Annotated in this window: 53 protein-coding genes (2 of these 53 only partly in view); 29 read left to right on the top strand and 24 right to left on the bottom strand. The window is 45.2% G+C overall.

All coding sequences use genetic code 11. The features are described from left to right. The 6 genes from NQ518_RS05105 to NQ518_RS05080 form a co-directional block, all read left to right on the top strand. A protein-coding gene (locus tag NQ518_RS05105; protein ID WP_227960617.1) for a glycoside hydrolase family 20 protein crosses the window boundary here: on the top strand, positions 1–2,121 show its 3' portion. 288 nt of this gene lie to the left of the window's left edge; only the last 2,121 of its 2,409 coding nucleotides appear in the window; its start codon lies beyond the left edge, outside the window; it ends in the stop codon at positions 2,119–2,121. A 202-nt stretch (positions 2,122–2,323) separates the two neighbouring features. Next, positions 2,324–3,028 (top strand): GIN domain-containing protein, encoded by a 705-nt coding sequence (locus tag NQ518_RS05100; protein ID WP_227960619.1) that lies wholly within the window; start codon positions 2,324–2,326, stop codon positions 3,026–3,028. 235 nt (positions 3,029–3,263) lie between these two features. After that, positions 3,264–4,013, top strand: coding sequence for an NTP transferase domain-containing protein (locus tag NQ518_RS05095; protein ID WP_004348400.1), 750 nt, complete (start codon positions 3,264–3,266; stop codon positions 4,011–4,013). Between the two features lie 41 nt (positions 4,014–4,054). Further along, positions 4,055–4,801 (top strand): ATP-grasp domain-containing protein, encoded by a 747-nt coding sequence (locus tag NQ518_RS05090; RefSeq protein WP_227207336.1) that lies wholly within the window; start codon positions 4,055–4,057, stop codon positions 4,799–4,801. Then, the gene (locus tag NQ518_RS05085; protein WP_227207334.1) at positions 4,798–5,730 is read left to right on the top strand and encodes a CDP-alcohol phosphatidyltransferase family protein; all 933 of its coding nucleotides are present in this window, start codon (positions 4,798–4,800) and stop codon (positions 5,728–5,730) included. Before NQ518_RS05090 ends, NQ518_RS05085 begins: the two co-directional genes overlap by 4 nt. Positions 5,731–5,744: 14 nt before the next feature. Next, the gene (locus NQ518_RS05080) at positions 5,745–6,467 is read left to right on the top strand and encodes an HAD family hydrolase (protein ID WP_227207332.1); all 723 of its coding nucleotides are present in this window, start codon (positions 5,745–5,747) and stop codon (positions 6,465–6,467) included. A gap of 56 nt (positions 6,468–6,523) precedes the next feature. Here the strand turns inward: NQ518_RS05080 and NQ518_RS05075 are convergent, their stop codons facing one another. The 4 genes from NQ518_RS05075 to NQ518_RS05060 all read right to left on the bottom strand — a co-directional run bounded on the left by NQ518_RS05075 (position 6,524) and on the right by NQ518_RS05060 (position 13,104). Next, positions 6,524–8,434, bottom strand: coding sequence for a RecQ family ATP-dependent DNA helicase (locus NQ518_RS05075; protein ID WP_227960621.1), 1,911 nt, complete (start codon positions 8,432–8,434; stop codon positions 6,524–6,526). A 4-nt stretch (positions 8,435–8,438) separates the two neighbouring features. Then, complete coding sequence (recJ, locus tag NQ518_RS05070) at positions 8,439–10,175, bottom strand: single-stranded-DNA-specific exonuclease RecJ (protein WP_227960623.1); 1,737 nt, start codon at positions 10,173–10,175, stop codon at positions 8,439–8,441. 294 nt (positions 10,176–10,469) lie between these two features. Beyond that, the gene (locus tag NQ518_RS05065; RefSeq protein WP_260107761.1) at positions 10,470–11,672 is read right to left on the bottom strand and encodes a C1 family peptidase; all 1,203 of its coding nucleotides are present in this window, start codon (positions 11,670–11,672) and stop codon (positions 10,470–10,472) included. 22 nt (positions 11,673–11,694) lie between these two features. Then, entirely contained in the window at positions 11,695–13,104 is a 1,410-nt protein-coding gene (locus tag NQ518_RS05060) for an aminopeptidase P family protein (RefSeq protein WP_227960625.1), read from the bottom strand. A gap of 152 nt (positions 13,105–13,256) precedes the next feature. On the opposite strand from NQ518_RS05060, the gene NQ518_RS05055 reads away from it, so the two are divergent. Continuing rightward, positions 13,257–14,099, top strand: coding sequence for a patatin-like phospholipase family protein (locus NQ518_RS05055; RefSeq protein WP_227960627.1), 843 nt, complete (start codon positions 13,257–13,259; stop codon positions 14,097–14,099). Positions 14,100–14,140: 41 nt separating this feature from the next. Here NQ518_RS05055 and NQ518_RS05050 read toward each other — a convergent pair whose 3' ends face one another. Then, entirely contained in the window at positions 14,141–14,695 is a 555-nt protein-coding gene (locus NQ518_RS05050) for a DUF805 domain-containing protein (RefSeq protein WP_227960629.1), read from the bottom strand. 33 nt (positions 14,696–14,728) lie between these two features. Further along, positions 14,729–15,433 carry a tRNA (guanosine(37)-N1)-methyltransferase TrmD gene (trmD, locus tag NQ518_RS05045; protein ID WP_004348481.1) on the bottom strand — a complete coding sequence of 235 codons (705 nt, stop codon included), beginning with the start codon at positions 15,431–15,433 and terminating at the stop codon, positions 14,729–14,731. 292 nt (positions 15,434–15,725) lie between these two features. Here trmD and NQ518_RS05040 point away from each other — a divergent pair, with 292 nt between their 5' ends. Further along, the gene (locus NQ518_RS05040) at positions 15,726–16,466 is read left to right on the top strand and encodes a nucleoside-specific channel-forming Tsx family protein (protein ID WP_227960630.1); all 741 of its coding nucleotides are present in this window, start codon (positions 15,726–15,728) and stop codon (positions 16,464–16,466) included. Positions 16,467–16,580: 114 nt separating this feature from the next. Here the strand turns inward: NQ518_RS05040 and ligA are convergent, their stop codons facing one another. Both ligA and NQ518_RS05030 read right to left on the bottom strand, forming a co-directional pair. Beyond that, positions 16,581–18,554 (bottom strand): NAD-dependent DNA ligase LigA, encoded by a 1,974-nt coding sequence (gene ligA, locus NQ518_RS05035; protein WP_227960632.1) that lies wholly within the window; start codon positions 18,552–18,554, stop codon positions 16,581–16,583. Further along, the gene (locus NQ518_RS05030; protein WP_227960634.1) at positions 18,554–18,958 is read right to left on the bottom strand and encodes a (deoxy)nucleoside triphosphate pyrophosphohydrolase; all 405 of its coding nucleotides are present in this window, start codon (positions 18,956–18,958) and stop codon (positions 18,554–18,556) included. The genes ligA and NQ518_RS05030 overlap by 1 nt, the downstream gene beginning before the upstream one ends. Before the next feature lie 148 nt (positions 18,959–19,106). On the opposite strand from NQ518_RS05030, the gene coaW reads away from it, so the two are divergent. Then, positions 19,107–19,940, top strand: a complete 834-nt coding sequence (coaW, locus tag NQ518_RS05025) for a type II pantothenate kinase (RefSeq protein WP_036872772.1) — start codon at positions 19,107–19,109, stop codon at positions 19,938–19,940. A 484-nt stretch (positions 19,941–20,424) separates the two neighbouring features. Here coaW and NQ518_RS05020 read toward each other — a convergent pair whose 3' ends face one another. Then, positions 20,425–21,354 (bottom strand): AraC family transcriptional regulator, encoded by a 930-nt coding sequence (locus NQ518_RS05020; protein WP_227960641.1) that lies wholly within the window; start codon positions 21,352–21,354, stop codon positions 20,425–20,427. A 159-nt stretch (positions 21,355–21,513) separates the two neighbouring features. Between NQ518_RS05020 and NQ518_RS05015 the strand changes: the two genes are divergently transcribed. From NQ518_RS05015 to NQ518_RS04995, 5 genes are read left to right on the top strand one after another with little or no spacing between them, the layout of a single operon-like run. Next, a complete protein-coding gene (locus NQ518_RS05015) occupies positions 21,514–22,761 on the top strand; it encodes a TolC family protein (protein ID WP_227960643.1) in 1,248 nt (415 codons plus the stop codon). 1 nt (position 22,762) lies between these two features. Next, the gene (locus tag NQ518_RS05010) at positions 22,763–23,656 is read left to right on the top strand and encodes an HlyD family secretion protein (RefSeq protein WP_227960645.1); all 894 of its coding nucleotides are present in this window, start codon (positions 22,763–22,765) and stop codon (positions 23,654–23,656) included. Positions 23,657–23,663: 7 nt separating this feature from the next. Then, the gene (locus NQ518_RS05005; RefSeq protein WP_227960647.1) at positions 23,664–25,157 is read left to right on the top strand and encodes an ATP-binding cassette domain-containing protein; all 1,494 of its coding nucleotides are present in this window, start codon (positions 23,664–23,666) and stop codon (positions 25,155–25,157) included. A gap of 18 nt (positions 25,158–25,175) precedes the next feature. Continuing rightward, a complete protein-coding gene (locus NQ518_RS05000) occupies positions 25,176–26,270 on the top strand; it encodes an ABC transporter permease (RefSeq protein ID WP_227960649.1) in 1,095 nt (364 codons plus the stop codon). Continuing rightward, positions 26,267–27,355, top strand: a complete 1,089-nt coding sequence (locus NQ518_RS04995) for an ABC transporter permease (protein WP_227960650.1) — start codon at positions 26,267–26,269, stop codon at positions 27,353–27,355. Before NQ518_RS05000 ends, NQ518_RS04995 begins: the two co-directional genes overlap by 4 nt. Positions 27,356–27,920: 565 nt before the next feature. On the opposite strand, the gene NQ518_RS04990 is transcribed toward NQ518_RS04995, so the two are convergent. The 5 genes from NQ518_RS04990 to NQ518_RS04970 form a co-directional block, all read right to left on the bottom strand. Beyond that, positions 27,921–28,982, bottom strand: a complete 1,062-nt coding sequence (locus tag NQ518_RS04990; protein ID WP_227960652.1) for a relaxase/mobilization nuclease domain-containing protein — start codon at positions 28,980–28,982, stop codon at positions 27,921–27,923. Next, positions 28,972–29,397: a plasmid mobilization protein gene (locus NQ518_RS04985; RefSeq protein ID WP_025064554.1), complete on the bottom strand. Its 426-nt coding sequence runs from the start codon at positions 29,395–29,397 to the stop codon at positions 28,972–28,974. Before NQ518_RS04985 ends, NQ518_RS04990 begins: the two co-directional genes overlap by 11 nt. Before the next feature lie 362 nt (positions 29,398–29,759). Continuing rightward, entirely contained in the window at positions 29,760–30,230 is a 471-nt protein-coding gene (locus NQ518_RS04980) for a DUF3408 domain-containing protein (protein WP_004344884.1), read from the bottom strand. 4 nt (positions 30,231–30,234) lie between these two features. Beyond that, the gene (locus NQ518_RS04975) at positions 30,235–31,227 is read right to left on the bottom strand and encodes a toprim domain-containing protein (RefSeq protein ID WP_227960654.1); all 993 of its coding nucleotides are present in this window, start codon (positions 31,225–31,227) and stop codon (positions 30,235–30,237) included. Positions 31,228–31,462: 235 nt separating this feature from the next. Next, the gene (locus NQ518_RS04970; RefSeq protein ID WP_227960656.1) at positions 31,463–32,812 is read right to left on the bottom strand and encodes a virulence-associated E family protein; all 1,350 of its coding nucleotides are present in this window, start codon (positions 32,810–32,812) and stop codon (positions 31,463–31,465) included. Positions 32,813–33,334: 522 nt separating this feature from the next. Between NQ518_RS04970 and NQ518_RS04965 the strand changes: the two genes are divergently transcribed. The 4 genes from NQ518_RS04965 to NQ518_RS04950 all read left to right on the top strand — a co-directional run bounded on the left by NQ518_RS04965 (position 33,335) and on the right by NQ518_RS04950 (position 35,735). Further along, positions 33,335–33,637, top strand: coding sequence for a helix-turn-helix domain-containing protein (locus NQ518_RS04965; RefSeq protein WP_227960658.1), 303 nt, complete (start codon positions 33,335–33,337; stop codon positions 33,635–33,637). Between the two features lie 12 nt (positions 33,638–33,649). Then, positions 33,650–33,946 carry a helix-turn-helix domain-containing protein gene (locus tag NQ518_RS04960; protein WP_227960660.1) on the top strand — a complete coding sequence of 99 codons (297 nt, stop codon included), beginning with the start codon at positions 33,650–33,652 and terminating at the stop codon, positions 33,944–33,946. Positions 33,947–34,268: 322 nt separating this feature from the next. After that, entirely contained in the window at positions 34,269–34,970 is a 702-nt protein-coding gene (locus tag NQ518_RS04955; protein WP_227960662.1) for a hypothetical protein, read from the top strand. Positions 34,971–34,991: 21 nt separating this feature from the next. Next, positions 34,992–35,735 (top strand): hypothetical protein, encoded by a 744-nt coding sequence (locus NQ518_RS04950; RefSeq protein ID WP_227960663.1) that lies wholly within the window; start codon positions 34,992–34,994, stop codon positions 35,733–35,735. A 370-nt stretch (positions 35,736–36,105) separates the two neighbouring features. On the opposite strand, the gene NQ518_RS04945 is transcribed toward NQ518_RS04950, so the two are convergent. The 6 genes from NQ518_RS04945 to NQ518_RS04920 all read right to left on the bottom strand — a co-directional run bounded on the left by NQ518_RS04945 (position 36,106) and on the right by NQ518_RS04920 (position 43,016). Continuing rightward, entirely contained in the window at positions 36,106–36,516 is a 411-nt protein-coding gene (locus tag NQ518_RS04945) for a hypothetical protein (protein WP_227960665.1), read from the bottom strand. Positions 36,517–36,598: 82 nt separating this feature from the next. Then, entirely contained in the window at positions 36,599–37,375 is a 777-nt protein-coding gene (locus tag NQ518_RS04940; RefSeq protein WP_227960667.1) for a hypothetical protein, read from the bottom strand. Between the two features lie 588 nt (positions 37,376–37,963). Beyond that, entirely contained in the window at positions 37,964–38,386 is a 423-nt protein-coding gene (locus NQ518_RS04935) for a hypothetical protein (protein ID WP_227960669.1), read from the bottom strand. After that, a complete protein-coding gene (locus NQ518_RS04930) occupies positions 38,383–39,678 on the bottom strand; it encodes a site-specific integrase (RefSeq protein ID WP_227960670.1) in 1,296 nt (431 codons plus the stop codon). Before NQ518_RS04930 ends, NQ518_RS04935 begins: the two co-directional genes overlap by 4 nt. A gap of 52 nt (positions 39,679–39,730) precedes the next feature. Then, positions 39,731–40,960, bottom strand: a complete 1,230-nt coding sequence (locus tag NQ518_RS04925; RefSeq protein WP_227960672.1) for a site-specific integrase — start codon at positions 40,958–40,960, stop codon at positions 39,731–39,733. A 583-nt stretch (positions 40,961–41,543) separates the two neighbouring features. Then, positions 41,544–43,016, bottom strand: coding sequence for an SLC13 family permease (locus NQ518_RS04920; protein WP_227960674.1), 1,473 nt, complete (start codon positions 43,014–43,016; stop codon positions 41,544–41,546). A gap of 239 nt (positions 43,017–43,255) precedes the next feature. On the opposite strand from NQ518_RS04920, the gene NQ518_RS04915 reads away from it, so the two are divergent. Continuing rightward, positions 43,256–44,404, top strand: coding sequence for an ABC transporter substrate-binding protein (locus NQ518_RS04915; RefSeq protein ID WP_227960676.1), 1,149 nt, complete (start codon positions 43,256–43,258; stop codon positions 44,402–44,404). A gap of 146 nt (positions 44,405–44,550) precedes the next feature. On the opposite strand, the gene pheS is transcribed toward NQ518_RS04915, so the two are convergent. Beyond that, positions 44,551–45,588 carry a phenylalanine--tRNA ligase subunit alpha gene (gene pheS, locus NQ518_RS04910; protein ID WP_227206168.1) on the bottom strand — a complete coding sequence of 346 codons (1,038 nt, stop codon included), beginning with the start codon at positions 45,586–45,588 and terminating at the stop codon, positions 44,551–44,553. A 318-nt stretch (positions 45,589–45,906) separates the two neighbouring features. On the opposite strand from pheS, the gene NQ518_RS04905 reads away from it, so the two are divergent. The 3 genes from NQ518_RS04905 to NQ518_RS04895 are packed head-to-tail and all read left to right on the top strand — an operon-like array spanning position 45,907 to position 48,546. Beyond that, complete coding sequence (locus NQ518_RS04905) at positions 45,907–46,764, top strand: DUF4348 domain-containing protein (RefSeq protein WP_227206178.1); 858 nt, start codon at positions 45,907–45,909, stop codon at positions 46,762–46,764. A gap of 10 nt (positions 46,765–46,774) precedes the next feature. Further along, positions 46,775–47,788 (top strand): UDP-N-acetylmuramate dehydrogenase, encoded by a 1,014-nt coding sequence (murB, locus tag NQ518_RS04900; RefSeq protein ID WP_227960678.1) that lies wholly within the window; start codon positions 46,775–46,777, stop codon positions 47,786–47,788. Beyond that, positions 47,785–48,546: an MBL fold metallo-hydrolase gene (locus NQ518_RS04895; RefSeq protein WP_227960680.1), complete on the top strand. Its 762-nt coding sequence runs from the start codon at positions 47,785–47,787 to the stop codon at positions 48,544–48,546. The genes murB and NQ518_RS04895 overlap by 4 nt, the downstream gene beginning before the upstream one ends. 1,069 nt (positions 48,547–49,615) lie before the next feature. Here the strand turns inward: NQ518_RS04895 and NQ518_RS04890 are convergent. Genes NQ518_RS04890 through NQ518_RS04880 form a run of 3 tightly spaced genes read right to left on the bottom strand, consistent with a single transcriptional unit; the run spans position 49,616 to position 50,463 of the window. Further along, a complete protein-coding gene (locus NQ518_RS04890) occupies positions 49,616–49,882 on the bottom strand; it encodes a hypothetical protein (RefSeq protein ID WP_102696842.1) in 267 nt (88 codons plus the stop codon). A gap of 1 nt (position 49,883) precedes the next feature. Continuing rightward, positions 49,884–50,234 carry a phage holin family protein gene (locus NQ518_RS04885; RefSeq protein ID WP_023056691.1) on the bottom strand — a complete coding sequence of 117 codons (351 nt, stop codon included), beginning with the start codon at positions 50,232–50,234 and terminating at the stop codon, positions 49,884–49,886. A gap of 10 nt (positions 50,235–50,244) precedes the next feature. Further along, entirely contained in the window at positions 50,245–50,463 is a 219-nt protein-coding gene (locus tag NQ518_RS04880) for a YtxH domain-containing protein (protein WP_004348499.1), read from the bottom strand. Positions 50,464–50,718: 255 nt separating this feature from the next. On the opposite strand from NQ518_RS04880, the gene NQ518_RS04875 reads away from it, so the two are divergent. From NQ518_RS04875 to rpmI, 7 genes are all read left to right on the top strand, one after another. Continuing rightward, positions 50,719–51,201: an SPOR domain-containing protein gene (locus NQ518_RS04875; protein WP_004348500.1), complete on the top strand. Its 483-nt coding sequence runs from the start codon at positions 50,719–50,721 to the stop codon at positions 51,199–51,201. Between the two features lie 158 nt (positions 51,202–51,359). Then, positions 51,360–51,776, top strand: a complete 417-nt coding sequence (gene ruvX, locus NQ518_RS04870) for a Holliday junction resolvase RuvX (RefSeq protein WP_102696843.1) — start codon at positions 51,360–51,362, stop codon at positions 51,774–51,776. A 189-nt stretch (positions 51,777–51,965) separates the two neighbouring features. Continuing rightward, positions 51,966–52,529 (top strand): peptide deformylase, encoded by a 564-nt coding sequence (gene def, locus NQ518_RS04865; protein WP_227960682.1) that lies wholly within the window; start codon positions 51,966–51,968, stop codon positions 52,527–52,529. Positions 52,530–52,578: 49 nt separating this feature from the next. Continuing rightward, positions 52,579–54,552 carry a tetratricopeptide repeat protein gene (locus tag NQ518_RS04860; protein ID WP_227960684.1) on the top strand — a complete coding sequence of 658 codons (1,974 nt, stop codon included), beginning with the start codon at positions 52,579–52,581 and terminating at the stop codon, positions 54,550–54,552. Positions 54,553–54,691: 139 nt separating this feature from the next. Continuing rightward, positions 54,692–56,656, top strand: a complete 1,965-nt coding sequence (gene thrS, locus NQ518_RS04855; RefSeq protein ID WP_227206193.1) for a threonine--tRNA ligase — start codon at positions 54,692–54,694, stop codon at positions 56,654–56,656. A 196-nt stretch (positions 56,657–56,852) separates the two neighbouring features. Next, positions 56,853–57,551, top strand: coding sequence for a translation initiation factor IF-3 (infC, locus tag NQ518_RS04850; RefSeq protein WP_227206196.1), 699 nt, complete (start codon positions 56,853–56,855; stop codon positions 57,549–57,551). A 77-nt stretch (positions 57,552–57,628) separates the two neighbouring features. After that, positions 57,629–57,671, top strand: partial view of a 50S ribosomal protein L35 gene (gene rpmI, locus NQ518_RS04845; RefSeq protein WP_004348506.1) — the 5' portion only. 155 nt of this gene lie beyond the right edge of the window; the window shows 43 of its 198 coding nt (coding positions 1–43); it begins with the start codon at positions 57,629–57,631; the stop codon falls past the right edge of the window.

Genomic DNA, 57,671 nt, shown 5'->3' with positions numbered 1-57,671 from the left:
TGTACGGGATTGCCACATCCCAATAAGGAGGCGTACAGCATGCGTGTTTCCCCACAAAAAATAACTATTCAAGGGGCGTCTGCCGCTGGCACTTTTTATGGTATTCAGACCTTGCGAAAGGCAATTCCCTTGAAGTGTAATATGGAGAAGGGAAGATGTGAGAAAGAGGATGGGAAGAGCAAGAAGTGCTGTTCAGCAACAGAACAGAAGGACTTGCTGCCTTATTCGTCAGGAATTGTGTTTCCAGCAGGTGAGATAATAGATTATCCGCAATATGCTTATCGAGGTGCGATGCTCGATGTGGCACGTCATTTCTTTGGGGTAGAAGCTGTCAAGACATTTATCGACATGCTTGCTTTGCACAACATCAACAATTTTCATTGGCATTTGACCGATGATCAGGGTTGGCGTATCGAGATAAAAAAATATCCGTTGCTGACCCAGAAGGCTGCATTCCGACCCGAAACGGCTATCGGACACACGGACAAGAAGGATGGCAAACCCCACGGAGGCTATTACACGCAGCAACAAATCAAGGAGATAGTGCAGTATGCGGCCGAGCGTCACATCAACATCGTGCCCGAGATAGATATGCCGGGACACATGGTGGCGGCCTTGTCGGCATACCCTAAGTTAGGATGTACGGGCGGTCCGTACAGCGTACGCACAGAGTGGGGCATTGCAGAGGAGGTGCTTTGCGCCGGCAACGACAGCACTTTGCAGTTTGCCAAAGACGTGATTGCCGAGGTGATGCAGCTCTTTCCTAGTCAGTATATCAACATTGGAGGCGACGAGTGCCCGAAGAAGTCGTGGCAAAACTGTGCCAAATGTCAGGCGAAGATTCAAAGTTTGGGACTTGTTACCGATGCACACCATACCAAAGAGCAGCGTTTGCAAAGCTACTTTATGAGCGAAATGGCGAATTTTATCACCCAGCATGGGCGCAAGGTGTGTGGCTGGGACGAAATATTGGAAGGTGGTGTGGCACCTAACGCAACGGTGTTGTCGTGGCGAGGCATTCAAGGAGCTGAAGAGGCTGCTCGCTTGGGACACGATGCCATTATGTGTCCCACCTCGAACATGTATTTCGATTATTACCAAACCGAAGACAGAGCCAACGAGCCTGTGGCTTTCAATGCCTATTTACCCATTGAGAAGGTGTATGCTTTCCTGCCTGTTCCCAAGTCGTTGACGCCACAACAGGCAAAGCATATCATTGGTGTGCAAGCCAATCTGTGGACCGAGCAGGTAAAAACGCTATCACACATAGAATATATGATGTTGCCACGGTTGGCAGCAGCATGCGAGGTGCAGTGGTCAAGCGAGCAGGAGAAGGATTATGGCAGCTTCTTACAGCGGTTGCCTCACATGCTGCAACTCTACACAGCCTGCGGCTATCGATATGCTGAACATTATTTCACGGTGAGCACGGTGCTGACACCATCGTCCAAAGGGCAAGCCATGGAGGTGGCTCTCAGTGCACCAGGGAAGGCGAAAATCTATTATACCACCGATGGAAGTGAGCCAAATGAGCAAAGCAAACCGTACAAAAAGCCGTTTTGTCTCAAGCGATCTGCTACCATTAAAGCCATAGCTTATAGTGATAGTCTGCACAGTGATGTGACCAAGGAGCAAATCATTGTTCACAAAGCCATGATGAAACCCGTTCGTTTTTGCACGCCACCCAACCATGCTTATCAAGGAAATAGTCCACAAGAGTTGGTGAATGGATTGCTGGGTAACACTTCGTTTCACTCTGGACGCTGGGTAGGATTCGTGGGAAACGATATGGACATCATCATCGATCTACAACACAGAATGCCCATTAAGAGTGTATCGGTGCGCACACTTACCGAACAATCCAACTGGATATTCCCCGATCGAGGCGTTTCCTTATTGGTGTCTGACGATGGAGAGCATTTCAAGGAGGTGTTTGCGGATACTAAACAATCGCTTCCGCACGTTGTGCCACCCAGTGTAAACACGCAAAAGATAACGCTTGAAAACGTCAAAGCACGGTATCTACGCATCAAGGTGTTGTCCGAACACAGTATGCCCCAATGGCATTATGGTTATGGACAGCCCGCCTTCTTGTTCGTAGACGAGATAACGGTTGATTAAGAAAACCGTAGGAAAAGAGTTCATCGTGCATGGTCATGATGAACTTTTTCGATGAAAAGGATATGACATGACCAGATAAATGCAGTTGATGACGGATAAAAGTTTTGCCCGCTGCAACTTTTACGGATGTGTCATCGTCCTATAAACAGTTAGTAAATGGCCTTCGTTGGTAGGTCATGTAATCCTCTAAATAGTAAATGGTATGAAGAAAATACTTTGGTTGGCATGTGCTGTGGTATGCGTAGTGACACTCGCATCGTGCGTGAACGTCGTTAAAAAGAAGGATGGTGGAAAGAAAATAACAAAGAGCGTGAATGTGCAACCGTTTAAACGCATCAACTTACAAACGGCTTGTGAAGTGCATTTTGTGCAAGCTGATTCTGTGAGTGTCAAGATAGTTGGGCCTGAAAATGTGATTAAGCACATCAAGACCACCAGTGACGGAACGGAATTAACCATCCAGCATACACGAAATAATGGATGGAGAAACCTGCGTTCCTGTGATGACGTGGATATCTATCTTACATCCCCCGACCTTATTTCAGTGTTGATGCGAGGCGCTGGTGATTTCAATATCGATCAACATTTGGATACAGATACCTTAACAATTCGATTGGAAGGGGCTGGTGATGTTGAGATAAAGGATCTGATTTGCGATGAAGTGAATGTGGAAATGAAAGGGGCTGGCGACATCGAACTCGAACAAGTGATTGCGTCGAAAGCCTCGTTCAAGCTCAAAGGAGTAGGAGATGTCAAGGCTCATCTGGCAAAATGTGACTGGGCGCAATGTGAACTCGAAGGGGTTGGCGACATCGAACTGTCGGGAACGGTTAGGCATTTCAGACACAAGGTGAGAGGAACTGGCTCTATAAACACTGACGATTTGCGGATTCTTTCCAATCGTTAGCCTTAGAAGAAAAGCGTGTTTCTTTGGGTGGCATCAATCTTTTTGGTGTTGTGAGGCAGTTGCTGTTGAATGCATCACGGCTTCACGACATTGAAAGGAATATTCGAGATGCCACTTCCTTATTTCAAAAATATGTTTTATCTTTGTAATTATAAAGGCTCTTGACGGGTCACTGTGCTAATGCGCAGCAAGGTGTTGACCAGTCATTGTCGACAAATGGATAAAACAGATACGAATGAAATATGCTGTTATCGCAGCGGGTGAGGGTTCACGTTTGAGCAAAGAGGGGATTAATGTCCCTAAGCCGTTGGTAAAAGTGCATGGAGAATCGTTGATTGACCGATTGATACGAATCTTCATGGAGCATGAAGCGGACGAAATCATCGTAATCTGCAACGAAGCCATGCCCGATGTTTATGCTCATTTGTGCGACCTCAAGGCAGATGGTTTGCAAGGCGTTCGTGTTCCCTTACGCCTACTGATGAAGCGTACACCCAGCTCAATGCACAGTCTGTATGCCATGAGCACATGGCTCAAGGGTTCACCTTTCTGTCTTACAACGGTAGACACGGTTTTCTTGGAACAAGCTTTCACCGATTACATTCGTACTTTTAAACATTCTGTCAATCATGGTGTTGATGCTTTGATGGGTGTGACTAGGTATGTGGATGATGAGAAACCACTCTATGTAGAAACTGACGCTGCGTACAATGTTTTGGGCTTTCATGATCAAAACCCTGGTCACCATACCTTCATCTCTGGTGGTGTTTATGGTCTGCACCCTCGTGTGTTGGACACCTTGGCTCACTGTATTGAGCGTGGCGAGCATCGCATGCGCAACTTTCAACGAGCATTGATTGCCGAACAATTGAAGGTTATGGCCTATGACATGGGGCGGGTGATGGACATCGATCACGCCTCTGACATCCCAAAGGCAGAGGAGTTCTTGCGAAATCCTGCGTCGTTGTTGAGCCAAACTCATTAAAACAGAATCATCGAAGGCCCGCAGTGCCTTCATCCAACGATATGAAAAATAAAATCATTGCTATCCGTCGTGACGTGAGATATTCGCTGGACGCAGAACAAAAAGACCGCGAGATTCTCGTTTCTGTCATCCAATGTCTGGGCGGTGACATTCCGATGATTGACGAAGCTCAACTCACAGACGAACTCAAGGCCGACGTTTATTTGTCAATGGGTCGCTTGCCAGCGACGTTGCAGTTCTTGCGAAAACGAGCCGCAGCGGGTGCTTTGGTGATAAATACGCCCAAGGCAGTGGAAGCGTGTGAGCGGAAGAATATCGTGAAGTTGATGCGAACGCACCATATTCCCATGCCTCCCGAGAAAGGAGAGCATGGCTATTGGCTTAAGCGTGGTGACGCCTTGGCACAAAGGGATAACGACGTGGTGTTTTGTCAAGACGAGGATGAGTTGAGAAAGCGGAAGGATGAATGGGAGAAACGCGGTATTCTAACTTGTGTGGAGAGTGCGAATGTTGAAGGCGACTTGGTGAAATTCTATTGCGTTGGGCATGACTTCTTCAGATGGTATCGCCTTCGTGCCTCCGAACAGGGGTACACTTTTGATGCGAAAGAGCTGCACCGCCATGCATGTAGATTGGCTGATATCATCGGTATTGATGTCTTTGGCGGTGATTGTATCGTGAGCGAAGATGGTCATTTCAGCATCATTGATTTTAACGATTGGCCCAGTTTCTCTCCTTGTAGGGAGGAAGCAGCTTGGGCCATTGCACAACTTTTAAAGGAAGTATGAGCAGGTTTCAAGAACTTTTGCAGGCTTCCATGAAGTCAAAAGACACGGAAGAGTGGCTTGATGTTCACTTCACACGACCTGTGGGTTTGGTGTTTGCCTTGATGTGGAAACAACTTGGTGTGCATCCTAACGCCGTCACCATCCTCTCTATCTTTCTTGGAGCAGGAGCAGCTTATTGCTTTTATTTTACTGACCTGTGTCACAATCTGTGTGGTGTGATGCTGTTGCTCTTGGCCAATCTTTGTGATAGCACTGACGGCCAGTTGGCTCGTCTCACTCACCAGCATACATTTATCGGGCGCATGCTTGATGGTTTCGCCAGTCAGTTGTGGTTTTTAGGTATCTATGTGGCGATTGCCATGCGCCTGCAGCATCAACCAATGCCGTTCACCGATATCCATTGGGGTATGGGAAGTTGGGCGTTGGCGGCCGTTGCAGGTATCTTGTGTCATTCACAGCAAAGTTCTTTGGGCGATTATTATCGGCAGATTCATCTTTATTTTTTGAAGGGTAAAGAGGGGAGTGAATTGGATCAATCGAAACAACAATACGACATTTATAAGTCATTGGAAAAGAATGAATGGTTGAAAAGACTGTTTTACGTCAATTATGCCAACTATTGTCGAGGACAAGAACGGCGCACACCCGCGTTTCAGCGGTTCTTCCAAGCCTATCTTGGACATCCACAAGAGGATGTGAAGCAGCGTTTCGTGGCAGGAAGCCGACCGCTCATGCCCTATGCCAACATTCTGACGTTCAACACACGTGCTATCTGTTTGTACGTTACCTGCCTACTCAACTGTCCATGGGTGTACTTTGTCTTCGAGATAGTGGTTCTTCATATGCTCTACATTTACATGCACAATCGCCATGAAACCTTGTGTAAACTGCTTTTGAGCGACCTCGAAAAACTTCCAAAACACATTTAACCATGGAGAAGATTATGAAAAAAAATACATCAGACATCACGGGATTGATACTTGATTTTGGTGGAACCATCGATACAAACGGCCAGCATTGGGGCAAGATGTTGTGGCATTCTTACCAACAAGAGGGGATGCCAGTGTCGGAAGATGCTTTTCGTGAGGCTTATGTTCATGGTGAACGCACGCTCGAGAAGAATCCTTTGGTTCGGGCAGATTATACTCTCAAGAGGACGATAGATGTCAAGTTGCGGCTCGAGTTGGAGCAGTTGTGCATCCTTGGAGCCTGGGATGCGGATGAAAAAGAACTGAAACGGATGCACCAACAATTAACAAATCGTGTATATGAGCATGTCTCAACCATCATTTATCGCAACAGGATTGTTCTTGAGAAGCTACACCATCGATATCCTCTTGTGATGGTTACCAACTTTTATGGTAACATGAGACAGGTTTTGAAGGAGTTTCAGCTTGACGATTTGTTTGAAGATGTCATTGAATCTGCTGTGGTTAACATCCGAAAACCGGATGCCCGACTGTTCAAAATGGCACTTGATGTTTTGCAAATGCCAGCCGCTAATGTTCTTGCAGTTGGTGACAGTTTCTACAAAGACATAGAACCCGCCTCTGCAATAGGCTGCCAAACTGCTTGGTTGAAGGGTGAAGGATGGACGGACAAGCAGTATGATGAAACGCTTCCAACCTATATATTATCTGATTTTCACGATTTATTGAAAATCTAATGAGGCTTTTTAATAAAGGTTTGATTTAGTTTATAACAGGTTGAGGTGAGACTTTTTTAGGGTTGTAAGAAGATGTAACTTCCTTCAATCGTTACCTCTTCTTCGGCGATGAGCATTTCCAAAGCTTCGTCTAATTGGCGTCTTGCAATGGACAGTTGATGGAGTTCCGTCAGATGATGCTTCTCCCCGTCGTTCAAAAAAAGCTTGATTTGGTCTTGTGCTGGCTTTATTTTTTCTTCTGAAGTCTGGTCCGTATAATGTTCCAGACACACATCACAGCGCATACAGTCTTGCACATCGGTCTCTCCGAAATAGCGTAAAAGCTGCCTACTTCTACACACTTCATCGTTTTTGGCATAGTTGATGACCGACCGAACGCGCTTGGTGTATTCTTCTTTCCTTTGCTCGTACACTTCAGCAGGAATGATAAGCCGGTCAATCTCCTCGCGGTCACGGGTGTAAGTGATGAACGGCATCTTGCGTTGTGGAATGAAATGAACGATACGCCGCTGCGTCATTCCACGCAACAGCAGATACACTTGCTCTCTCGTCAGTTCGGTTTGCTGGGCTAAAAGCCCCTCATCGATGTAAACATAATCAGTGAACAATCCGCCGTAGTTGCGCAAAAGGGCCGTAAGGAGTTTCTCTTCATAAGGTGTGAGATGTTCCAATTTGTACAGCTCATTGCGCCCAATGAGGAACATCAGACGTGCACTGGAGTCGGGATCGGTCTCATAAACAAGATAACCTGCACGTGCCAACAGATGTAAGGCCGAATTGACAGGCACGGGAAAGTACTTGTATGTCATGCAAAATTTGCCGATATCAAAGGAAAATGTGTGTCCTTTGCCACTGTGGATGCCTATCTCATAGTAGAAAGCCAGACTCTGATAGACATTCTTGATATACTCCTTTTCGGGGAAGTTGTCTACAATTCGCTTGTCCAATTTGCGTTCATCGCCGCCATTGTAGAGCAAAACAGCATAGGAACGGTTGCCATCACGCCCTGCACGTCCCGCCTCTTGGAAATAAGCTTCCAGCGAGTCGGGGCAGTCCATGTGCACCACGATGCGCACGTCGGGCTTGTCAATGCCCATTCCAAAAGCATTCGTGGCTACGATGACACGCACCACATCGCTTTGCCAAGCCGTCTGTCGTTCGTCTTTCACGGCGGGTTCAAGCCCCGCATGATAAAAGGTTGCAGTAATGTTATTCGCGTTCAGTATCTCTGCAATCTCCTTGGTGCGCTTCCTGCTTCGTACATAAACGATGGCGCAGCCACGCACTGAGTTGAGAATATGAACGAGTTCTTCATTCTTGTCCTGCGCATTGCGTACCACATACGTCAGGTTTTCGCGCTCAAAGCTCATGTGGAACGCATTCTTCTCCTTGAACTCCAGCTTTTCTTGGATGTCCACAATAACCTTAGGAGTGGCTGTTGCGGTCAAAGCCAGTAGGGGAGCGTCGGGCTTTTCCTTGCGGATGTTCGCTATTTGGAGGTATGCTGGTCGGAAATCATAGCCCCACTGACTGATGCAGTGAGCCTCGTCGATGGTGATAAAGCTGACGTTCATGCGGCGCAACTTCATCAAAAACAGTTCAGAACCGATGCGTTCGGGCGAGATATACAATAACTTCACACCCCCGAAGATGCAATTATCGAGCGCCGTGGTAATCTCCCGTTGGCTCATTCCTGAATAGATGGCTGTGGCCTGTATGCCTTTTTCTCGAAGATGTTGCACTTGGTCTTTCATCAAGGCGATGAGCGGAGTCACCACGATGCACACGCCTTCCTGTGCCAGTGCCGGCACTTGGAAGGTGATGGACTTGCCCCCTCCCGTCGGCATCAGCCCCAGTGTGTCTTTTTGCTGCCCAATACTTTCGATGATGTCACGTTGTATGCCACGAAAATCAGTATACCCCCAGTATTGGTGCAGTATGTTCAGGTATTTATCTTCGGCCTGCATGTCGTTAGAAATCCTGCTCCTCTTCTTCGGTAGGACGTATATCTTCTATTTGCAATTGCATGGCATTGCGCTTGAATACGTTGTCCTCAAGTGTGTAGGCGATGTCAAAACCGCGCTTCGACTTGATGTATCGAGCCGATGCACTCTGTCCGAAGGCAATGCCGTTGACGATGTTACTCGACTTTGAATCAACCAGCTCAAGCTTGATGTGCTCTTGTTCGCGTCCTACTACCTTACTGGTACCATAGTCGAACACGCCGAGTGTGCCGAAAAGAGGTTTAGAATTACCCGGCCCAAAGGGTGAGAATTTTTTCAAGTCAGCATGCAACCGTTTGGTGATGTCCTTGAAATCGATGATGGCATCGATGTCTAAGATAGGCTCAGTTTGTTCGGGTTCGATGTGTAGATCCACGTATTTCTGAAACCGTTCTCTGAATTTCTTGATGTCATCCCATCGCAAGGTCAAGCCGGCGGCGTAGGTGTGTCCGCCGAAATTGACGAGCAAATTTCGGCAACTCTTGATGGCCGAATAAACGTCAAAGCCCGTCACGCTGCGCGCAGAACCTGTGGCAAACTCGCCGTCGCGTGTCAATACGACCGTTGGGCGAAAGTAAATCTCAGTCAACCGCGAGGCTACGATGCCAATAACGCCTTTCTTCCAGTTCTCATCATACAGCACGATGGACGAATGATGCTTTTGGCTTTCCAGCTTGGCAACTATCTGGTTGGCCTCTTCGGTCATCTGTTTGTCGATGTCTTTGCGCTGTTCGTTGTATTCATTGATGTGTTTTGCCTGTCTCAGCGCACTGGCAAAGTCCTTCTCAACCAAGAGGTCCACGCTCTCCTTGCCATTCTCCATGCGTCCCGAAGCATTGATGCGTGGCCCAATTTTGAACACGATGTCGCTCATGGAGATGTCCCTTCCATTGAGGTTGCAAATGTCTATGATGGCCTTCAAACCCACACTTGGGTTCTGGTTCAGTTGTTTCAGACCATGAAACGCCAATATTCTGTTTTCGTCTGTCACGGGTACAATGTCGGCCGAGATGCTCACTGCGCAGAAATCGAGCAGTGGGATAAGCCGTGAAAAAGGAATACTATTGTTCTTAGCAAAGGCTTGCATGAACTTAAAGCCCACTCCACATCCCGACAGATGCTTGAAAGGATAGCTGTCGTCCGGGCGCTTTGGGTTTAAGATGGCCACGGCGGGTGGCATCACTTCGTCAGGGACGTGATGATCACAGATGATGAAATCAATTCCAAGGCTTTTGGCGTATGCTATTTCGTCAATTGCCTTGATGCCGCAATCCAGAATAATAATCAGTTTAACACCCGTTTCCTGCGCATGGTCTATTCCCTTTTTGCTCACACCGTAGCCCTCATCGTAGCGATCGGGGATATAATAATCGATGTTGGAATAGAATTGCTGCAGGAACTTATACACCAATGCGACGGCCGTACAGCCATCCACATCGTAATCACCATACACCATAATGCGCTCTTTGCGTCCCATGGCGTCGTTCAATCTGTCTACGGCTAAATCCATGTCTTTCATAAGAAATGGATTGATGAGGTCTGCCAGTTGTGGGCGAAAGAATCGCTTGGCGGCAGACTCCGTAGTGATGCCACGACGGATGAGCAATTGAGCGAGAAGGGGGCTGATGTTCAGTTTCTCTCCTAACTCATTGGCTGCCTTTGTTTCTTCTGATGTAGGTGGTACATAATTCCATTTGAAATGCATTTATATTGTTTTTTTTATTTTGTCTTACCGTGTCCGCATAAAAAGGATGCGGGTGTGAATTTCATGGGATTTGTAAGCTATTTTGCGTGTAAAGATACAAAATATTTGTCATATTCCATTGCTTTTATCTCAAATATTTTTTTATCACGATGCATTCAAATTCAAAACTGTTTGATACCCAGATTTCAACTCATCATGTGCTTTTAGGGTGTACTGAACAAAAAGACCGCTTATCCTTATCGGGTAAGCGGTCTGTAGATGTTATGTAGGGCGGTGGCTTTTGGCCCCAGCCTTTTACAAGTTAATCTTCTTACGGATATCTTGTGGAACGGCGTTCTTATTCACCATGAAGTCCATGGTCTTGTAAGCAATGAAAGCCTTGGTCATATACCAAATACCTTTATACTTGCCACTTTCTCCCCAAGAGTTCTTCACCATGTAGTATTCTTTGCCATTCTGGTCTTTAGCGATACCAAAGATGTGCATGCCGTGGTCATCGGTTGTCTCCCAGTTGTCGAACGCTTCCTGGCGCATCTCTTGTGTAGGAACCACTTCTGGGGCGTTGATACCCAGAGAATCTACCTTGGCTACCTTCGAAGATTTCGACATCTTCACCCAACGGTCAGCGTCAGTTCCAGAGAGGTCGCGAGCCTTCTTCAGGTCGTAGGCGATGCCCAATCCGCTGCGTGTGAATCCGTCTTCCGAGACGTCGCCACCCCATGCTACGGTATAACCGTTGTCAAGTGCATTGTCGATAATCCTGCAAATGTCGTCAATGGGGATATTCCAGCTCAAAGGCCAGCGCCAGTTGTCCTGCACCTCAACAGCAAATTGAGTCCAGAAGGGGTGGTGTGTGTAGCTGGTGAAGTGTACGTAGTCGTTCATGTCCAGTCCAAGACTTGCCGCAAATGATTGTGGAGTATAAGTTTTTCCTTCGTAAGTAAATGATTCAGGAGTTTTGCCAAGATAAGCATCAAGAATTCCTACCATTCCTTTTTTCCATGCAGAAGAAATTTTCTTTTGCTTACTTTTTGCTATTGTTTCAACGTATGGTGTCAAGAGTTCAAAGAATTCGCTAAAGTTAGCCAACGAGTCACCTGTCATTGTACCAGGCAATGGCATCGCTGTTTCGGGAACCATGCCATAGTGTTGCCAACAATAAACAGGGTCGTATGTGCTACCTCCTTGTGCAAAACTAACATCACCGTGCATGCGTACAGCCTTTTCAGCTCGGTCTTGGTATGTCTTGTGTGCTACGAACATCTCGCACAGGTCGTACGTTTTCCCTGTCTTCTTCAAGATTTCACTTTCCAAGAAGCTCAAGGTAGAATAAGCCCAGCACGTACCGCTGCGGTTCTGATCCTTGATACTCGTAATCTTGTTTTGCTTAACAACGGTAAATACCGGCTTGTTGTTTTTGGGGGCAGTCTTTTTCTTAGCTGCCTGTGCGCCCGTTGCCATGATGGCCAAGAGGGCGAACATTAAAATTTTCTTCATGTTTTTGAATAGTTTTAATAAATTATTTAGTTGAATTGTTAGCCATAAATGCTTCTACATCTTTGGGATGATAGGGTATGCGGTCTTTTCCAAGGAAGCGGCATCCGTCTTTGGTAATTAGGATATCGTCTTCAATACGAATACCTCCAAAATCTTTGTACGTTTCCAACTTGTCAAAGTTCAGGAATTCTGCACAATGCCCGGAGGCCTTCCATTCGTCGATTAGTGCGGGAATGAAATAGATGCCCGGTTCGTCTGTTACCACGAAGCCTTCTTCTAAGCGGCGTCCCATGCGCAGGGCATTGGTGCCGAACTGTTCGAGATTGGGACGAGTTTCATCGTCAAATCCCACGTAGATTTGTCCCAAGGCTTCCATGTCGTGTACGTCCATGCCCATCATGTGACCCAGTCCGTGCGGCAAGAACATGGCATGAGCGCCAGCTCTAACAGCCTCTTCGGTGTCACCTTTCATCAGTCCCAGTTCTTTCAGGCGCTCTGTCATAAGCTTGCATACAGAGAAATGCACGTCCATGTACTTCACTCCTGGTTTTGCAACTTCGAGTGCATGGTCGTGGCAAGCCTCTACAATGCTGTAAATCTCCAGCTGTCGTTGGGTGTACTTGCCGTTCACGGGGAAGGTGCGGGTGTTGTCCGAACAATAATTGTTCACCGTTTCAGCTCCGGCATCACACAGTGCCAGCCTTCCAGCTTCAAGCTTGGCCAGTGAGGGATTGCCGTGCATGATTTCGCCGTGCTGTGAGAAGATGGTTGGGAAGCTCACCATGGCACCATACGAGTTGGCAATGCCGTCTACCTGACCGCCTACAAACTTCTCGGTTACACCGGGTTTGGTCAGGCGCATGGCAGTGGTGTGCATCAGATAGCCAATCTTCGCCGCGCGTTCCAGTTCTTCAATCTCCTGCGGTTCCTTAGTAGAACGCATCTTTACGACAGCCTTGATGAGATCGAGTGAGGCGCTTTCTTTCTGCTGACTGGGATGGATTCCCAGCAAATCGTATATCTGTAACTTGATGTCGTGGCGGTAAGGCGGCAGAAAATGTATTTTGCGCTTGCTGCCGATGGCTGCGTTGCAGAGGGTTTTGAGATGCTTCATCGGGGCCGAGTGCTTCACTCCAACTTGTTCGGCCATGTCCTTGACGCTGTCTACAGAGCCAAACCAAACGATGTCTTCTATGTCGATGTCGTCGCCAATCAAGGTTTCGGTGTCGTTGTCGATGTCGATGACACCCACCAGTCCGTCTCTGTTCTGTCCGAAATAATACAGAAACGATGAGTCTTGACGGAAAGGATGATAACCGTTAAAAGGTCCGTTGGCAGGCGATTCGTTGTTGCCAAACAGGATGATAAGGCCTTGACCCACTTCTTTTTTCAGTTGGGCGCGGCGTCTTATGTAAGTTTGTTGATCGAACATGATAATAATTTTTGTTAGTGTAGTAATCTGTTGTGGCTTGTCATGGATGTTACAAAACAATGATTTGTTGTCCGCGACAACCTTATTCTCGGCAAAGATACTAAAAAGTGATTGAAAAATTGTAACTTTGTTGCAATAAATAACTTGTTTTTATGCATATTGAGAGGAATACAGGACTGGTGTTGGAAGGTGGAGGCATGCGTGGCGTGTTTACCAGTGGTGTTCTGGATGCTTTCATGAAGCATGGTGTATATTTCCGTCATGTCGTCGCCGTGTCGGCCGGTGCGTGTAATGGCATGTCGTACATCAGCAGACAACCGCGCAGGGCGCGCTTGTCTAACATCGACTTTTTGACTCAATATGGCTACATTGGTTGGCGACATTTACTCAGACAGGGTTGCATCTTTGATCAAGAATTGTTGTATGATAAATTTCCAAACGAATACATACCATTCGATTTTGATTCGTTTTTTCAGCGGTCAGCGACCTTTGAAATGGTGACTACCAACTGTCTGACGGGACAAGCGGAATACCTCACGGAGTCGAACGACCGGCAACGTTCGCTGGATATTGTGCGCGCTTCGAGCAGTTTGCCGTATGTCAGCAAAATCGTAAGGGTAGATGGCATCCCCATGCTCGATGGCGGCATCGTCGACTCGATTCCTGTGATGCGGGCCATAGAGACGGGGCATCCGCAGAACGTGGTGATTTTGACGCGCAACAAAGGCTACCGCAGTAAGGAACGCGACCGTAAGATACCTCCCTTTGTTTATAAGAAATATCCCCGTCTGCGTGTGGCCCTGAGCCGCCGAGTGGCCGCTTACAACGAGCAACTGGAACTGGTGGAGCGGCTCGAGGAGTTGGGGAAGGTTGTGTGTATCAGGCCCCAAAGACCCATGGAGGTGGGACGAATGGAGAAAGATATCGGCAGGCTGGAGCGGTTGTATCAAGAGGGCTTCATGCTGGGCAATGCCTTCTGCGAAACCTTATCATGATGCTTTTCCAGAGATGTTGTATCTTTTGGATAAACAATATCTTATGCTGTTGCTTCAAGATGCTGTTCGTTTGTCGTTTCTTCTTTGATGATGTATTTGGGTGAGGGGCCGTACTTATTAGGCTGGGGCTTTCCATCCAGCACGCAAAGTACGAATGTTACCAGACCGGTGACCATGACAACGATTAGCGAGATGATGAAGATGGGGTCGGTGAACATGCCCATGCTGGCTTCTGGATTGGCATTGACACTCATTAGTTCTTCGCCAATGCCTGTTCCATAAATATATAGTGTGTAGACAGCTGTTGATGCATAGTTTGCGAAAACCCACCATTTGCTGGCACCACGGTCTTGCAATCGGCGCACGGTAATGGCAAGGGCAAGCGATAAGACAGCAAGGTCACAGATGGCGGCAGCCAGTAGTGGCAGGAAAGCCTTACAGATATTGGTTAGGATGAAATAGCATACCATGTAGGCTAACATGAACCACCAGAAGTCTGAACGACGTGTGCGGCCATGGAAGTCGAAAAGTCGTTTACATCCTTTTCTTACAGCTTCTGGAAATGAGGGTTGTGTTTTCTCAATAAATTTAGTCATAGGTTTTAAAGATAATATAGTTTTAATAGTTTGTCAATCATGTATTTGAGGATTGTGGGGCGTGTCTTCCAGCAGGTCGGGGCGCAGCCTGCGGGTACGTTCCAGGGCTTGTTCCATTTCCCAGTTCTTGATTTTCGCCTCGTTGCCGCTGAGCAATATCTCTGGAACCTTCCACCCTTTGTAGTCGGCCGGGCGTGTGTAGATAGGGGCGGAGAGCATGTTGTCTTGGAACGAGTCGCTCAGTGCGCTCTGCTCATCGCTGATTACTCCTGGGACAAGGCGTATGATGGCATCGGCCATCACAGCCGCAGCCAGCTCGCCACCCGTTAAGACGTAGTCGCCAATGCTAATCTCGCGAGTGATTAGATGGTCGCGAATGCGCTGGTCTATGCCTTTGTAGTGGCCGCAAAGAATGATGATGTTGCCCTTCATGGATAGGTCGTTGGCCACCTGTTGGTTGAATTGTTCACCGTCGGGCGACGTGAAAATCACCTCATCGTATTCCCTTTCGGCTTTCAAGGCGGTGATACAGCGGTCAATAGGCTCGCACTGCATCACCATACCGGCAAAGCCTCCGTACGGATAGTCGTCCACGCGTCGCCACTTGTCGGTGGTGTAATCGCGCAAATGGTGTAGGTGTATCTCGGCTAATCCCTTCTTCTGTGCTCGCAATAGAATGGATTCATTGACGAATCCCTCGAGCATTTCGGGCAAAACTGTAATGATGTCTATTCGCATATTGTGACAAAAGTAAGAAAAAAGCATTAATGTTAATGACACTAATTCCTTAAATAATGTGAAATAAGTGAATGATAGATAGATTGAAAAGACGTGAAAAACGTTTTTTCTTCATGTGTTCCATGCGTGCGAACAACCCTTGATTGGTGGGATGGAATGGTACACAGAGGTAATCGTTTGCAGGTGTATTTGCAAACAAATGCTATGATTTGTGAAAAAATAGGGCATGAAACTCCATCGGTTTTCGTAACTTTGTAGCCGACAATATTTCACAAAACACGATTTTATCGATATGAAAACAAAAATCATCACCATGCTTTTGGCGGGTCTGAGCCTGTCGGCAGTAGCGCAAAACGTACAGTTTCATTACGATTTAGGCCACAACATCTACAGCGAGTTGAGTGGGCGTCCGTCGGTAACAACAACCGTGGAAATGTTCAAAGCAGACAAGTGGGGGAGTACTTACATGTTCACTGACCTCGATTATCAGCGTGATGGCGTGGCTGGTGCTTATTGGGAGATATCCCGTGAGTTCAATCTGACGCCCAACAAGCAGTGGGCCGCACACGTTGAGTATAACGGTGGACTGTCTTCTGATGAGAAAACTTGGAACGCTACCCGCTTTCAACATGCTGCATTGCTGGGTGGTGCGTGGAATTGGCACAACGACAATTTCTCCAAAACCTTCTCGGTGCAATTGTTGTATAAGCAGTTTTTCAAGAGTAGGCACATGGGTGCGAAGGCTTTCAGCAGTGTGCAACTCACGGAAGTGTGGGGTGTTAACTTCGCCAACAACCTGATGTCGTTCAGCGGTTTTTGTGATCTTTGGTACAATTCGAATGTAAACGGTAATTTCATCTTTTTGTCTGAACCTCAGTTGTGGGTCAACCTTAATGCCATCAAGGGTTGGGAAGGGGTAAACCTGAGCATCGGTTCAGAGGTGGAACTCAGCAATAATTTCGTTTGGAATGACCATGGAAAGAACAATAAGTTTTACGCCATTCCAACTTTAGCTGCAAAGTGGACGTTCTAACTGACATCCATCATCCCGCAACATGCGTCCTGTTTGTGCTGGTTCATCAAAGTGTTTGAAGTGATGAACCCAGTAGTCAAAGCGACGGATGTTGCGGGATGAAAAAGAAAAAACTCAGGTGAATTGTTCCCTGAATTGATCTTCTGATATAATCTCTATCCCCAATTCTTTTGCTTTTTTATTCTTTCCGGAGGTAGAGTTCACATTATTATTAATAAGGTAGTTGGTCGATTTACTCACGCTTCCTGTCACATGTCCGCCTTGATTTTCGATATAAGCCTTGAGCTCAGCGCGGTTTTTGTAGTGATGTACGTCGCCTGTGATGACGAAAGTGAGGCCTTCGCACCTCGCACCTGTAGGCTGTGTGGACGGCTGTTCAACGTTTAACGTCTTCAACAGGTCATCAACCACGTTTCTGTTTGCTTCCACTTGGAACCATTTCACAACCGAAGCCGATGTTTCCGGACCAATTCCGGGGATGTTGGCAAATGCCTCTGGCGTGTCAGCCTCAATGGCTTTGCTAATGAGTTCGTGCAAAGAGTAAGCGTCCAGCAGGCGTTTGCAAGCGTCAACACCACACATGGGAATGGTCAAGGCATAGAGGAATTTGCGCGCTTCCACAGTCCTTGACTTTTCAATGGAGCGCATCATGTTGCCCGCTGACTTGTTTCCAAATCCTTCCAATGATGCGATTTGTTGGGCATAATTGGGTAAACGGTAGATGTCAGCGTAGGTGTTGAGCCATCCTAAGTTAATGAATTTGGCCAACGTTTGCTCAGAAATGCCATCGATGTCCATGCCGTTTTTCGACACAAAGCGATTGAATTTCTTCAATTGTTTGGCCGGACAAGCCTCGTTAGTGCAGTGAAGGGTGCGCGTACCGCTTGCCTTGCTGATGTCGATGCGTGTTTGATGATGGCAAACGGGGCATTCGTGCGGTATTTCCAACGCTCCAACAGTTTGCACAACCTTAATCACTTTCGGGATAATTTTATTGGCCTTGATCACCGACAGCACGCTGCCTGGTCCGCCAATGCCCAACCTTTCGCATTCGCTAATGTTGCACAGCGATGCCTTTTTCACGGTTGTTCCCTCCAATTCTACTGGCTTGAACACCGCAACGGGTGAGATGGTAGACGCTGCGCACGACCATTCAATGTACTCAAGTTCGGTCGTAGCCGCTTCATCCTCCCACTTAAAGGCCAGTCCAGCGCGTGTGGCATGATGGCCAGTGATAGAGCCTGTGGCAGCAAAAGCCGTGTCGTCGAACGTGATAACCAAGCCGTCGACGGGGAAGGGACATTGGTTGTGGGTAACCAGGTTGGTCCATTGTTCAATGGCTTGGTTCACGTTGTGGATGGAAGGGTCGCTGATGCGTTCGTGTTTCACCACGTTGAAGCCCATTTCTCTAAGCCAATCCAAGCGTTCTCCCCAAGAGTTTATCGCCTCATCTGTGTGCACCAGCGTGAACGGAATCCACTGTATTTTGCGCCGTTTCACCTCTTCAACATCCTTCAACGTGAGCGATCCCGATGCGAGGTTGCGTGGGTTGGCGTATGCTTCATCCGCTTCCATGTTGAATACTTCAAAGTCTGCGTACGAAATCACAGCCTCTCCGCGAATCACAAGATGTCCTGTGGTCTTGATGGTGGCTGGAATTCCCTGGATGGCAGGAGCCAAATGGGTGATGTTGGTGCCGATGTGTCCGTTGCCACGCGTTACCACTTTGGTGAGTTTCCCATCGTCATAAGTCACCACGAGGGTCAAACCGTCCAGCTTCCACGACAGCCATATCGGTCGTCCTTCAGCCCATTTTACCAGTTCTTCGGGCTTCTTGGTCTTCGCCAGTGACAGCATTGGAAACTCGTGCGCCTCTTTCTGTCCGGTGATTGTGCCGTCAGAAACATTCGTGGTGGGACTGTCTGGCAGCACCAATCCACTTTCTTGTTCCAGTCGTTTCAGCTCATCGAACTTGGCATCCCATTCAAAGTCGGTCATCGACTCAGTTCGTCCGCTATAATAATTGTCTGATGCACGGTTGAGCTCTTCCACCAACTGCTGCATCTTTTGCCGTAAGTCGTTTGTCATCAGATTGTTCTTGTCTTGAGAATTTCTATCAGTTTTCTGTCGGCCTCCGTCCATTTCAGGTCTTGCAACTCATCGATGGTGAGCCATTTATAGTCCAAGTGTTCCAACATCTTGAACTCTCCGTCGCCGCCTTTACAAAGGTAAGCCGTGAGATGCATGTTGAAATCGGGATAGTGGAATTCCACTGTGCCCACTTTTTTGCCCACAAAAACATCCCAATCCATCTCTTCCTTTATTTCTCTCACCAGTGCTTCGTGGTCAGATTCTCCCGCTTCAACCTTTCCACCGGGAAACTCCCAGTGTTCTGAAATGTACGCATAGTGCGAGCGTCCCCGCTGCATGCACAAGTATTTGTCGCCGTCCTTGATGATGGCAGCTACCACATGATATGTCTTTTCTTTCATCTTTTCTTGGTTTTTATTTTGCTTCAAATGTACAAATAATTATTGATAATGTTGTACTTTTGCATAAAATAGGCTGCACCTTAACATAGAAAGTGAACTTTCTCTGTTTTCGGTTTGCGCTATTTTTGCAAGCAATAAAACAGTAATTATGGCTATTGTAATAGGAATTGACGTAGGAATCAGTACGACAAAAATCGTGGGAATTAATGATGATGGCACCGTGGTGGCCCCCATTCGCATCAAGGCTACCGACCCGGTGACCTCGCTCTATGGTGCGTTTGGCAAGTATTTGCACGACAACAAGATTTCTCTTGGCGAGGTAGAGCAGGTGATGCTCACCGGTGTTGGTGCGGCTTATGTTGATGACCCCGTGTATGGATTGCCCACGGCCAAGGCAGAAGAGTTTATCTGCAATGGGCTTGGGGCACAGTTTGAGACCGAGTTGGACGACATGATCGTTGTGAGTATGGGTACCGGAACCAGCCTTATCCAATGTTTGGGCGATGACATTCGCCATATTGGGGGCATGGGATTGGGAGGCGGAACGCTCATCGGACTGTCGCGCATCATGCTCAAGACAGACGATATCAAGCAGATTTCTATGTTGGCTATGCAAGGTGACGGTTCGAATATCGATGTGCGCATCGGCGACATCAGTCCCAATCCGCTGCCCAACTTACCCAAAACCGCCACTGCCTCACTCTTTGGCAACGCCAAGAGTAACGCCTCGCGCGAGGACATAGCACTGGGCATCATCACCATGGTGCTACAAACCATCGGAAGCAGCACCATCCTGGCCTCGTTGGGCACGGGCATCAAGGACTATGTTCTCATCGGCAACCTCACGCTTCTACCTCAGTGTAAGTCCATATTCGGTGGCATGGAGAAGTTGTATGGCGTGAATTTCATCATTCCCAAGTACAGTGAATTCTGCACAGCCATTGGTGCTGCACTGTGTTTTATCGATAAAAAACGGAAATAAGCCATCGGTCTTACACGCTGTCGGATAGGGAATCAGGCTTGTTCATGGATGTAATTTTTCTTGACAACAAGCTTGCTTATTTTGGACGTATTTGCGAACAAAGCAAACCCTGGGCGCAAATACGCCAAATATGAGTGGCTTTTGTATGTAGTTGATATATAAAGAATTACATCTGTATATAACCCTTATTCCATCTCTTTTCACGCATTTTTTAGCCAAAAGCATAGCTCTTGGTGCCCAATTCACATGACTTTGCAGCGCAAAAGCATGTTGGTAGGCCGCCAAAGTGCTGCATTTTGTGGTGAAAAATCATTGTTTTTGCGGAAAAACTCGATATTTCTATCCAAATTACTCCTTGTTTGCATCCTTCCTGCCTATTGATTTTTTCTAGATTGAAAGATTTGAAGAGCCGTTTTGAAGGAGTTGAAGCATCAAAATATCGAACAATATTTTGTGCGCCAGTCTTGGTTTCAACTGTGGTGGGTTACGCCCCTACAGTTTGTAAGCTCTCTTTTCCATTGCGGTATTCCTTGGGTGTCAGCCCCGTCATTCGTTTGAAGTATTTGCTGAAAAAACTGTCGTTTGGGAAGCCGAATTGATCGGATATTTGCGTGATGAGCTGATCGCTGTGGCGCAGCATGACTTTGATGCGCAGAATGGTCGAACGGTCTATCCATTCTTTGGCCGTCACATCGCTTACTTGCTTGATTACTGTTCCCAGATAGCGTTGTGTGAGGTTCATGCGGTTGGCATAGTAGTCCAATTGCCGTTGGGTCCCGTTAGCTTGGTTGACCATCTGTATGAATTCTTGGAAAATGGTTCGTTCGCGCGTCTGTTGGTGCACATGTTGCTGTGCATGTGTATTATATATATGGTGTACTTGGTGGAGAATGGCACTCATCAGGTCGGGAATCAGCTCACTATCATCACCATACAAATGCACCACATCCCACAAGATGTTGAATAGATGGAAGAAAACTGCTAGGTCGGCTTTACACGGTTGCATAATTGATTCGGTCATCTGGTTGATCAAGAAGGCGGGAATGGGGCCTTTGTACCAACCGTTGAGTTGTTCGGGGTTAAGGGTGATTACCATAAAATTCACGTCCTTACTGAACTTTTTCATTTCAATGATGCTGTTAGGCGTGAGGCTTATCAGCGTGCCTTGCTTCAGATGGGAGGGATGCAGGTTGATGTTTCCTTCTATTTCCCCACTTTTCACAAAACCAATACGCAAGTCGGTGAACTGCAAGAGATTCTTGGCAAACCCCGAGTCACGCAGACTGGGCAAAATATTTTTGATCATGGCAAACCGCTTTCCCAGATAAGGTTTTTTGTCATTGGGCTGGACAGACTGCTCAACGATTTCCTTGAAACGATCAAAACTGATATGTTTGGCTTGTTGTTTTCTCATCAATTTCATCTTTAAAAACAACACAAAGATAACTATTATTTCTCATTTTAACCTTTTTATCTGATACAATCGTACAAAAAGAACATATTTAACGCATAAAGGGTAACAACAGTTGCAGCAAATTGTTGTACTTTTGCAAACAGAATTAACACAAAGTATATGAAACAACGAATCATGATGCTGCTGTTGTCTGCTGTTGCCGTGCAAGGCTTTGCCCAGCTTACGTTGGAGCGTTGCCATGAGTTGGCACGCGAACAGTATCCCGTTATCAAGCAATACGAGTTGGTCAGGCAGAGCAAGAACTACACGGTTTCCAACGCTTCAAAGGCCTATTTGCCACAAGTAAAGGTTAGTTTGGGAGCCAATGGGTTCACCGATCCGCTGGATTTGACCGAACAAATGAAAGCTTCGGGCCAGGCTGATATGAAGAACTACCTGCTCAACAGCAGCGTACAGATTAACCAAGTGATTTACGATGGAGGTGGCATCGCAGCTCGTAAACAGCTGGCAAAGGCGCAAGCCGAGGTTGACGAAAACCAGTTGAATGTGCGTTTGTACGACATTAACCAGCGAGTGGACCAGCTATATTTCGGCATTCTGATGCTGGATGAACAGCTCAAGCAAGTAAAACTCTTACAAAACGACTTGCAGTTGAGCCGCACTACCGTTGAAGCCATGTTGAAAGGTGGCGTTGCTAACCAGTCTGATTTGGATGCAGTGGCCGTAGAACAGGTTCGTGCCGAGCAGCAAGAGGGCAGTCTTCGTGCCTCAAGACGCTCGTATGCGCGGATGTTGGGACTGTTCATCGGACAGGAGGTGGATGAGAAAACCCAACTGGCGAAGCCTGTCATGCCGGAAGTTTTGCCGGACAGCACGTCGCATCGTCCCGAATTGTCGTACTTTACAGCGCAGTCAAAATTGCTCGATACGCAGCGCAAGGCATTGAACAGCCAGCTCAATCCCACGATAAGTGCTTTCGCCATGGGCATGTATCATAACAAAGTGATGGACATCATGCGTCCGGGTATGATTGCGGGTGGCATTACGTTGTCATGGAACGTGACACCTTTTTATACGCGTAAGAACGATTTGAGGAATCTGGAAACCAAGAAAAGGCAGATTGAAAGCGAGCGTGAAACCTTCCTTTTCAACACACGTTTGCAAAGCCAACAGTCGGCTGGGGTGGTGGATGACCTGCGCAAGAAGCTGGAACAAGACACGCGCATCATCACTTTGCGTGAGCGCATCCATGACACATCGGTGAAAAAGGTGCAGAATGGCATTGAGAGCATCAACGAAATGCTGCGCGACGTCAATGCGGTGAGCGAGGCACGACAGCAGAAAACCATTCATGAAATACAGCTCTTGCAAGCAATTTATCAACTCAAAAACATCAATAATAACTGATATGAAAACGATGAAGATAGTGATGGTCGGACTTGTTGGCATCTTGTCAGCATGTTCGTCACACGAGAATAAATACGATGCGACTGGTCTTTTTGAAGCTACAGAGGTTGTTGTGTCGGCCGAACAAAATGGCAGACTACTCCAACTGGGGGTTGCCGAAGGTTCTGAAGTGAGTAAAGGACAGCAGGTAGGCTTGATAGATACGGTTCAATTGACCTTGAAAGCTCGCCAGGTAGGGGCCAACTCCAAGTCGATTGCCAATCAGAAACCGGATGTAAACGCGCAGATAGCCGTGCTCAGACAGCAGCTCAAGCAGGCCGAACAAGAGCGACAACGATTTGAAGGACTGGTGAATGATGGGGCTGCCAACCGCAAACAACTGGACGATGCCACATCGGCCGTTCGGGTGTTGAAACGTCAATTGGCTGCACAGCAATCTTCTTTGAACAATAGTACGCGTGCACTGAATTCACAAATCAGTGCGAACGACATCCAAAAATATCAGGTACTTGACCAACTGAAGAAGTGTCATGTCACCTCACCGCTTACGGGTACCGTGCTTGAGAAATATGCTGAAGAAGGCGAATTCGCTTCCGTTGGCAAGCCATTGTTCAAGGTTGCCGACACCAAGAACCTCTTCTTGCGCGCCTATCTCACCAGTCGGCAGTTGGAAAAGGTGAAGATTGGGCAGCAAGTGACCGTCTTTAGCGATTACGGAGACGACACCAGCAAGGAGTATAAGGGAAAGGTGGTTTGGATATCACCACGCTCTGAATTCACCCCGAAGACCATTTTGACCGATGACGAGCGTGCCGATCAGGTGTATGCCGTGAAGGTAGCCGTACAAAATGACGGTCACATCAAGATTGGTATGTATGGTGGGATGAAGTTGTAAGATAGGAATGAACGCGATAGAAGTAAGTCATATCACCAAAAGTTACGATGATGTCCAGGCGCTGGATGATGTTTCTTTCAGCGTGAAGCAAGGAGAAGTGTTCGGACTTATAGGCCCCGATGGTGCCGGCAAGACATCTCTGTTTCGCATTATGGCATCACTTTTGCTGGCAGATGCAGGCACTGTAAGTGTTGAAGGCTATGACGTGGTGAGCCAATATAAAGAAATTCGCCAGCGTGTGGGCTACATGCCGGGCAAGTTTTCGTTGTATCAAGATTTGACAGTAGAGGAGAATCTCCAGTTTTTTGCCGATCTTTTTGGCACCACCATCGCTGCCGGATACGATGGAATCAAAGCCATTTACTCGCAGATAGAGCCTTTCAAAAATCGGAAGGCGGGTGCGTTGTCGGGTGGTATGAAACAGAAATTGGCTCTTTCTTGTGCCCTTGTCCATCAACCCAGCGTGCTGTTTTTGGATGAACCCACCACGGGTGTTGATCCTGTTTCGCGCAAAGAATTGTGGCAGATGCTTGGAATGCTGAAAGAAAGGAATATCACCATTGTGGCCGCAACGCCCTACTTGGACGAGATTCGCTGCTGTGAGCGGGTGGCTTTTCTGGATAATGGACGGGTGAGAGCTATCGATGGTCCCGATGAAATCTTAACGCAATTTGCCGATATCTTCAATCCTGAAGGCCTGAAGCATGAGGATAAGTCTGCCCAGGTGCAGCAAGGAATGGCGGAAGAGGGACTGCAAGAGAAGGCGGAAGACGTGATTCAGGTTGAACATCTGGTTAAGGCTTTCGGGACGTTCCATGCCGTTGACGACATTTCTTTCAGTGTTCATCGCGGCGAAATCTTTGGCTTTTTAGGCGCAAACGGTGCCGGAAAGACCACAGCCATGCACATGCTTACGGGATTGAACAAGCCCACAAGCGGCAAAGGTAAGGTGGCTGGATTTGACATACGCAAGCATTCGGAGCAGATTAAGAAGCACATTGGCTACATGAGTCAACGCTTTTCCCTGTATGAAGACATGACCGTGGCCCAGAACATCAAGCTTTTTGGCGGCATCTATGGCATGAGTAAGCAGGCCATTGCCGCCAAGATGGACGACATGCTCAAGCAGTTGCATTTTGAAGAGCATCGCGATTCGCTGGTCAAGTCCTTGCCATTGGGGTGGAAACAGAAACTCGCTTTCTCGGTAAGTATCTTCCACGAACCCGAAGTAGTGTTCCTTGATGAACCTACTGGGGGGGTGGATCCGGCCACGAGGCGACAGTTTTGGGAACTCATTTATGCTGCTTCGGCGCGCGGTATCACCGTTTTTGTCACCACACACTATATGGATGAGGCCGAATATTGTGACCGTATCTCCATCATGGTGGATGGAAAGATTCGTGCCATGGGTACGCCTGGCGAGCTGAAACGCATGTACCGTTGCAACGACATGGATGAGGTGTTTACGCTATTGGCACGCCAAGCCACCCGTGGAGAATAATGTTTAGCGAGAAAAAGAATGAATCAGTTTAACTCATTTGTCATCAAAGAAACGAAACATATAATGAGAGATCGGCGCACTATGCTGATTCTTTTTGGCATGCCGGTGGTGATGATGCTCATTTTTGGCTTCGCCATCACCACCGACATCAAGGATGTGAAGGTGGCCATTGTCACTTCTTCGATGGATAGTCGTACGCAACAGGTGGTTCACAGCCTGGATGCGTCGGGCAATTTCATTGTTACTCATACGGTTGGAACGACGAAAGAGGCCAAACAACTACTGTCAGACAACAAGGTGAACATGGCCATTGCCTTCTCTCCCGATTTCGGAAACAATCGGTACAGCGGTCAGGCTGGCGTTCAATTCATCGCTGATTACACGGATCCGAACATCGCTGAACAGCAGGTGTCGTATGCCCAACAAATCGTGATGGACGAACTAACGAGAGAAATGCATGGAGAAAGCAGGCCTGCCGTCAACACCCAACTGCTGTATAATCCACAGATGAAGAGTGCATACAACTTTGTTCCTGGCACCATGGGGATGCTCATGATGCTTATTTGCGCCATGATGACCTCGGTGAGCATCGTCCGTGAGAAAGAAAGAGGTACGATGGAGGTGCTGCTGGTATCGCCCGTCAAGCCGCTGTACATCATGATAGCCAAGGCTGTGCCTTACTTTGTGCTGTCCATCTTGATACTTATCAGCATCCTACTCATCTCGAAGTTTATCCTGGCCGTGCCCATTGCGGGCAACGTGGCACTCATCTTTGGAGTTTCGTTGCTGTACATCTTGCTGTCGTTGGCTTTGGGATTGCTCATCAGTGTGGTTGCCAAAACGCAAGTAGTGGCCCTTCTGATGTCGGGCATGTTGCTCATGATGCCGAGCACGATGCTCTCTGGAATGATTTATCCCATTGAGAGCATGCCGGCCATTCTGCGTTATCTCTCAGCTATCATACCAGCCAGATGGTATGTGTCGGCCATGAAGAAGCTGATGATTATGGGCGTTGATGTGCAGATGGTGTACAAAGAACTGGCTGTACTCACTGCCATGGCTGTGGTATTGTTAGCCGTTGCGTTGAAGAAATTTAAAATCAGACTGTCATGACACTGTCCTATCTCATTGAAAAAGAATTCATCCAGATTCGGCACAATCCATTCATACCCAAGCTGATACTGTTTTTTCCAATCGCCATCATGCTGGTGTTTCCGTGGATTACCAGTATGGAGGTGAAGAACATCTACATCACCGTGGTTGATAACGATCACAGTACGCAGTCGCAACGCTTGGTGCAGCGCATCCAATCATCGCCCTATTTCAAGTTCTCGGGAATGGCTCAGACCAATGAGGAGGCCATGCAGGCCATCGAGAGGAATGATGCCGACGTGGTACTCACCATCCCTCACTACTACGAGCGCGACCAGGTGAACGGACAACAGCCACAGGTACTCATCTCAGCCAATGCCGTGGATGGTACCAAAGGCGGTATGGGCTCGGCATATTTGGCCCAGATTGTGAATCAAAATTTGCAGGACGGACAAGTCAAACCGATGGAGTCGCCGTTCTCTACCGTGGCACTGTTCAATCCTCACAAGAGCTACAAGCTGTTCATGATTCCTGCCCTGATGTCGTTGGTGGTCATCATGCTGTGTGGTTTTCTCTTGGCCTTGAACATTGTCAGCGAAAAAGAAGCCGGCACGATTGAGCAGATGAACGTAACGCCTGTGAGCAAACTCCAGTTTATTCTCTCCAAGATGATTCCCTATTGGGTCATATCCGCAGTCGTCATCATAGAGTGTATCTTCCTGGCTTGGCTGGTTTTTGGCATTTTTCCGGCAGGCAACATTGTGCTGATATTTCTCTTGTCCATGCTCCTGGCCTTGATATTCAGCGGCATCGGACTCATCATTTCCAACTATAGTGATGCTATGCAGGAAGCCATGTTCGTGATGTTTTTCATCATTATGTTTGTTATGATGCTCAGTGGACTGTTCACTCCCGTGTCCAGTATGCCAGATTGGGCGCAGAAGTTGACGCTGGTTAACCCCGTGACCTACTTCATCGAGGGCATGCGAACGGTGTTTATTCGAGGGGGCAACTTGGCTTCCATCGCCCAAGACCTGCTCATCTTGCTTTTGTTCGCCATCGTCATCGATGTGTGGGCGGTGTTCAGTTACAAGAAAATTCAGTAAACGTTTGTCCCATCATCCATAAGGATGTCCAAAAAATCGGCCGCAGTTAAATCGCTTAACTGGGATTGATGACGTTTGCATATGTGACAAATGGACTGGATGGATGACATACTTTCATCCGCAGCCGTTATTCGTTTAAATAGAGAGTAGTGGGTGGAAGATGGCGCATGTCGTTGACTTTTTTTACCAAATAATACCCTAAAAAACGGCACCTCCTATCTTTCAATCTAGAAAAAATCAATAGGCAAACAGGATGCAAACAAGGGGATAATTGAGAAAGAAAATGCGACTTTCGCCTTCATTGCATACCTTTTAGTCGCTTAAAAACATCACTTTGTGCCTCAAGATAATTATAAAAATATATCTATCTGAAAATAAAGAAGTTACATTGTTAGTGAAACTAAACAGGTAACGATTTGGAAACGAGCGAGCTACTTGGCTTCGCTGTTTTCTGCCTAACAAAGAACGCTTGTTATTCCGTTTGCAAAGATAATACTTTGTTACCGAATAACAAGCGTTTTTGATGAGATATTCTTTATTCTGCACTTTTTGTATGCTGCTATGTTTATATTCCCCTTCCACGTTTCTTCTTTCTGTTAGCTTGGTATCTGAGTTTGCGCTGCCATGCAGCTTCGGTTAAGTCATAGCCTAGTGTACTTGGTGTAATCAAATCGCCTAACCCTTCCACAACTTCATCGGCTGCGCTAACGATGGTGTCTGCCACTGTACTAATAGGACTCTGCACTTGTGGTGTGTCATTGTCTCGTGAAATTGAGGAGCGGCTTGGAGGTACAAGTTGGTAGCCTGTATCAGATTGTTCTCTCTTTTCTGTCGGCTCTTGTACTGTTAGATGTGGTTTCCTTGATTCTTCCTTGTTGGTTGTTTCAAAGTTCTTCTGCAAGGAATGGTAGCCGAACTCCCTGCCGATTTCGGAAGCCTTGAAGGATTGCCCTGCGTATGAGAACTTCAAGCCATATACCTTGCCCTGCTTGTTCTTCATACGCTCTATGGTAATGCCGTTTTTGTTCAATTCATAAAGGAACATGGAATGCCCCTTGACGCCTGTTCCTTTGTACTTGTCAAGCAAGGTGTAGCAAATCTTCTGCACCTGCTGCTTTGTTTGCTCTCTTGTAGGGCTGGCTTTTTCCTTTTGGTGTTTCCTTTCTGCCTTGACCTCTTTTGCAATGGTCAAGCCTTTCTCCCTGCTGATTTCCTCTGCCACCCTTGCAGCCCTATTGCTCACAAAGGTGGTATCATAGACTTCTCCATACAGACTGATACGGTTAGCAATTATGTGAATGTGTCTATTATCGGTGTCCTTGTGCGTTACTGCCACCCATTGGTGGTTGTCAAGTCCCATTCGCTTGGCAAACAAATGTGCTATCCACATATATTCAGACACAGACAGCTTTTTCTCGTCCTGCGGTGCGATGCCAATTTCGATACGGAGAAACTTGTTCCTGCAACGGCTGTTGTAGTCACTGACCACTTTCATTTCCTCATAGATAGTCTTTGGATCTCTGCTGCAAAGATTGTGGAATGCAAGCCGACTACCGAGTTTGCCTTCCCTGAAAATATAGTCCAAAGCTGTGCTTCCGTGCGCTATCGCCTTGCATTTACCTATCATTTCTTGTTAGATTTAAGACCTTATATACCTCATCATCCACACGAAAATGCGGGTCGTAAAACCGCTTAAATGCCTCTTTGGCACATAGCGAAAGGTTCTTGGTGATATGTAGCCAATCCTCGTCCTTGAGCTTGATGAGATTGGAAACCTGCCCGTAGAACCTTCCTGTATGTTGAAGAATGGCAATGGCTTCCCTCTCATTGTCTGTCATCTTGGGAACAGCTGTTACTTCTCCGTTAAGGAGTATCTCACGGCAGTACTCTGAGAACTTCCGCCCTGTACTTTCCGCTTTTGACTTGATACGATGCTTCTCCTCTAAGGTGCATCTTATCTTGATGAACTCTGTCTTGTTCATCCGCTGTTCTTCCTTATCCTTTGACTGCCATCGGGCAGCTTTTCCTTTGTATCTATTCATATAAGTTTCCTTTAAGAGTTAATCATTATAGATGATTTGTTGTTGCTTAATTTCTGAATGCTGACCGATGAGAACGTAGTGATTACGGTCTAATCTCCCCGACAGTCTGACGAGGGGAGCAAGAGCAGTTTGTGGGTACAAACTGACGTCTTGCATTATCAGCTAACGAAACGTTTACGCACAAGGCGTTTTGCTGCTTGAAAGTGAATGCTGTGCATTCCGTGTTTAACTGTGTTCGTGGTGTTCTCATCATTCAGTATGTTTGACAAATTTCTGTTGCTATGTTCTCTAAAAAAGGATTGAGAGTTTTGAGTGGAATAATAGCCCCTTTTCCCAAAAGTCCTCGACCCTTTTCCTGTGATTTATAATCTCCTCCATTTATCTATGTCCTCACCGTACTCTTCCAAATGGAGACGCACGATGTTCTCCACGAAACTTGAAAGGTTGCTGCCCCTGTCGCCTAACCTGCGCACGATGAAGTCGGCATGCTCCTGCGTTTCTCGGCTCAGATAGACCGCCTTTCGGTTGCACAGTTTGGTTGGCACAAGATAGGCTTGCTTGTAGGCTTCGAGTGTTTTCTTCCTCATTTTGGAGCTGATGCGTCTTTGAACAGCCATATTCTCAGTATGCCGTGTATGCTCGGATTTCCCAGAAGTGATATCCGCTTCTCCTTGAGTAACACTGTCCTCATTTATTTCTACGTCCGTTGTTATTTCCTCCACAGGAACGGGTTGTGCTTCCGTCTGTGGGATTACCTCATTGTCCATTTTATCATCTTGGCATTCCAAGAACCATGAAAGGTCTTTGTCATTCATCATTGTTTTCTTTTTCATTTCTCTATCTCATTTTATGTTTGACTTGTTTTGATTTATTGCTTTGATTTTGTTCTGTAACCGACATGTGTGCCTGTATCTGCTCTTTATGATTCTGTCGCTCACGGACACGACTGACATGAAAATCGTTGAGATCCTTGAAGTCTTTGTAATGTATGTTCATGTCCTCAACATGGAAACCTGCCTTTATGAAATCTTGAACAGCCCTCCGCCCTGCATCGTCATTATCAAGGAAGGTACGAATGGAAGATATTCCCTGCGCATTCATATACCGAATTGCTTTGGCGGTATTGCTCACGGAGTTTAGCACAAGGCAGGCACTTGTTACTTCTTCTTTCATTGAAAGAAAAGAAAGAAAATCCATAAATCCCTCGAACACACAAGTTGGCTGTATTTGGTTTATTATCTTGTCGGTGAATATAGGAGTAATGTCCTTCGGAGCTATCGTTCCCTTGAACGTGCCATTGTCCCGAAGTTCATGCCCTCCTGATTGATTGGCAAAGCCGATGGATTGATAGCGCCTGCCCCTTACCTCATAGCTGATACATTTAAGGAAAGGCTTTGCCTTTTCCAAATCAATGCAGCGTACCTTTGTAAGATACTCCTGCAAATGTGGCGGTAGGGTGTCTGATATACTTATCAGTTTCCTTGTCTCGTTTGCAGCCATCGTTGGTTGGAGATTGTTTTGTGAGAAGTCTTTGTGAGAACTATATACTGTATTATCGGGAGCGTTCTGCCCCAAGTGATGGATGGCTTCCGATAGCGTGCAGCCCTCCATACGCATACAGAGGTCGATGATACTTCCACCCTTACCTTCGCCATAATCTATCCAAAGGTTCTTCTCTGTGTCCACCTTAAAACTCGGATGCGTTTCCTCCCTGAGCGGTGAACAATACAGGGCATAGACTGCAGTCCTACGTACAGGCTTGATGCCTTTCCTTTCGAGATACTCCACGATGGGATATCGCTTGATAAGTGATAAATCTTCTTCTTTCATTGCTTGAATAATTTAAGTGATTGAGTTATAATCGATTGTCTGAATTATAATCGATTGTCTGAATTATATTTGATTGCATTTGAATGAATTTCCCTTTTCCTAAGTCTTTCCCCTCCAAACTTTTTCATCTTTCTTCTTACTACAAACTACTCTACTCTAAGTTGTTGTTAATCAGTTATATATTATGATTTTGAAGAAACTACACATCCAACTACATTTGCCTACTACACATAGTTTATGGCATCTGACTGCTGCAACTATTCAGCAAAGGACACGGCAGAATCTTCCTTACCTTATACACATAGATGGGGCTGCCACCGTCACGCCTTCGGCTTACTTTCTCAAAGCCTGCCTTCCTAAGGGCTTCGCCCATGTGCTTTAAGGACAAGGGATGATGCGTATAGTAGCCTAAGTAGGTGATTATCTCGGTGGTGGTCATATAGGTACAATAGGGATTATCCTCCGTTGGCTTCTCAAAGCAGCGTAGCAGTAGTTCCATTTCTGCGGTCTGCACTTGGAAATCCTCACTCTCTTTGTAAAGCTCTGCTATCTCATTATCGTCAAACCAATAGCGGAAACCAGATTTTAACAGGGCTTTTGCTTCGGTATAGACACTATCCATTGAGATTGCCTTTGCTCGTTCTATGTCAATAGACAATACTTCAAAGGGCAGAAACCGCCTGCTGCCTGTGGGGTCGGTAAGGAAATCGTTACCGTTCACCGATGCAACAAAACTCGCCAAGTGGGGATGTTCCTCCACATACTTGTCGTAGGGCATACGGTACTTGACCATCGGGCAGGTGATGAGATTTTTCAGCTCGTTCTCGTCACGCTTGTTGAGGGCTTTGAGCTGGTCATCAATGTTTACGATGAGATTTTGCCCTATATAGGTAAGCGTGTCCTTCTCCTGCGGATATATCTTGCCCGTATAGCTGTAACCGTGAAGAGCCGGAGGACAGAGCAAGTCAAGGAATGTTGTCTTGAACTTGCCCTGCTCACCTGTCAGCACGAGGCAAGTGTGGTTACGACATTCACGGTCGTCCATGGCGTTGGCAACCGTTGCCACGAGCCATTTGGTAAGGTATGGCAGCCACTTGTCAGAGTTGCGAACAACTACGCAACTTGCCAATTCGGGAATAACTTTCAGCGCAAAGGGAGAACTACTGCTTATATCCACCGATGGCAACCTTTTAAAATACTCCTGTATGGGATTGACACGTGGAGAGAAGCTGCTCTCGATGATGGAGTACAGATTATCCGAGGAGGTTGTTATACTGATGTCGTTGTCTATCTCCCTGCGGAGCGTATTGATTTCATAGCGACCCACCTTGACAAAATCGCAATCAGATTTTCTACGGTATTCGGTTCGTCCCAATACCGTATTGTATCTAAACTCATAATGCTTGGAGAGATAGGCTTCTATCTCTGAGTTCTTAGAGGAAGCCTTTCTCGGTCTGGCCATGTTGTTCCCGCCCTCCGAATTGCCTTTATCTGCGCTTGTTTTCATTATATGCCTGTTTTTGTTTCCGAGAGTGAAGTTATGAAGAGAATGGGAAAGTTCCAAGCATTCGGGGAGTGCTTGCATGATGTTGCGTTCATTCGCAATAAAGTTCGCACGGATTTTTGAGGAGACAGGAAAAGAAATGACTGATTGAAGCCCAAATTAAGTCAAAACAGATGATAAAATAACAAGAAAAGGCAGAGGCAGGAATGTACCTTTTGCGCATGTATGCGGTATTCTGCACCGATATTGCAAACAATAGTATCAGCACAGAAAAAGGTAGCGTTTGTTTACACCAAGAGTGCTACAAGGTGCCACTTGAACGAAGAATGATTGAATAGGACATACACGGACATGAATTGTCCTATTTTTGCACTAAACTAACGGTGAAAGAAGAAAACAGGGTAATAATGCGCAAACGGCTGCCGATAAAATGCGTTAACTTTTCCTTCAACTTCCCGATATTTCCCTGCTGTTCCCTACTGCTTTGAAGTGTGACAAACTCATCATACTTTTGTAGGCATAAACGTGCGGTGAAACGCAGAACAGGCAAAGATATTGTCAATACCAATAAGATAGAATTACAAACAAAATAACAATAAAACTATGGGATATTTTATCATTACGGATTCAAACTGGGCAAAGTTGAGGAATGAGATACTCTGTCTTGCCGAGACCTGCCACAAGGCTTTAGGAGAACAGAGCAAGCATACCGATTGGCTGCACAACGGGGATGCATGTAAGTTGCTAAACATCAGTAAGCGTACCTTACAGCATTACCGTGATACGGGCGTGTTGCCCTTTGCCCAAATTGGGCATAAGTGCTACTACAAGCGTGAGGACGTGGAGTGGCTGCTGCAGACTAAATCGGAGAAGCCTAAAACAGTTAAATCTAAGAATAACACATAAAACAAGATGACAATGGAGTCAATAAAGGACTTGAATATGGAAGCGAATGATATGCAGGTGGTGCTGTCAGCACTTGAAAGAGTGAACAGACGGATAAAGGAAGTGGCACAGACACACAAACCGCTATTTGGCGGTGAGCATTTCCTGACAGGCAAGGAGGTGTGCGAGCGGCTGTATATCAGCCCTCGTACCTTGCAGGACTATCGGGACAGGAGGATTATCCCCTACACACACTTTGCAGGAAAGATACTTTATAAGGAGTCGGATTTGGAGAAAATGTTGGATAATAATTATAAGGAATGCGAATAAAACCGCCTTCAATAGTTATAATTGGCATTAACACTTATTACAGGTAAAAAATGGAAATACAGAGAATAGTAGATTGATGTGAATAATTGATACAAATATTAGTAAAATAGCATAAATGTTCAAGTAAAAATCATTATAAATAGGTATTGTGTAAGACTTTTATTATTTATTTTGCACACAAAAAAAATAAGATTAAAACATTTATTACTTTTCTTAGTAGCATTGCCTAATTGCTTATTATGGGTGCTTGTAGTTCAGAAGATATTGTAGATCAAGGGGAAAAAACAACTTCCATTCTCCTGAAAGCACTTCTGCCGAAATTATGTCTTTTGAGAGTAAGGATGCCTTTAAGAAAGCACTTGAGAGTTATGATATTACAAAAGGAATTAAAACAAGATCCTCGCACTCTTTTTCATCTGCTGATGATATTTATAATGATTTTTCTGAAGGAAATACGAATATCGAACAGATAGGATTTCTTATTCCTGATGAAAAATTCAGACATTTCCTGAATAAAAACTTAGAAATTATTGTTAATGATACATTGTATCGTATAACGAAAGATGGAACATTCTTTACCCACTGCTCTAATAAGATAGAACTTGAGAATGCAGTTACCAAAGTGAAAGACTTTACTAATGTTGCAGAGGGATTAAAGAAATTAGGTAATGTAAAGTTGAAAGATACCTTCTGTAGATGGAACGATAGCCCTTCTAGTCCAATAGACAACGAACAATATTTCGATGAAGACTCTGATGATGTTGTCATACCTAACCAACCTACAACAAGGGCAGCAACTCGTCATGAACTTACGCGAGAAGATGTGCAAAATTTTCCGAAAGTAGGAGCAGTTAAAGTTCATATTATAGATAAGATAATTAGATTTTCTCCTAGTTACCTGAAACATATAAAAATCAGGTTCAATTCAAATTCACGCAGAAAACTATATGTTTCTTTATATCAATATGATTATGTATTTGGTGTGTCCATTGGTATTGACTGTAAAGTAATGAAAAAACTTTGACATGGTTTAAGCTGGGGAAGAATGGTACATTGGGATGATGGAATCTATTATGGCCTATCTTCGTTGATTGTAAGACAACAAATAAAAGAACCAGTTTTTAAAGATTTCATGAAATTTAATAAGTCAAAGTTGCAACAACAATGGAATAGTATTAATAATCATCGTTTCACAACCTATGCAGGAGCAACAAAGAATTTTAAGGGAGGGATTGAGAATAAGTGGACTACAGTATACAATGGGAATCCATCAAAAAGTCCGTACGTCATTCCTATTATAGGAGAAAGTGTCTTTAATGTATTAGGAGAGAATAAAGCTTCTGAAAAAAAAGCAAAAACTCTATACCTTTTTTTGGTAAATAAAGTAATTAAATTTTTCTCAGGATTAGATACGGGCAATTCAGGGAAGCAGATACAATTCTTTTCTGAGAATGATAAGTCCGTGTATAGCTTCTTTAGTAATGATTTAACATGGAATGGTGGAGGTTATAGGGTACATAACACATTCCTAAAATACTATAAAAATATTGTATTGGAGGTATCTATCAACTTTGGTGGTTCTAAGTTAATAATAGATGGAAAACCAGATATTTCTGATAATGATTTTTTTGGTACGCCTGAAATCTTCTTTTGCGAAGGTATAGTATATACAAGAGATGGTAATGGATGGATAGGTGCAAGGATTGTACAAGAGGCACCAGACAAAAGTCTTTCTCAGGAGTGCACTTTGGAGGAAGAAGGTAATATTCTATTAGCCCAAAATCTATAAAAATATTTGACCGTTACTTACATATGTAGTAACGGTCTATTTGTACGCTCGGCATAAGCATTATCTAACGGGTGCAAGTCCCAAGTAAGCCCAATGATTGCTACCCTGCGAACCTCTTCGTCAGATGCCCGAAAGAAGCTCTCTATCCAAGACGATAGGACGAAATCCGACAATAGGATAGAAGTGATGTTACTCAAAGGGATAGCTGAAAACAACTTGCCACACACCATGAGGTGTAAAAGTACAAAACCGCCGTATGCCGAACGGCACGTACGGTGGTGTGGGAGGTTGGTAAATGTAAAAGTAGGAGGAGGATGCCTCTTATGAGTAATATTTACCTCCTACCAGATTTCTTTATAACTCAGACCGACTACATAAAAATGCTGTTTTTAGAGGTCATCTCTAATTTTCTTTTATAGAGTTGACTAGGGGTCTGATAGGGGTCGTCATAAGTTTCCTCTACATTAAAGACAACATCTGACAAGGAATTTATTTTCCAATACAATCCCCAATCTATATATATAACTTTATTATCAGGATACATAAAAGTCCAATGAAAAAATGATTTTGTTTCTTTTTCAACTTCTTTGTTTTGATATTCTTGAACTACTTGATATCCTGTTCCATTCTTAAAAAAAATATATTGCTCATGCATCGTTTTGGGTTTATCCTTGATAATATTTACCCATATTTTATTTGTAAGTTTCTCTACAATATCATTACTAGTAGTATAATCGTCTTTAGTAGTGCAAGTTATTAAGCAGAAAGAGAAAACAAACATTACTAATAACTTATACGTGGAGTTCATTTGTTTAAATTAAAAAATAGGGGGATATATAATATCCCCCCATATATAAAAACATTTAATTGTACGATTCAAAAGTAGCAGTGGCAATAGGACCACCATTTCTGGGTTCATAACCTAATCCTTCAAATTGCCAATTTATATTAGCATCATTGCTATATGCTGTCCAAGTAAAATAATTATATGGAAGCATTGATACTCCTGAAAGAGTTATTAGTTTTTCATTCATATTCGGATTGGGTTCTTTTTTTGCATCTGTTTTACAAAGAATGTCAAAAAAGAAATAGCTACCATTGAAGATATTTAATTGAATTCTTGAAATAATTTTCTTTCCAGAAGTGAAATAACACTGACTTTTACTTTCAGGGAAAATTGATAATGTTGCAAGATTACTTCCTCTTGTTAGAGAGCTTTTTACGGTATTTTCAACTTGCACTATATTATCTTGTGTAAGATTTCTAATCCAAGTTTCATTATACGTAGAATATACTATTTGAGAAGTTTTTGGATTATTTGCAGCGGTTTGTAATCGCATATTTAATTCTGCTATTTCTTTTTCAAATCTTTGTTTATTTAAAGGATTAACGCTCTGCAATTCTTGCCAATCCTTATCAGAAAGTAAATCTTTGAAAGAGGTTTTATTTACATTCAAATAGTACTCGCCAACTGTTTTATTTATATCAACAAATTTAGCAAGAACCTTAGAATCAGTTAGGTAATCTCTAGTAGCATTAATTTCAGCTACCTCATTATTATTAGAACACGATGTTAATACTCCTACAAATAATGCCAATATGAAAGTAAGAGTGTAAAGGATTGTTTGTTTTGCTTTCATAACTATAAGTTTTAGAGTTTTATAAATAAATACGCTGCAAATATATGTACTTTTTATGAAAAAAGCAAATAAGTAGGCAATTTTTTTTCGTCATCTTCCTGAAAAACGCCTAAAAATCATGATAGCGGTTATTGAACTCTTTATAGATATACCTAAGCAGTGAAAGAAGAAGGTTAAATGTAGTTACTATGTAGTATCATTTCGATAATAGCCCTACTACTCATTAATCCTTTCTCTTTCATCGCTTTACCTTTAATGTAGTTATGTAGTAAAATATAACAGTGAAAGAAAAAAGGATATAATTAGTGTTCGCTGAATTAATAAATTGCCATGACTGCAAAGCAGCGGACTCTAAACTTTGCAATGGCATTTGTCCATAAATTGAGCTTAATTTCGAAAAGGGCAAGACAAAGTTCCATGAGGAACTTCATCACGTTCTTGACAAAATAGCACATCACTTCTGATTTAACACTGTAAAGGTACGAATTTTATGTTAAACAACCAAAGATAAAACAATATAATTTATTGTATGTCAAACGAATATAATTTATTCAGTAAACACTAATTATTAGTCTATATAACTGCCATTCAGCACCCCTGTATGCCACTTGTATCAACAATAATAGGAATGAATATTGGCGCAGGGGATTGCAGTGTTTGGCAGAGATATTTCCTAAACATATCTGCCTCTACGCTGTCAAGATGAAAGGAAAGGGCAATGATAATAGGAAGTGGATAGAGCGTAGCATAACCTTTTAGTTGTTCGTTTGCATAAATAACTTCCTCACCTGCACCCCTTTCATCGGGATGCAGGTTGGAGGATTTTATTATCGTTTGCAGCCTATGGTTGAGTTTTCTCCATGTTACCCCGAAGAACCTCACAAGTTCGCTCTCTGTCATGCCAATTTCGCCATTTCCTCTGCGAACAACCTGCATTCCATCAGTCCAGTCGAAATAACTGCGCTGATTGGTTACGCTTACTTTTCTTTTGGGATTATTGATTGTCTTCATGCCGTTTCCTCCATTTTACAGGTTACAATATCCGAAGGTTCACAAGCCTCTCTCTCCAAAGTTTCCTTTTCTTTTGCCGATTGCTTGGCAATGAGCCTGTCCATATCCTCTGATATCTTCCTGTCCGTTACCTGCGCATAGACTTGAGTGCTTGATATGGAGGTATGCCCCATCATCTTGGCTATGCTCTCAATGGGAATACCTGCGCTTAGGCTCATCGTGCCGAATGTATGTCTTGCCATGTGGAAGGAAAGTCTTTGGCGAATACCACAAGCCTTTCCCACAATACTCAGTTTGGCATCCATGACACTGCGGCTGCAATCACGGTGAAAAACAAGGTGGTCGCCTTTTTCTTTCACCGTCTGCTGTACCTCGTTTCTTTCCGGCTCTTTCCGGCAATGAGTGATGATGGTTTCCGCTATGGGATGTAACGGCACGATGAACTCAACCTTGGTCTTCTGACGTTCCTTTCTTATGTACATCTGTCCGTCCGATGCCGTTTGGATATGCTTGTATTCCAAATTCTCCATATCTGAGATAGCCAAGCCTGTGAAGCAGGAAAAGACAAACATCAGTCTTGCCAGCTCCGCTTCCTTGTCGTTCATCTTCATTGCCATAAGTTTCATCACATCGCTCTTTTGCAGAAAGCGTATCTTCTTTTCTGCTTTTTCATACTTGGCGTTCTCAAAGGGATTGCAGCGGATAATTCTCTTGCTGACCGCACGGAACATCAGTCGGCTCAGCCAGCAGAGGTTGCTGTTGACGGTGGATGCTTTCAGCCCACGTTTTTTGAGAAAGAAGCGGTATTCCTCGAACAAGTCCTCTGTAATTGTTCCGATGGATATATCCTGCACTCCTTTGTTTTCTACAAATTCACGGAGATTTCTGTCAGAATAGAACAGATTTAGGTAAGTTCCCTCTGCCCTTGATCTGCCAACACTTTCCTGGACTGTTTGGAGTTCCGCCCTGCTCATGGCAAGGAGCGTGGTCGGATTGGTGGCAATACCTTGCAAGCGGTTCTTGATAAGTTCCACGCTTACAACTCCGTTCTTTAAAAGAATGTCCCGATAGGTCTTTTCCACCAAATCCCTGAACTCATTGATTCTTTGATTGGTCTTCCTGTTGGTTGTCAAACCCTGCTTGGTGTTCCACTCGGAGACTTTACACTCTTCTCCTGTGGTAATGGCGGTATTCTTTCCGTCAATGGTGATACGGCAGAGAATGGCGGTATTGCCGTCTGCCTTTGTCTTCTGTCTGTTGATATAAAATAGTATCTTGAATGTACTTCTCATTGTCTTGGTAGTCTTGATTTATAAGTAATGATAAGATAGAAAAAAATAGGAATCAGATTGTTAACTGCATATCTTCAGTGAAAGAAAGGAAACGGTCAAATTCCTCAAAGAGTTTCTGCGGTGTTACCTTTGCATAACGCTCGGTCATGCTTACGTTGCTATGTCCGAGCATCTTGCTCACCGTTTCAATAGGTACTCCTTGCTCAAGCGTGATAAGTGTGGCAAAGGTGTGTCTTGCCGTATGCGTGGTAAAGGGAAAGGCTATATCCTCTCTAAGGCGCAATGCTTTAAGATACGACTGATAGGTGGCATACTTCATCTGTGGCAGCAGTCTTTCCCTTTCTTCGCCTCGATACTTCTCTATTATCCTAATCGCTTCAGGCAACAACTTAATACGGCAAAGTACACCTGTCTTCTTCCTATTGAACTTCATCCAAAGATTTTCCTCATCATCACGGACAAGATGTGTCTTACTTAATCCCATTAAATCACAATAGGCTACACCTGTATGACAGGCAAAAACAAACAAATCCCTTGCTGTTTCCATTTCTTCCTCCAACTCTCCGAAGTGGGTATTCATTAGTTTGTCAAGTGAACGTCTGTCAAGTGCCTTTGGGAGTTTCTTATCGCCCTTGCTGATTTTGACTTTGTCGAAAAGCAGGATGTCTGCCAATCCCTCACGGTAAGCCAGCCTGCAAACTGTTTTCAAATGGGTGGCGACATTGTAGAATGAGCTTTCCTGAAATCCACACTCTCCCAAGAAGTACTGCTGAAACTCGTGGATGAAGTTCTCTGTCAGTTGTGAGAAGGCTAAGTCAGAAACCTTATACTTCTTTTGGATGAACTCCAGCAAGTGGATTCTCGTGGAGTGATAGCTTGCCATGGACTCTTTTCTGATGTCTACACCGATATGACTTTCTTTCTCTTTAATGAGCATATTCAGCCTTTCAATGAGCATGCACCGTGTCTGCACACTGCCTTGAAACTGTTCCTTCACATCGGTTACGTCAAATGGGCAACCTCTTGCAAGCAAAGACTGATAGGCTGACTGGATGGACAGCAGCAAGTTCTCCAACCTGCCATTCACCTCCACCGCCTCACGGCTCTTTCCGTCCATTCTGCTCTCACGGGGATTCCACAAGCCAGGATTACAGGAGAGCTTGCAACTGAACTGGGCGATGGAACGTCCAATGGTAATGCGTCCCATAATCGGAGCCTTGCCCGACTTGTCCAGACCGCTCTTTTTGAGGTAGAGCAACACCTTCATTTTTTCTGTTTTCATACGCTTTGATGTTTTGTGGCAAAAATACCAATTTCAAAGCGTTCATCACTTATGCAGAAAACTGCCGACCGTAGCAACAGCCACACGAGCGAAAATAATTCAGTTACCGAACATTACTCTATCGTTACCTATGGCAAAATCGGGTAACGGTTTGGTAACTGAACTTCTGCCTAAATCTGCACATTATGACCCTTTTTGAAAAGAGCACTTCTATGCAAATTATTCCGTTTCCTGCTCATTATCAGTCATTTTACACCAATTTGGATATTTCTTCATTTTCGTTGATTAGTTGATGGTCAATTTACAGGACTTTGGCCTGCAAAAGCATGTAGATTGCAGTCTTAAAGCAATGCTTTTAGCTCAAAATAATTTGCTAATCAACTTTTTAGTGGTGACAATCAGCCGTAACGTATTGACCCACATGTACATCTGAAAACCGCTTCATATTTGGCTTATTTGCAACGAAACGATTGTCGTTTGTAAATAAGCCAAATATGAAGCGGCTGCTTGTCAAGAATATTCACACCCATAATCCCGCTGGAGTAGGGTGCTCACAACGGGTCATGGTGATTCATTCGCTATGCTACAGCAAATGGGTTTCGCCAATAAAGAACAGGAGTGCGTAACCCAATATCATGCTGATGATACCCACTGTCAAGCCCACCTTGAGCATGTCGTTCTGCTTGACCAGTCCTGTTGAATAGGCGATGGCGTTTGGTGGCGTTGAGATAGGCAAGCACATGGCTGAAGAAGCAGCGATGGCAATACCGATGAGTATCGTAGATGTGCCGCCAATGGAATTGAGGGTGTCGCCCATGCCTGCACAGACAACGCTCAAAATTGGAACCAACAAGGCTGCTGTTGCGGTGTTGGAGATGAAGTTGGACAAGAAATAGCAAATCAATCCCGACAAAATCAGTATGATTACCGGACTGAATTCCTTGAAAGGAATGCTCTCGATGGCACGGTCGGCCAAGCCAGAACCGTTCATGCCGAGGCCTAAGGCGAATCCGCCGGCCACCATCCATATGACACTCCAGTTGATTTCTTGCAGATCTTTGCCTGTAATGACGCCCGTAATGGCGAAAATACCCATAGGTACCATGGCCACGGTGTTAGAGTCCATGCCTGTAATCTTGCCCGGAATGAGCCAGAGAAGAATGGTGAGGATGAAGGTTCCGCTTACTACCCACATGCGCCATCCTTTATGTATGCGCCCTTTGATTTCCAGCTCAATGGTCTTCTGGGTAAAGGGGAAGAATTTCAAGATGATGCGCCACGAAATGAACAGCAGGACGATGACTAATGGAAACATGAAGGCCATCCAGTTACCAAAGCCGATACCCATGTTCAATCCTTCAGGGTCGTTGAGGGCTTGGAGGGCAATTGCGTTCGGTGGTGTGCCGATAGGCGTGGCCATACCGCCAAGGTTGGCGGCTACAGGGATGCTCATAGTCAGTGCAATGCGCCCCTTACCGTTGGGTGGAAGGGCTGCGAATACAGGCGTGAGGAAGGTGAGCATCATGGCTGCCGTGGCGGTATTGCTGACAAACATGGAGAAAATGCCGGTGATGAGGAGGAACCCTAAAAGTACATTCTCACTCTTGTGTCCGAACGGTTTGATGAGGTTACGGGCCAAAAGGACATCCAATCCCGATTTTGTCGCTGCTATGGCAAGGATGAATCCGCCCAAGAACAGGATGATAACGGGGTTGGCAAAGGTCGCCATGATATCCTTTGATTTGAGCAAGGTGCCGAATACTTCATTCTCTTCGCCCTTGAACATTGATAGACTGTTGTTAGAAACAGTTAAGCACATCACGGTGATGATGGCTAATGAGGTGGCCCACGAAGGCACGGCTTCGGTGATCCACGACAGGGTGGCGAACACAAAAATGGCGATGATTCGCTGTTGAATGACGGTCAATCCATCGATGCCAAAGGTGTCGATGGGTAGGTTCCACACGATAGCGGTCACGGCTATGATTCCTAAGAAGGTAAACAGCTTCTTGGTATTCAGCTGACCGCTCATGACGTTTTCTTTTTCTTCTTCCATGGTTAATTGAGTGTTTAGTTATAATTAGATTGGGCAAAGTTATGATTTTTTTGGAATAAACAAAAATTATGACATAATAATAGTTGAAAAACATCCTTTTCCCTTCTCGTATGACAGGCGAACATAATGGTAGGAAGATGCAAAATTGTGGCACTTCAATGTTGCTTTTGTTTAATAATTTTGTATTTTTGTATCGTGTTTTGGCATGGCATGTTGCACCATGTATAGAACTGAAAGGCATGAAGAATAAGTTTTTTTTGAGTTGGTTTGGAGCTTTTGCCCTCTTCACGGTCATCTCGTTGGCGGGTTGCCGGCATGGCAGAGGGTCGACAAGTTCGAGCAATGGGGAGCCATTGGCATTCAAGTATGCCCAACATATTAAGGTGGTGAAGCATCAACTGTTTACGGTTGTCACACTCGTTGACCCGTGGCGTGAGGGGAAAACGTTGCATACTTATGTGCTGGTGGATAGGAAAGATTCGGCTCGGGTGGATCATTTGCCCGAAGGAACGTTGGTTTATACGCCTTTAATGCGCAGCGTTGTCTTCACGACAGCTCACTGCAAACTGCTGGAATATTTAGGTTGTTTGGATCAAATTGTTGGCGTTGCCGACTTGAAATACATCCTGATACCCTCTATTCATGAGCGAGTACGATTGGGAAAGATTGTGGATTGTGGTGAAGGCATGGTACCCCAGTTAGAAAAAATCATCGAATTGAAGCCGCAGGCGTTGTTCTTGTCACCTTTTGAGAACAGCGGTGGTTATGGAAAGTTGGCGCAATTGGGAACGCCCATCATAGAGATGGCCGATTATATGGAAACTTCTCCATTGGGCAGAGCCGAGTGGATGAAATTTTATGGCATGTTGTTCGGTCAGGAAAAGCGTGCCGATTCGCTGTTTAATGTCGTGGACAGTCTTTATCAAGGGTTGAAGACGACGGCTCAAGCGTGGCACGCTGGGCGTTCAATCTTAACGGAACGCAAGACAGGTAGCGTGTGGTACTGCCCCGGAGGGATGAGTACGATGGGACAAATGATAGCCGATGCCAATGGTACCTATGCCTTTTCGGACGACAAGCATAGCGGTAGCCTGCCTTTGTCGTTTGAAGAAGTGTTGGAAAAGGCTGGAGATAGTGACGTTTGGGCATTCAAATTTAACGGCGAAAGGCTCATGACGAAGAAGGATTTGTTGGCCGAATATCATGGATATGATGGATTGAAAGCTTTCAAGACGGGCCAGATTTATCAGTGTAATGGCAGTGTTAAACCTTATTTTGAGGAGACTCCTTTCCGTCCCGACTTATTATTAAGGGATCTCATCATCATGTTACATCCCGAAGCAACGGCCTTAGGTTCGTTGAGATACTATGAGAAAATAGAACAATAGGTGTGAACTGGGCGGCTTGGTATCACGCTTTCGGCTGTAAAGTGTCGTGCACAAACACAAAAAAGACAATCCGTATGGACTGTCTTTTTGTAGTTATTTGATGGCACAGGCAGGCGATATCAGCTTACTGTCTGTGTCTTCTGTCATTAATAGGCGGCCTCGAATTCTTTCAAGAACCGCAGGTCGTTCTCTGAGAACATGCGCAAATCGCTCACACGATACTTCAGATTGGTGATGCGCTCCACGCCCATTCCGAAGGCATAACCACTGTATACCTTACTATCAATGCCGCAAGATTCCAGCACGTTGGGGTCAACCATGCCGCAACCGAGTATCTCTACCCAACCAGTATGCTTGCAGAAGGCACAACCATCACCACCACAGATGAAACAAGAGATATCCATTTCGGCACTTGGCTCAGTGAAAGGGAAGTAGCTGGGACGCAGTCTGATGTCGGTATCTGGGCCGAACATCTCACGTGCAAAGGTCAACAAGACCTGCTTGAGGTCGGTAAACGACACGTTCTTGTCGATATATAGACCCTCTACCTGATGGAAGAAGCAGTGTGCGCGGGCCGAGATAGCCTCGTTGCGGTACACTCTTCCCGGGCAGATGATGCGGATAGGAGGTTGATGGGTCTCCATATAGTGCGACTGGTCACCTGATGTATGTGAGCGTAGCAGTATGTTTTTGGTCACATCATTGGGATGTTTGCTCACGAAGAACGTGTCTTGCATGTCGCGGGCAGGATGATCTGACGCAAAATTGAGCTTGGTAAAAACGTGCAAGTCGTCATCAATCTCTGGGCCATCGGCCAACACAAAGCCCATTCGTTGGAAGATATCGCAGATTTGATTCTTCACGATGGTCAGCGAATGTCGTGTCCCCAAGCGGATAGGATAGGGCGTACGAGTTAAGTCAATGTCATCAGAAGCATCGGCGGAAGTCTCAACTTGCTCTTTCAAGGCATTGATTTTGTCCAACGCCATCTGCTTCAATTCATTGATTTTCATGCCTACTGTTTTCTTCTCATCAGCGGCCACGTTGCGGAAATCGGCCATCAAAGCATTGATTTCACCTTTCTTACTGAGGTATTTCAGGCGCAACCGTTCAACTTCTTCAGCGTTTTTTGCTGAAAGGTTGCTTACTTCATGCAGAAGCTCATCTATTTTATCAAGTATCATACTTTATTATAATTTCCTACTGCAAAGGTACTATTTTTTAAGTTAAAAAGAAGACTTATATCGAAATTAAGTCGTAATTTTGCATAAAATAGGCTGCACCTTACCAAAATAAGTAAACTTCTTTTGGATTCGGTTTGCGCTATTTTTGCATAAAATAGGCTGCACCTTACCAAAATAAGTAAACTTCTTTTGGATTCGGCTTGCACTATCTTTGCATAAAATAGACTGCACCTTCGTCCAGAAATGTCGTGTATAGATAGGAATTTGAAGGGGTATGTTAGAAAAAAATGAGAGGATTTTATAAGCAAAAGCGTTCGTATGAGAAAATTTACTTTCTTCGTTTTGGCATTGATGATGTTGATATCGGTCCTGTTTTCCACAACGGGATGTGTGGATAAAAAGCCTCAAGCCGTTGATACCTTGGCGGTTGATTCCATTGAAGAGGATAGTGTTGACGAGGATACGCTGTCAAACATGATTGCTGAATCGCCCATGTCGAAGTCAGCCGACGAGCTGTTTGACGACTTTATCTTTAATTTTGCCGCGAACAGAAAGCTGCAGCTCAAGCGTGTGAAGTTTCCACTTCCTGTGATGAAGCATGGAGAACAGACAGACGAAATCAAGAAAGAGCAGTGGAAAATGGACTACTTTTTCATGAAACAAGGCTATTTTACGCTTATTTTTGATAATCTCAAACAGATGGAAGTGATGAAAGACACATCGGTGAACCAGGTGACTGTTGAAAAGATATTGTTCAAAAGCAAAACCGTCAAGCAGTATATCTTCAATCGAATCAATGGTGAGTTTATGCTAACCTCAATTGTTTACCAGCCAATGCACGAGAGTGTCAACGGCTCTTTTTTGCAGTTTTACCAACGATTTGCTGTCGACAGTGCTTTTCAGGTGCGTAGTATGAACGAAACTGTTGAGTTCACAGCTCCCGACCCCGATGACGATTTTGGTACCATCACGGGTTCTATTGTTCCCGAACAGTGGTCGGCGTTCAAGCCACCCATCATCCCCAAAGGAACTATCTACAATATAGTTTATGGTCAGAAGCATAAGCGAGGGAATCAAAAAATCTTTGTTGTGCGTGGCATCGCTACCGATTTGGAGAATATCATGGTGTTCCGTCGCCAGAAGTCTGAATGGAAATTGATGAAATTTAATAGCTGATAGAGTAGGGATGAGAGATATACACAACCATAGTTTGCTGCATCACAATACGTTCGGCATCGATGTTTCGTGCCGTCGTTTCATCGAGTTTGATACGAAAGCCGAACTTCTCGAGGCTCTTTCGAGGCTCACCGAGGCCGATTATCCCATCATGCCATTGGGAAAAGGCAGCAACCTGTTGTTGACAAAAGATTTTGATGGCACCGTTTTGTGTTCGAACATCCGTTCGGTAGACATCGCGATTAACAACCATGAGGCCGTCATCACGAGTGGCAGTGGCGTGGTTTGGGACGATTTAGTCGCCACTTGTGTTGAGCAAGGAGCTTACGGTCTGGAAAATCTCTCTTTAATTCCTGGCACGGTAGGCGCTGCGGCCGTGCAGAACATCGGCGCTTACGGCAGCGAGGTCAATCACTTCATCCACTCCGTAACGGCTGTAGAAATCGCCACGGGGCATGAGGTAAGGTTCGCTCTCGCTGATTGTGAGTACGCCTACCGATACAGCAAGTTCAAGAATGAGTGGAAAAATCGGTTTGTCATCACCCATGTTGAGTTCCGTTTTGACTGCACCTATCGTCCTCATTTAGATTATGGTAACATTCGAGCAGCATTGCAGCGACAGGGAATAGAACACCCCACGCCACAGCAATTGCGTCAAACCATCATTGCCATTCGTCAGGCCAAACTGCCCGATCCACAGGTGCAAGGCAATGCAGGCAGCTTCTTTATGAACCCCATTGTTGACCGAAAGGAGTATGAACGCTTGGCCATGCAATATCCTCAGATGCCCCATTATACCATAGATGATGAACATGAGAAGATTCCAGCCGGCTGGTTGATTGACCAATGCGGGTGGAAAGGCCGTTCCATGGGGGCCGCCGGCGTGCACGACAAGCAGGCACTTGTGCTGGTGAATCGTGGTGGAGCCACCGGAAGCGATATTGTAAAGTTGTGTGAGGCCATACGGCATGATGTCTTCCAACGCTTCGGCATCATCATCAAACCGGAGGTAAACATCTTATGAGATTAACATTCTTGGGTACCGGCACGTCGGGTGGCGTCCCTTCTTTGGGATGTCATTGTGCGGTATGTGAGAGTACTGACCCACATGACAAGCGTTTGCGTACGGCTGCTTTGCTGGAAACGCAAACAACGAGGATTCTCATTGACTGTGGCCCCGACATCCGTCAGCAGCTCATGCCCTTCGCTTTTACTCCGTTGGATGGTGTGTTGCTCACGCATGTTCATTATGACCATGTGGCCGGCATCGACGATTTGCGACCCTTCTGCGTGTTCGGTTCCGTACATGTTTTTGCTGACCAACAAACGGTAGATCAGCTGCATCAGACCATGCCTTATTGTTTTACGGAGAAACTTTATCCCGGTGTGCCACGGCTCGACTTAACCCCTGTGGTCCCACATCAACCCCTAATCGTGGGGGATGTCGAGGTGTTGCCTTTCCAGGTGATGCATGACAAGCTGCCCATCTTCGGCTATCGGTTTGGTAGCCTTGCCTATATCACGGACATGAAGACCATCGATGATGCCGAATATGCCTATCTTGAAGGCATCGACACGCTCGTTGTGAATGCGCTGAGGTATGAGCCGCAACACCATTCGCACATGACGGTAGATGAAGCAGTGGCGTTTGCCAAGCGCATTGGAGCCCACCGAACCTATTTTGTACACATGAATCACGACGTGGGTTTTCATGAAGAAGTGAACAAACAGCTGCCCGCTGGCATGCAATTGGCTTATGACGGGTTGCAGATAGATGCGTAAAAAGTGCGTTGTTTGCATTCGTCAACAATTTATGGGCAAATTGAGTCTTCTTGTCAAAAATACCTTTAGTTCGATTAAAAATAGTTATAAAAAGTCCAAATTCATGGCCAAATCTTGCAAATACGATATCATTTTGTATCTTTGCAATGTGTTTTTCATAGTATTAGATTTAAGGTTAATAAGATTGAGAGTACGGCGGTACTCTTTTTTTTTGCTCATAAATCATTAAAATTACGACACATACCTTGCTCGTTGGCAGCATGAACACAGCTTTCCAGCAGCAACTGTTAGTGCCTACTACCCCGAAACCAATTCAGAAGTCACACCATTTTGCAAGCTCTACTTTATCACTCACCGTATCGTCATGAATAAGATTTCGGAGAAAAGTGCAGATGAATTTTCTTGACAACCAACCTCTTCATGCTTGGCGAATTTGCGAACAACCATCCGTCTTGTCACAAATACGCCCAAAATGAGCGGTTTTTATATATCATTCATACACAGGTATTTATAAATATATGATGCTGTTTCGTGCCAATTTGATAAGACTTTTCATACCAAAAGCAATGCTTTTAGGGTGCAATATGCATGCTTTTGCTGCTCAAAAACATGTTGATTGGTTGCCAAAGTGATGCTTTTTTGCGCGTAAAGTCTATCTTTTTGTGATAAAATTCGATTTTTCTCGTTCCAAAATCTCTTGTTTGCATCCTCCAAGCCTATCGTTTTTTTTCTAGTTTGAAAGTTTACAGGTGCCGTTTTAGGGGCGAAAATCGTTGAATAAACACAACAAAATCGCAACTCGCAGTCAAGTGTTCAATCGGAATTAACATTGTCATAAGGTGCGTTTTCCCTTGTTCCTTTTCAGGAGAGGTTCATCTGGTAAGCTAACAATCAACAACAAAATGGGTCATATAGTCGTCAGCTCTGTTTACGAATGGAAACTTGTTGTTGAGGTCCAGACTTACGATTGATAAAGATTCTGTCGATGCTTTTGGATAGTAATGGTAGTAGAGTGTGAAAAAAATGACAACCGTCAATAGGTTGTCATCGTTTAGTTTCTGAAAAAAAATTATCTTCTTTTCTTAAATTTTCTGTACAATTTCCAGGCCAACAGCACGCCGTCGAAGATGCCAGTCCCAGTGTTCATCAACCCCGATATACGTTTCGAGGGCAGCTTTGATGTCAGTGTGGCCGGCTTGTTGAACATGCTGTTCCAAAGATGCCGCATGCCTTCGTCATCCTTCCTGATGCTTTTCAAAATCTGGTCTTTGCGTATCCTGATTTCATCGAGCGACTTATATTGTGCGGGAGCGTTATTATCTGTATTGTTTGTCATGTCACTTCTCCATTAATAGGCTTGCCAGGAATCTGACAAGTGGTCGCTCTATCCACTGTTTGCGGAAGAGGAAGAACAACAAAAAGATGAATAAATAGCCTCCGGCCACAATCAGGAAGCCTATGGGCAGCCCCACATGAGGTTCGAGTGCGTAGGCTGCTGCGAACGACACGTAGATGAGTGCCAATATCATGATGATGGAAAGCGCTGTGACCAAGGTGATGACTGTGATAAGACGTACCACCTTCTCAATCACATCGAGCTTCACATATTCTGTTTGAAGCCCGATGTAATGTTTGCATATATCGACCAAACGGCCGATGGTCTCAACGTTCTGATCGTTTGAAAACATATACTAATGTTTACTCTACGATGTCTGATGCAGCCTCCTTGATGTCGTCAACCAAGTTGTCAACATCTTTTTTTGACAGTTTGATGTCGTGTTTCTTGCAGAAATCATCAACCGTGTCAGAAATTTTGTTACGTGTTCTTTTACCCTCTTGTGGAGCTATCAATAACCCAACCACTGCACCTGCGATGGCGCCACCTAAGAATGCGCCGATATAACCTACTGTTCTCATTGTTCTATTCTTTTTAAATTGTTATTAAATTAGTTGTTTATAACGTTATAAGCGTTCGAATGTTTCGAACTATCGCAAATATATGAAAAGTTTTGCAGATAGATAGTTAATGTATTGCATATTTTTGTTAAAAAACATGAGTTTTGTGCATTTAACAAACTTTATGCGGCACTTTTGTTCCATTTTAGCGGATATTTTGTACCTTCGCAAGGTATAATGAATCAATAAGTTTAATTAATAATATCTTACAGAATTATGAAAAAAAGTATTGTTTTGTGCGCGGGCTTGTGTATAGCACTGGCTTTTACCGGTTGTAAATCAAGCGAGAGCGCTTATAAGAAAGCATACGAAAAGGCAAAGGCACAGGAATCTGTACAGACTTCGGCTCAGACCGAGGCTCCGGTGGTTGCTCCTTTGACGCCAGCCCCTGTAACACAGACGCAGGTTGTAGATAATGTTGACAACGCAACAGTACGTACCGAGGACGTGACCGTGGTGAGCGGCAGTGGACTGAGCGCATTCAGCGTGGTTGTAGGTTCGTTCGGATTGAAGGCCAACGCAGAGGGATTGCAGCGTACGTTGCAGTCAGCTGGCTATGGAGCACAAATCGCTTACAATTCAGCTCGTAATATGTACCGCGTTGTTGCCACAACTCATGCCGACAAAGCTTCGGCTGTAGCATCGCGCAACCAGTTCCGTTCAAAGTATCCTGACGCTTGGTTGCTGTACAAGAAATAAGAGGATGATGGTAAATGGTGTGAGCTAAAGAGGTGCTGGTAAGTGCCAGCAAAAGATAGTTACGCACGAGTTCACCAACAAGGGTTTGATTTTGTTACTCAGATTCGATCCGGGTGAACTCCCAGTTAACTCCCGCTCCAATACCATTTAAAGATACTATGCGTATCCTTTCGATAGATTACGGAAAGAAACGTACGGGCATAGCAGTTACCGACCCATTGCAAATCATTGCCAATGGATTGGCAACTGTTTCTACATCTACACTCTTCGACTATCTCAAAGACTATGTAGCGCGCGAGGAGGTGGAACGGATTGTCATTGGAAAGCCCATGCAGACCAATGGCAAACCCAGTGAAAACATGGCTAGGGTGGAGCAGTTTGTAAACCGATGGCGAAAGGCCATGCCACAGATTCCCATCGAATATTATGACGAGCGTTTTACATCCGTGTTGGCTCATAAGGCCATGATCGCAAGTGGCATCGGCAAGAAAGCCCGGCAAAATAAAGCATTGGTAGACGAGATATCTGCTACCATCATTCTGCAAAGTTATATGGAGTCGAAACGACTAAGGTAAACGACGTTGTAACAGGTTTGATATGTGTTTGCATGGACATGGCTGCGAGTAGGCAAGTTCATGGTTCGGTCATAAATAGGAAACAGGAATCCATCACCTTGTCAGCCACAGAACGATCACCTCGTCAACCATCAACTTGTAAACTATCACCTCGTAAACTCGTCAACTTGTCAACTTGTAAACTAAAAAATGATATTACCTATATATATATATGGTCAACCCGTGCTTCGCAAAGTGGCACAGGACATCACGCCCGAGTATGAAGGATTGGGACAGTTGATACAAGACATGTTTGAAACACTTGATTCGTCAGATGGTATTGGCCTAGCCGCACCGCAGATAGGAAAATCCATCCGGGTGGTAGTTATCGACCTCAACGTGTTGAGTGACGACTTTCCCGAATACAAAGATTTCAGGCGCGTATACATCAATCCGCATATCATAGAGATTGATGAGAACGCACCCAAGGAGTCGATGGACGAGGGATGCCTCTCCATTCCCGGCATTCATGAAGCTGTTTCGAGAACCACACGCATTCATGTGCAGTACATGGATGAAGACTTTACACCGCATGATGAATGGATTGAAGGTTATTTGGCTCGTGTGATGCAGCATGAGTTCGACCATCTGGACGGTAAAATGTTCGTTGATCGCATCTCGCCGTTCCGTAAACAAATGATCAAAAACAAATTGAAGGGTATGACGCAGGGCAAGTACGAATGTCACTACCGCACCAAACCCGTTCGCAGATAAGGCGACAACAGTGTACCTGCCCGCAAAAACGGGTGTACAAGTAGAAGGTATGTATCGGCATGTAGTCATCATATTCATGGCTTGTTTGTCGCTCGTGGCACGGGCGCAATACAATATAGAAAAGCTGCTAAGGAATGGTCAGGTGGCCCTTCACTATGAAGACTATGTGCTGTCGATACAGTATTTCAACCAAATTATTGCCTTAAAACCCTACCTTTATGAGCCATGGCAATACCGAGCTGTGGCAAAATTCTATTTGGATGACTTTACAGGTGCCGAAGCTGACATCTCTAAAGCCATCGAACTGAACCCTTACATCCATCAGTTTTTTGATTTAAGGGCCATCACCAAGATTAGACAAGAGCGTTATGATGAGGCCATCACCGACTATAATCGGGCCATCAGGCTGCAACCCAGGCAACAAAGTTATTGGTTTAATCGGGCTGTCTGCTTGATGAACGAAAAGAAATACGACGAGGCGTTGCTGCAGACTGATACCATCGTGCAGAAATGGGCTAACGCAGCCAACGCCTATTCGCTGAAAGCCGAAATCTATCTGCATCAGAAAGATACCACGCAAGCAGCCAAATCTTTGGACAAGAGTTTGAAGATAGACCCTTACGATGGCAACACATGGACCACACGCGCCTATATCAGTCTGGCTCGCAGGAAGTGGAAAGATGCCGACGAGGAACTCTCTAAGGCCATCCACCTGAAGCCCAATGTGGCCAACAACTATGTGAACCGTGCCTTGGCCCGACTTAATTACAACAATCTTCGTGGGGCAATGGCCGATTATGACTTGGCACTCGATTTGGCACCGAACGACTTTTTGGCTCACTACAACCGAGGATTGCTGCGCATGCAGCTGGGTGATGACAACCGGGCGATAGAAGATTTTGACTTCGTCATCAAGATGGAGCCGAAAAACGTGATGGCCATTTTTAACCGAGCACTACTGCACGACAGGACTGGCGATTTGCGTGCGGCCATTCGTGACTATTCGGCAGTGATAGATCAGTTCCCTAATTTCTGGACAGGATTGTCCTATCGTGCCAATTGTTATCGCCGGTTGGGCATGACGGCAAAAGCCGAAATGGACGAATTTCGTATCTTCAAGGCGCAGATGGACAAGCGCAGTGGCGTTCAAAAACGCTGGAGCAACAACAAATTGAAGGCCATGCGTAAGCGCAGCGAGATTGATCCCGAAAAGTATAATCAAATCGTTGTGGCCGACGAGAATACGGTTGAGCGCGAGTACGAGAGTGAGTATCGGGGACAGATTCAGCATCGCAAGGTGGATGTCGCACGCATGCCGATGTTTGAGGTGTCGTATCTGCCGTATCATAATGGCATGAATACCTATCAGGCTTTCAACAAAGAAATAGAAGACTTTAACGATTTGCACCACCTGAAATATCCGCTTAACATCACTTGTAACTCCGCCCAGCTGACCGAAGAGCAGTCAAAGGCGTTTCTTTCTCTCATTGATCAGCTGTCGGCTTCTATCCAAGATGCGAAGGATATGAAGGCTGTGCATGCTTGGTTGTTACAACGTGCCGTAGCATATAGCGTTACGCAGAACTTTGACGAGGCTATCAACGACCTGAATGTCTATCTCGATCAAGACAGTACTTCGACCATTGCCTACTGGCAGAGGGCCGTATGTCAGTTTATGATGAACGATTTCAATGCCTCTCATGGTGTTGACATCCAGTTGAAGGCAGCCAAGACGCTCGATGATTTCAATCAAGCCATCAAGCTGGATGGGCAGAATGCCTACCTATATTATAACCGCGGCAACTTCCATGCGGCACGCAAAGACTATCAGTTGGCTATCGACGATTATACCAAGGCCATCGAACTGGACAGTCGATTGGCTGAGGCTTATTACAACCGAGGAATCATTCGGTTGGAAAACACGCATACCAAGAATGCCGGAATCGCTGACTTGAGTAAGGCGGGAGAACTCGGTATTTACGATGCTTATGGCGTTATCAAACGCAAAACGGCGACAAAATAAGATGTCGTATTGGGTTTCAGCTATGTTTCCCCTTTGGTATCAAACTCCTTTTTTATAGGAATAAACAAACCAAATCGTTGTTTTATCTCAAAATAAAGCATTACTTTTGTGTCGATTAAGATAAATAAACTAATTTGTTATGGTTAAAATCACATTTCCAGACGGCTCGGTACGTGAGTACGAAAAGGGCGTAACTGGGTTACAAATCGCCGAGAGCATCTCACCGGCTCTCGCTCGCAACGTTGTATCTTGCGGTGTTAATGGTGAGACAGTTGAGTTGAATCGGCCCATCAACGAAGATGCTACCATCGCATTGTATCGCTTTGAGGACGAAGAAGGCAAGCATACTTTTTGGCACTCTTCGGCTCATTTGTTGGCAGAAGCATTGAAAGAACTGTATCCAGGTATTCAGTTTGGCTTTGGTCCCGCGATAGAAAACGGGTTCTTCTATGATGTTCAGACGGCCGATGGCACTCCTATCTCAGAGAATGACTTCCCTAAGATTGAACAAAAAATGATGGAACTGGCCAAGAAAAACCAGCCAATTGTTCGACGTGAGCTTTCCAAGGCCGACGCTGTCAATGAGTTTACGGCAGACGGACAGACGTACAAGGTTGAACACATCGTTGAAGATTTGGAAGATGGAAACATCTCTACCTATACGCAAGGCAATTTTACAGACCTTTGTCGTGGGCCGCATTTGATGTCCACTGGTTTGATTAAGGCTGTTAAAATAACAAGTGCTGCAGGCGCTTTCTGGCGTGGTGACGCTAAAAACGCACAGCTCACCCGTATTTACGGTATTACCTTCCCCAAGAAGAAGATGCTGGATGAGTACCTGTTGATGCTGGAAGAAGCCAAGAAACGTGACCATCGGAAGATTGGAAAGGAAATGGAACTCTTCATGTTCTCCGACCGTGTGGGCAAGGGTATGCCTATTTGGTTGCCAAAAGGAACAGAACTTCGCTTGCGTTTGCAAGAGATGTTGCGCAAAATACAGAAGCGTTTTGGCTATCAAGAGGTCATTACTCCGCATATTGGAAGCAAGAATTTGTATGTCACCAGTGGTCACTATGCCCACTATGGCAAAGATTCTTTCCAACCCATCCATACACCAGAGGATGACGAGGAGTACATGTTGAAACCCATGAACTGTCCGCATCACTGCGAAGTGTTTGCGTGCAAGCCTCGCTCATACAAAGATCTTCCACTGCGTATCGCTGAGTTTGGTACGGTTTATCGTTATGAGAAGAGTGGCGAACTGCATGGATTAACGCGCGTTCGTTCGTTCACACAAGACGATGCGCACATCTTCTGTCGTCCTGATCAGGTTAAGAATGAATTCCTTCGCGTGATGGATATCATCCAAGCCGTATTCACTATTTTCAATTTCGATAACTTTGAAGCTCAAATTAGTCTGCGCGATCCTAACGATAAAGAGAAATACATTGGTTCTGACGAGGTGTGGGCAGAAAGTGAACAGGCTATTATCGAGGCTTGCAAGGAGAAGGGATTGGATGCCAAGGTGGCCTATGGCGAAGCTGCATTCTATGGCCCTAAGCTCGACTTCATGGTGAAAGATGCCATCGGAAGACGTTGGCAGTTGGGTACCATTCAGGTGGATTACAACCTGCCACAACGTTTCAAGCTCGAATATACGGCGGAGGACAATACCAAACAAACACCAGTGATGGTACACCGGGCACCATTTGGTTCGCTTGAACGATTCACAGCTGTGCTCATTGAGCATACAGCTGGTCACTTCCCCCTGTGGCTTACCCCCGAACAGGTGGCCATTCTGCCTATCTCAGAGAAGTTTAATGATTATGCTCAGCAAGTAGTCAAGTACTTCACGGAGCAAGATATTCGGGCTACTATCGATGACCGTAACGAGAAAATAGGCCGTAAAATTCGCGACAACGAGTTGAAGCGTGTGCCTTACATGGTTATTGTTGGAGAGAAAGAAGCTGCTGAAGGACTTGTTTCCATGCGCAAACAGGGTGGCGGTGAACAAGCTACCATGAAGATGGAAGACTTCGCTTCGCGCATAAACAGCGAAGTAGCCCAAATGCTTGAAGCAACCAATATCCATCCAAAAGATTAAAAAATGTATTGAAATGTCTGTGGACAGGGTTGACGAGTAAACAAGAATATAACCTTTGTAAGGAGGTCATTTCCTTGTTTTCTCGTCAATTTGTATCTATAACTACAATAAAAACTCATCTAAATGTTTTGCTAATTGTGGTAAAATCAGTAACTTTGCAGCCGTTTAGCGAAAGTAAACACATTAATATAGTTGAATGAAGAATGACAAATTAAGTAATCAGTACCGCGTGAATGAACAGATTCGCGTAAGGGAAGTGCGTGTTGTAGGTGACGATGGATCGCAGGTAATGCCGACAAAAAAAGCTCTGGATTTAGCTCGTCAGCAAGGAGTTGACCTCGTTGAAATATCTCCTAAAGCTCAACCGCCAGTTTGTCGTTTGGTCGACTATAGTAAGTTTCTCTACCAACAGAAAAAGCGTGCTAAGGAAATGAAGCAGAAGCAAGTGAAGGTAGAGGTGAAGGAAATACGTTTCGGGCCGCAGACTGACGAGCACGACTATCAGTTTAAGCTGAAACATGCACAAGGGTTTCTTAATGAAGGCAACAAGGTTCGCGCCTATGTCTTCTTCCGTGGACGCTCCATTCTGTTTAAAGAGCAGGGAGAAGTGTTGCTCCTTCGCTTCGCAAACGACTTGGAAGAATACGGAAAAGTTGAGCAGATGCCGAAGCTGGAAGGCAAGAAAATGTTCTTGTATCTTGCGCCTAAGAAGGTTGGAGTAGAGAAGAAAAGCCAGCAAAAGCGTGACCGTGAACAGGCAATGGCTGAGGCTAAGGCCGCTAAGAAGATTGTTCCTACTGACGGTACGTCCGCTGATGACAAACCTAAGGGAGGCTTGTTCGACAATGCCAAGAATGGTTCGGATGCATTGAAGAAGCTCCAAAACGAAGAATAAACATTGGAATGTGCGTAACGTCTTGGTATATACGTTGCCACAGAAGTAAATAAATAACCATTTAAAATTAACAAAAAATGCCAAAATTAAAGACAAACTCCGGTGCGAAGAAGAGATTCA

The organism is Hoylesella buccalis ATCC 35310 (genome assembly GCF_025151385.1).
GTDB lineage: Bacteria > Bacteroidota > Bacteroidia > Bacteroidales > Bacteroidaceae > Prevotella > Prevotella buccalis.
This window is presented reverse-complemented; position numbering and strand designations above follow the sequence as displayed.

Coding starts and splice junctions, on each gene's coding strand:
- NQ518_RS05000 (WP_227960649.1), top strand. CDS start 25,176: ATGAATCAGTTTAACTCATTTGTCATCAAAGAAACGAAACATATAATG.
- murB (WP_227960678.1), top strand. CDS start 46,775: ATGAGAGATATACACAACCATAGTTTGCTGCATCACAATACGTTCGGC.
- NQ518_RS04955 (WP_227960662.1), top strand. CDS start 34,269: ATGTCTTTTGAGAGTAAGGATGCCTTTAAGAAAGCACTTGAGAGTTAT.
- NQ518_RS04965 (WP_227960658.1), top strand. CDS start 33,335: ATGGGATATTTTATCATTACGGATTCAAACTGGGCAAAGTTGAGGAAT.
- NQ518_RS04945 (WP_227960665.1), bottom strand. CDS start 36,516: ATGTTTGTTTTCTCTTTCTGCTTAATAACTTGCACTACTAAAGACGAT.
- def (WP_227960682.1), top strand. CDS start 51,966: ATGATATTACCTATATATATATATGGTCAACCCGTGCTTCGCAAAGTG.
- NQ518_RS05075 (WP_227960621.1), bottom strand. CDS start 8,434: ATGCAGGCCGAAGATAAATACCTGAACATACTGCACCAATACTGGGGG.
- NQ518_RS05050 (WP_227960629.1), bottom strand. CDS start 14,695: ATGACTAAATTTATTGAGAAAACACAACCCTCATTTCCAGAAGCTGTA.
- NQ518_RS04905 (WP_227206178.1), top strand. CDS start 45,907: ATGAGAAAATTTACTTTCTTCGTTTTGGCATTGATGATGTTGATATCG.
- NQ518_RS05010 (WP_227960645.1), top strand. CDS start 22,763: ATGAAAACGATGAAGATAGTGATGGTCGGACTTGTTGGCATCTTGTCA.
- NQ518_RS04860 (WP_227960684.1), top strand. CDS start 52,579: ATGTATCGGCATGTAGTCATCATATTCATGGCTTGTTTGTCGCTCGTG.
- NQ518_RS04915 (WP_227960676.1), top strand. CDS start 43,256: ATGAAGAATAAGTTTTTTTTGAGTTGGTTTGGAGCTTTTGCCCTCTTC.
- NQ518_RS05055 (WP_227960627.1), top strand. CDS start 13,257: ATGCATATTGAGAGGAATACAGGACTGGTGTTGGAAGGTGGAGGCATG.
- NQ518_RS05085 (WP_227207334.1), top strand. CDS start 4,798: ATGAGCAGGTTTCAAGAACTTTTGCAGGCTTCCATGAAGTCAAAAGAC.
- NQ518_RS04890 (WP_102696842.1), bottom strand. CDS start 49,882: ATGACAAACAATACAGATAATAACGCTCCCGCACAATATAAGTCGCTC.
- NQ518_RS04950 (WP_227960663.1), top strand. CDS start 34,992: ATGGTACATTGGGATGATGGAATCTATTATGGCCTATCTTCGTTGATT.
- NQ518_RS04970 (WP_227960656.1), bottom strand. CDS start 32,812: ATGCAAGCACTCCCCGAATGCTTGGAACTTTCCCATTCTCTTCATAAC.
- NQ518_RS04995 (WP_227960650.1), top strand. CDS start 26,267: ATGACACTGTCCTATCTCATTGAAAAAGAATTCATCCAGATTCGGCAC.
- ligA (WP_227960632.1), bottom strand. CDS start 18,554: ATGACAAACGACTTACGGCAAAAGATGCAGCAGTTGGTGGAAGAGCTC.
- NQ518_RS04940 (WP_227960667.1), bottom strand. CDS start 37,375: ATGAAAGCAAAACAAACAATCCTTTACACTCTTACTTTCATATTGGCA.
- NQ518_RS05005 (WP_227960647.1), top strand. CDS start 23,664: ATGAACGCGATAGAAGTAAGTCATATCACCAAAAGTTACGATGATGTC.
- NQ518_RS04875 (WP_004348500.1), top strand. CDS start 50,719: ATGAAAAAAAGTATTGTTTTGTGCGCGGGCTTGTGTATAGCACTGGCT.
- NQ518_RS04980 (WP_004344884.1), bottom strand. CDS start 30,230: ATGAAAAAGAAAACAATGATGAATGACAAAGACCTTTCATGGTTCTTG.
- NQ518_RS05015 (WP_227960643.1), top strand. CDS start 21,514: ATGAAACAACGAATCATGATGCTGCTGTTGTCTGCTGTTGCCGTGCAA.
- NQ518_RS05030 (WP_227960634.1), bottom strand. CDS start 18,958: ATGAAAGAAAAGACATATCATGTGGTAGCTGCCATCATCAAGGACGGC.
- NQ518_RS05080 (WP_227207332.1), top strand. CDS start 5,745: ATGAAAAAAAATACATCAGACATCACGGGATTGATACTTGATTTTGGT.
- NQ518_RS05095 (WP_004348400.1), top strand. CDS start 3,264: ATGAAATATGCTGTTATCGCAGCGGGTGAGGGTTCACGTTTGAGCAAA.
- NQ518_RS04990 (WP_227960652.1), bottom strand. CDS start 28,982: ATGATAGGTAAATGCAAGGCGATAGCGCACGGAAGCACAGCTTTGGAC.
- thrS (WP_227206193.1), top strand. CDS start 54,692: ATGGTTAAAATCACATTTCCAGACGGCTCGGTACGTGAGTACGAAAAG.
- NQ518_RS04985 (WP_025064554.1), bottom strand. CDS start 29,397: ATGAATAGATACAAAGGAAAAGCTGCCCGATGGCAGTCAAAGGATAAG.
- NQ518_RS05065 (WP_260107761.1), bottom strand. CDS start 11,672: ATGAAGAAAATTTTAATGTTCGCCCTCTTGGCCATCATGGCAACGGGC.
- NQ518_RS04895 (WP_227960680.1), top strand. CDS start 47,785: ATGAGATTAACATTCTTGGGTACCGGCACGTCGGGTGGCGTCCCTTCT.
- NQ518_RS04920 (WP_227960674.1), bottom strand. CDS start 43,016: ATGGAAGAAGAAAAAGAAAACGTCATGAGCGGTCAGCTGAATACCAAG.
- NQ518_RS04930 (WP_227960670.1), bottom strand. CDS start 39,678: ATGAGAAGTACATTCAAGATACTATTTTATATCAACAGACAGAAGACA.
- NQ518_RS04935 (WP_227960669.1), bottom strand. CDS start 38,386: ATGAAGACAATCAATAATCCCAAAAGAAAAGTAAGCGTAACCAATCAG.
- trmD (WP_004348481.1), bottom strand. CDS start 15,433: ATGCGAATAGACATCATTACAGTTTTGCCCGAAATGCTCGAGGGATTC.
- NQ518_RS05090 (WP_227207336.1), top strand. CDS start 4,055: ATGAAAAATAAAATCATTGCTATCCGTCGTGACGTGAGATATTCGCTG.
- NQ518_RS05020 (WP_227960641.1), bottom strand. CDS start 21,354: ATGAGAAAACAACAAGCCAAACATATCAGTTTTGATCGTTTCAAGGAA.
- NQ518_RS05040 (WP_227960630.1), top strand. CDS start 15,726: ATGAAAACAAAAATCATCACCATGCTTTTGGCGGGTCTGAGCCTGTCG.
- NQ518_RS04960 (WP_227960660.1), top strand. CDS start 33,650: ATGGAGTCAATAAAGGACTTGAATATGGAAGCGAATGATATGCAGGTG.
- coaW (WP_036872772.1), top strand. CDS start 19,107: ATGGCTATTGTAATAGGAATTGACGTAGGAATCAGTACGACAAAAATC.
- recJ (WP_227960623.1), bottom strand. CDS start 10,175: ATGCATTTCAAATGGAATTATGTACCACCTACATCAGAAGAAACAAAG.
- NQ518_RS04975 (WP_227960654.1), bottom strand. CDS start 31,227: ATGAAAGAAGAAGATTTATCACTTATCAAGCGATATCCCATCGTGGAG.
- pheS (WP_227206168.1), bottom strand. CDS start 45,588: ATGATACTTGATAAAATAGATGAGCTTCTGCATGAAGTAAGCAACCTT.
- ruvX (WP_102696843.1), top strand. CDS start 51,360: ATGCGTATCCTTTCGATAGATTACGGAAAGAAACGTACGGGCATAGCA.
- NQ518_RS04880 (WP_004348499.1), bottom strand. CDS start 50,463: ATGAGAACAGTAGGTTATATCGGCGCATTCTTAGGTGGCGCCATCGCA.
- NQ518_RS04885 (WP_023056691.1), bottom strand. CDS start 50,234: ATGTTTTCAAACGATCAGAACGTTGAGACCATCGGCCGTTTGGTCGAT.
- NQ518_RS05100 (WP_227960619.1), top strand. CDS start 2,324: ATGAAGAAAATACTTTGGTTGGCATGTGCTGTGGTATGCGTAGTGACA.
- NQ518_RS05060 (WP_227960625.1), bottom strand. CDS start 13,104: ATGTTCGATCAACAAACTTACATAAGACGCCGCGCCCAACTGAAAAAA.
- infC (WP_227206196.1), top strand. CDS start 56,853: ATGAAGAATGACAAATTAAGTAATCAGTACCGCGTGAATGAACAGATT.
- NQ518_RS04925 (WP_227960672.1), bottom strand. CDS start 40,960: ATGAAAACAGAAAAAATGAAGGTGTTGCTCTACCTCAAAAAGAGCGGT.